Annotated in this window: 54 protein-coding genes and 4 tRNA genes (1 of these 58 running past the window's edge); 29 read left to right on the plus strand and 29 right to left on the minus strand. The window is 68.0% G+C overall.

What is annotated here, in order from left to right:
- Positions 1–2,537, plus strand: partial view of an nSTAND1 domain-containing NTPase gene (locus G7043_RS49805; RefSeq protein WP_166044804.1) — the 3' portion only. It extends 874 nt beyond the left edge of the window; 2,537 of the gene's 3,411 nt are visible here — the last part of the coding sequence; its start codon lies beyond the left edge, outside the window; the stop codon is at positions 2,535–2,537.
- On the opposite strand, the gene G7043_RS07925 is transcribed toward G7043_RS49805, so the two are convergent.
- A complete protein-coding gene (locus G7043_RS07925) occupies positions 2,534–3,082 on the minus strand; it encodes a YbaK/EbsC family protein (protein ID WP_166044805.1) in 549 nt (182 codons plus the stop codon). The genes G7043_RS49805 and G7043_RS07925 overlap by 4 nt on opposite strands.
- 156 nt (positions 3,083–3,238) lie before the next feature.
- Between G7043_RS07925 and G7043_RS07930 the strand changes: the two genes are divergently transcribed.
- On the plus strand, positions 3,239–3,997 hold the full coding sequence (locus tag G7043_RS07930) for a MerR family transcriptional regulator (protein WP_166044806.1): 759 nt from the start codon (positions 3,239–3,241) through the stop codon (positions 3,995–3,997).
- 58 nt (positions 3,998–4,055) lie between these two features.
- Here the strand turns inward: G7043_RS07930 and G7043_RS07935 are convergent, their stop codons facing one another.
- The 5 genes from G7043_RS07935 to G7043_RS07955 form a co-directional block, all read right to left on the minus strand.
- A complete protein-coding gene (locus tag G7043_RS07935; RefSeq protein WP_166044807.1) occupies positions 4,056–4,604 on the minus strand; it encodes a type 1 glutamine amidotransferase domain-containing protein in 549 nt (182 codons plus the stop codon).
- 9 nt (positions 4,605–4,613) lie between these two features.
- A complete protein-coding gene (locus G7043_RS07940) occupies positions 4,614–5,270 on the minus strand; it encodes an alpha/beta fold hydrolase (protein WP_166044808.1) in 657 nt (218 codons plus the stop codon).
- A complete protein-coding gene (locus tag G7043_RS07945) occupies positions 5,267–5,539 on the minus strand; it encodes a DUF2516 family protein (RefSeq protein WP_166044989.1) in 273 nt (90 codons plus the stop codon). Before G7043_RS07945 ends, G7043_RS07940 begins: the two co-directional genes overlap by 4 nt.
- A 166-nt stretch (positions 5,540–5,705) precedes the next feature.
- The gene (locus tag G7043_RS07950) at positions 5,706–6,374 is read right to left on the minus strand and encodes a hypothetical protein (RefSeq protein ID WP_207310595.1); all 669 of its coding nucleotides are present in this window, start codon (positions 6,372–6,374) and stop codon (positions 5,706–5,708) included.
- A gap of 5 nt (positions 6,375–6,379) precedes the next feature.
- Entirely contained in the window at positions 6,380–6,757 is a 378-nt protein-coding gene (locus G7043_RS07955) for a helix-turn-helix domain-containing protein (protein WP_166044809.1), read from the minus strand.
- Between the two features lie 118 nt (positions 6,758–6,875).
- Here G7043_RS07955 and G7043_RS07960 point away from each other — a divergent pair, with 118 nt between their 5' ends.
- A complete protein-coding gene (locus G7043_RS07960) occupies positions 6,876–7,943 on the plus strand; it encodes a methyltransferase domain-containing protein (protein WP_166044810.1) in 1,068 nt (355 codons plus the stop codon).
- 71 nt (positions 7,944–8,014) lie between these two features.
- Positions 8,015–10,033, plus strand: a complete 2,019-nt coding sequence (locus G7043_RS07965) for an NACHT domain-containing protein (RefSeq protein WP_242641847.1) — start codon at positions 8,015–8,017, stop codon at positions 10,031–10,033.
- Here G7043_RS07965 and G7043_RS07970 read toward each other — a convergent pair.
- Genes G7043_RS07970 through G7043_RS07980 form a run of 3 tightly spaced genes read right to left on the minus strand, consistent with a single transcriptional unit; the run spans position 9,969 to position 13,407 of the window.
- A complete protein-coding gene (locus G7043_RS07970; RefSeq protein WP_166044812.1) occupies positions 9,969–12,215 on the minus strand; it encodes an ABC transporter permease in 2,247 nt (748 codons plus the stop codon). The genes G7043_RS07965 and G7043_RS07970 overlap by 65 nt on opposite strands.
- Entirely contained in the window at positions 12,212–12,886 is a 675-nt protein-coding gene (locus G7043_RS07975; RefSeq protein ID WP_166044813.1) for an ABC transporter ATP-binding protein, read from the minus strand. The genes G7043_RS07970 and G7043_RS07975 overlap by 4 nt, the downstream gene beginning before the upstream one ends.
- The gene (locus G7043_RS07980) at positions 12,883–13,407 is read right to left on the minus strand and encodes a PadR family transcriptional regulator (protein ID WP_166044814.1); all 525 of its coding nucleotides are present in this window, start codon (positions 13,405–13,407) and stop codon (positions 12,883–12,885) included. The genes G7043_RS07975 and G7043_RS07980 overlap by 4 nt, the downstream gene beginning before the upstream one ends.
- Before the next feature lie 86 nt (positions 13,408–13,493).
- Here G7043_RS07980 and G7043_RS07985 point away from each other — a divergent pair, with 86 nt between their 5' ends.
- Positions 13,494–13,994 carry a CGNR zinc finger domain-containing protein gene (locus G7043_RS07985; RefSeq protein ID WP_313887746.1) on the plus strand — a complete coding sequence of 167 codons (501 nt, stop codon included), beginning with the start codon at positions 13,494–13,496 and terminating at the stop codon, positions 13,992–13,994.
- Here G7043_RS07985 and G7043_RS07990 read toward each other — a convergent pair.
- Positions 13,967–15,163 carry a DUF445 domain-containing protein gene (locus tag G7043_RS07990; RefSeq protein WP_166044992.1) on the minus strand — a complete coding sequence of 399 codons (1,197 nt, stop codon included), beginning with the start codon at positions 15,161–15,163 and terminating at the stop codon, positions 13,967–13,969. The genes G7043_RS07985 and G7043_RS07990 overlap by 28 nt on opposite strands.
- Before the next feature lie 80 nt (positions 15,164–15,243).
- On the opposite strand from G7043_RS07990, the gene G7043_RS07995 reads away from it, so the two are divergent.
- The 4 genes from G7043_RS07995 (at position 15,244) to G7043_RS08010 (ending at position 19,378) form a co-directional block, all read left to right on the plus strand.
- A complete protein-coding gene (locus tag G7043_RS07995; RefSeq protein WP_166044815.1) occupies positions 15,244–16,407 on the plus strand; it encodes a pyridoxal phosphate-dependent aminotransferase in 1,164 nt (387 codons plus the stop codon).
- 96 nt (positions 16,408–16,503) lie between these two features.
- Positions 16,504–17,034, plus strand: a complete 531-nt coding sequence (locus G7043_RS08000; RefSeq protein WP_166044816.1) for an RNA polymerase sigma factor — start codon at positions 16,504–16,506, stop codon at positions 17,032–17,034.
- Positions 17,031–17,390: a hypothetical protein gene (locus G7043_RS08005; protein WP_166044817.1), complete on the plus strand. Its 360-nt coding sequence runs from the start codon at positions 17,031–17,033 to the stop codon at positions 17,388–17,390. The genes G7043_RS08000 and G7043_RS08005 overlap by 4 nt, the downstream gene beginning before the upstream one ends.
- The gene (locus G7043_RS08010) at positions 17,387–19,378 is read left to right on the plus strand and encodes a CHAT domain-containing protein (protein WP_166044818.1); all 1,992 of its coding nucleotides are present in this window, start codon (positions 17,387–17,389) and stop codon (positions 19,376–19,378) included. The genes G7043_RS08005 and G7043_RS08010 overlap by 4 nt, the downstream gene beginning before the upstream one ends.
- Here G7043_RS08010 and G7043_RS08015 read toward each other — a convergent pair.
- Positions 19,348–20,049, minus strand: coding sequence for a hypothetical protein (locus G7043_RS08015; protein WP_166044819.1), 702 nt, complete (start codon positions 20,047–20,049; stop codon positions 19,348–19,350). The genes G7043_RS08010 and G7043_RS08015 overlap by 31 nt on opposite strands.
- A 390-nt stretch (positions 20,050–20,439) precedes the next feature.
- Between G7043_RS08015 and G7043_RS08020 the strand changes: the two genes are divergently transcribed.
- Complete coding sequence (locus tag G7043_RS08020) at positions 20,440–21,231, plus strand: hypothetical protein (RefSeq protein ID WP_166044820.1); 792 nt, start codon at positions 20,440–20,442, stop codon at positions 21,229–21,231.
- 295 nt (positions 21,232–21,526) lie between these two features.
- Here G7043_RS08020 and yczR read toward each other — a convergent pair whose 3' ends face one another.
- A complete protein-coding gene (gene yczR, locus G7043_RS08025) occupies positions 21,527–22,963 on the minus strand; it encodes a MocR-like transcription factor YczR (RefSeq protein ID WP_207310597.1) in 1,437 nt (478 codons plus the stop codon).
- Between the two features lie 61 nt (positions 22,964–23,024).
- Between yczR and yczE the strand changes: the two genes are divergently transcribed.
- Positions 23,025–23,663, plus strand: a complete 639-nt coding sequence (gene yczE, locus G7043_RS08030; protein ID WP_166044821.1) for a membrane protein YczE — start codon at positions 23,025–23,027, stop codon at positions 23,661–23,663.
- Here the strand turns inward: yczE and G7043_RS08035 are convergent.
- Both G7043_RS08035 and G7043_RS08040 read right to left on the minus strand, forming a co-directional pair.
- Positions 23,629–24,156, minus strand: a complete 528-nt coding sequence (locus tag G7043_RS08035) for a Clp protease N-terminal domain-containing protein (RefSeq protein ID WP_242641848.1) — start codon at positions 24,154–24,156, stop codon at positions 23,629–23,631. The genes yczE and G7043_RS08035 overlap by 35 nt on opposite strands.
- Entirely contained in the window at positions 24,153–24,362 is a 210-nt protein-coding gene (locus G7043_RS08040) for a helix-turn-helix domain-containing protein (RefSeq protein WP_166044822.1), read from the minus strand. Before G7043_RS08040 ends, G7043_RS08035 begins: the two co-directional genes overlap by 4 nt.
- Before the next feature lie 61 nt (positions 24,363–24,423).
- On the opposite strand from G7043_RS08040, the gene G7043_RS08045 reads away from it, so the two are divergent.
- Positions 24,424–25,128 carry a protein phosphatase 2C domain-containing protein gene (locus G7043_RS08045; RefSeq protein WP_313887747.1) on the plus strand — a complete coding sequence of 235 codons (705 nt, stop codon included), beginning with the start codon at positions 24,424–24,426 and terminating at the stop codon, positions 25,126–25,128.
- A gap of 47 nt (positions 25,129–25,175) precedes the next feature.
- On the opposite strand, the gene G7043_RS08050 is transcribed toward G7043_RS08045, so the two are convergent.
- The 5 genes from G7043_RS08050 to G7043_RS08070 all read right to left on the minus strand — a co-directional run bounded on the left by G7043_RS08050 (position 25,176) and on the right by G7043_RS08070 (position 26,583).
- Positions 25,176–25,249 (minus strand) — tRNA-Phe (locus G7043_RS08050).
- Positions 25,250–25,263: 14 nt separating this feature from the next.
- A tRNA-Asp gene (locus G7043_RS08055) sits at positions 25,264–25,337 on the minus strand.
- 33 nt (positions 25,338–25,370) lie between these two features.
- A tRNA-Glu gene (locus G7043_RS08060) sits at positions 25,371–25,443 on the minus strand.
- A gap of 130 nt (positions 25,444–25,573) precedes the next feature.
- Positions 25,574–26,212, minus strand: a complete 639-nt coding sequence (locus G7043_RS08065; RefSeq protein WP_166044824.1) for a ScbR family autoregulator-binding transcription factor — start codon at positions 26,210–26,212, stop codon at positions 25,574–25,576.
- Between the two features lie 125 nt (positions 26,213–26,337).
- Positions 26,338–26,583 carry a hypothetical protein gene (locus G7043_RS08070; protein WP_166044825.1) on the minus strand — a complete coding sequence of 82 codons (246 nt, stop codon included), beginning with the start codon at positions 26,581–26,583 and terminating at the stop codon, positions 26,338–26,340.
- A gap of 154 nt (positions 26,584–26,737) precedes the next feature.
- Here G7043_RS08070 and G7043_RS08075 point away from each other — a divergent pair, with 154 nt between their 5' ends.
- The 4 genes from G7043_RS08075 (at position 26,738) to G7043_RS08090 (ending at position 29,994) form a co-directional block, all read left to right on the plus strand.
- Positions 26,738–26,998, plus strand: a complete 261-nt coding sequence (locus tag G7043_RS08075) for a hypothetical protein (protein ID WP_166044826.1) — start codon at positions 26,738–26,740, stop codon at positions 26,996–26,998.
- Between the two features lie 56 nt (positions 26,999–27,054).
- Positions 27,055–27,261, plus strand: a complete 207-nt coding sequence (locus G7043_RS08080; RefSeq protein WP_166044827.1) for a heavy-metal-associated domain-containing protein — start codon at positions 27,055–27,057, stop codon at positions 27,259–27,261.
- Positions 27,261–29,444 (plus strand): heavy metal translocating P-type ATPase, encoded by a 2,184-nt coding sequence (locus tag G7043_RS08085; protein WP_166044828.1) that lies wholly within the window; start codon positions 27,261–27,263, stop codon positions 29,442–29,444. Before G7043_RS08080 ends, G7043_RS08085 begins: the two co-directional genes overlap by 1 nt.
- Before the next feature lie 244 nt (positions 29,445–29,688).
- A complete protein-coding gene (locus G7043_RS08090) occupies positions 29,689–29,994 on the plus strand; it encodes a hypothetical protein (RefSeq protein ID WP_086665480.1) in 306 nt (101 codons plus the stop codon).
- 90 nt (positions 29,995–30,084) lie between these two features.
- On the opposite strand, the gene G7043_RS08095 is transcribed toward G7043_RS08090, so the two are convergent.
- Positions 30,085–30,288 carry a cold-shock protein gene (locus G7043_RS08095; RefSeq protein ID WP_030477903.1) on the minus strand — a complete coding sequence of 68 codons (204 nt, stop codon included), beginning with the start codon at positions 30,286–30,288 and terminating at the stop codon, positions 30,085–30,087.
- Between the two features lie 323 nt (positions 30,289–30,611).
- Here G7043_RS08095 and G7043_RS08100 point away from each other — a divergent pair, with 323 nt between their 5' ends.
- Positions 30,612–31,757, plus strand: coding sequence for a L,D-transpeptidase (locus tag G7043_RS08100; protein WP_313887748.1), 1,146 nt, complete (start codon positions 30,612–30,614; stop codon positions 31,755–31,757).
- On the opposite strand, the gene G7043_RS08105 is transcribed toward G7043_RS08100, so the two are convergent.
- The gene (locus G7043_RS08105) at positions 31,754–32,569 is read right to left on the minus strand and encodes a glutamate ABC transporter substrate-binding protein (protein ID WP_166044995.1); all 816 of its coding nucleotides are present in this window, start codon (positions 32,567–32,569) and stop codon (positions 31,754–31,756) included. The genes G7043_RS08100 and G7043_RS08105 overlap by 4 nt on opposite strands.
- An 82-nt stretch (positions 32,570–32,651) precedes the next feature.
- Positions 32,652–33,464: an oxygenase MpaB family protein gene (locus G7043_RS08110; protein ID WP_166044829.1), complete on the minus strand. Its 813-nt coding sequence runs from the start codon at positions 33,462–33,464 to the stop codon at positions 32,652–32,654.
- 34 nt (positions 33,465–33,498) lie between these two features.
- Here G7043_RS08110 and G7043_RS08115 point away from each other — a divergent pair, with 34 nt between their 5' ends.
- Entirely contained in the window at positions 33,499–33,909 is a 411-nt protein-coding gene (locus tag G7043_RS08115) for a PPOX class F420-dependent oxidoreductase (protein ID WP_166044830.1), read from the plus strand.
- Between the two features lie 76 nt (positions 33,910–33,985).
- The gene (locus G7043_RS08120) at positions 33,986–34,477 is read left to right on the plus strand and encodes a hypothetical protein (RefSeq protein WP_166044831.1); all 492 of its coding nucleotides are present in this window, start codon (positions 33,986–33,988) and stop codon (positions 34,475–34,477) included.
- A gap of 159 nt (positions 34,478–34,636) precedes the next feature.
- Here the strand turns inward: G7043_RS08120 and G7043_RS08125 are convergent, their stop codons facing one another.
- Genes G7043_RS08125 through G7043_RS08135 form a run of 3 tightly spaced genes read right to left on the minus strand, consistent with a single transcriptional unit; the run spans position 34,637 to position 41,504 of the window.
- On the minus strand, positions 34,637–39,049 hold the full coding sequence (locus G7043_RS08125) for a DNA repair ATPase (protein ID WP_166044832.1): 4,413 nt from the start codon (positions 39,047–39,049) through the stop codon (positions 34,637–34,639).
- Entirely contained in the window at positions 39,046–40,971 is a 1,926-nt protein-coding gene (locus G7043_RS08130) for a flotillin family protein (protein ID WP_242641849.1), read from the minus strand. The genes G7043_RS08125 and G7043_RS08130 overlap by 4 nt, the downstream gene beginning before the upstream one ends.
- 2 nt (positions 40,972–40,973) lie before the next feature.
- On the minus strand, positions 40,974–41,504 hold the full coding sequence (locus G7043_RS08135; protein ID WP_166044833.1) for a hypothetical protein: 531 nt from the start codon (positions 41,502–41,504) through the stop codon (positions 40,974–40,976).
- A 106-nt stretch (positions 41,505–41,610) separates the two neighbouring features.
- Between G7043_RS08135 and G7043_RS08140 the strand changes: the two genes are divergently transcribed.
- Positions 41,611–42,408 (plus strand): LLM class F420-dependent oxidoreductase, encoded by a 798-nt coding sequence (locus G7043_RS08140; RefSeq protein ID WP_166044834.1) that lies wholly within the window; start codon positions 41,611–41,613, stop codon positions 42,406–42,408.
- An 11-nt stretch (positions 42,409–42,419) separates the two neighbouring features.
- The gene (locus G7043_RS08145; protein WP_166044835.1) at positions 42,420–43,325 is read left to right on the plus strand and encodes a CobW family GTP-binding protein; all 906 of its coding nucleotides are present in this window, start codon (positions 42,420–42,422) and stop codon (positions 43,323–43,325) included.
- Between the two features lie 8 nt (positions 43,326–43,333).
- On the opposite strand, the gene G7043_RS08150 is transcribed toward G7043_RS08145, so the two are convergent.
- Both G7043_RS08150 and G7043_RS08155 read right to left on the minus strand, forming a co-directional pair.
- On the minus strand, positions 43,334–44,452 hold the full coding sequence (locus tag G7043_RS08150; RefSeq protein ID WP_166044836.1) for a serine hydrolase domain-containing protein: 1,119 nt from the start codon (positions 44,450–44,452) through the stop codon (positions 43,334–43,336).
- A 100-nt stretch (positions 44,453–44,552) separates the two neighbouring features.
- Positions 44,553–45,623 carry an aldo/keto reductase gene (locus tag G7043_RS08155; protein ID WP_166044837.1) on the minus strand — a complete coding sequence of 357 codons (1,071 nt, stop codon included), beginning with the start codon at positions 45,621–45,623 and terminating at the stop codon, positions 44,553–44,555.
- 203 nt (positions 45,624–45,826) lie between these two features.
- On the opposite strand from G7043_RS08155, the gene G7043_RS08160 reads away from it, so the two are divergent.
- The 5 genes from G7043_RS08160 to G7043_RS08180 all read left to right on the plus strand — a co-directional run bounded on the left by G7043_RS08160 (position 45,827) and on the right by G7043_RS08180 (position 50,179).
- Positions 45,827–45,902 (plus strand) — tRNA-Lys (locus G7043_RS08160).
- 1,102 nt (positions 45,903–47,004) lie between these two features.
- Complete coding sequence (locus G7043_RS08165; protein WP_166044838.1) at positions 47,005–47,844, plus strand: NAD(P)H-binding protein; 840 nt, start codon at positions 47,005–47,007, stop codon at positions 47,842–47,844.
- A 272-nt stretch (positions 47,845–48,116) separates the two neighbouring features.
- Entirely contained in the window at positions 48,117–48,848 is a 732-nt protein-coding gene (locus G7043_RS08170) for a DUF7873 family protein (RefSeq protein ID WP_166044839.1), read from the plus strand.
- 742 nt (positions 48,849–49,590) lie between these two features.
- The gene (locus G7043_RS08175; RefSeq protein WP_166044840.1) at positions 49,591–49,794 is read left to right on the plus strand and encodes a hypothetical protein; all 204 of its coding nucleotides are present in this window, start codon (positions 49,591–49,593) and stop codon (positions 49,792–49,794) included.
- A gap of 40 nt (positions 49,795–49,834) precedes the next feature.
- Positions 49,835–50,179, plus strand: a complete 345-nt coding sequence (locus tag G7043_RS08180) for a hypothetical protein (RefSeq protein WP_166044841.1) — start codon at positions 49,835–49,837, stop codon at positions 50,177–50,179.
- 55 nt (positions 50,180–50,234) lie between these two features.
- On the opposite strand, the gene G7043_RS08185 is transcribed toward G7043_RS08180, so the two are convergent.
- Positions 50,235–51,671: an MDR family MFS transporter gene (locus G7043_RS08185; RefSeq protein WP_166044842.1), complete on the minus strand. Its 1,437-nt coding sequence runs from the start codon at positions 51,669–51,671 to the stop codon at positions 50,235–50,237.
- A gap of 319 nt (positions 51,672–51,990) precedes the next feature.
- On the opposite strand from G7043_RS08185, the gene G7043_RS08190 reads away from it, so the two are divergent.
- Together G7043_RS08190 and G7043_RS08195 are read left to right on the plus strand one after the other, a co-directional pair.
- Positions 51,991–53,109: a serine hydrolase domain-containing protein gene (locus G7043_RS08190; RefSeq protein WP_166044843.1), complete on the plus strand. Its 1,119-nt coding sequence runs from the start codon at positions 51,991–51,993 to the stop codon at positions 53,107–53,109.
- Between the two features lie 76 nt (positions 53,110–53,185).
- Entirely contained in the window at positions 53,186–53,881 is a 696-nt protein-coding gene (locus G7043_RS08195) for a hypothetical protein (protein ID WP_166044844.1), read from the plus strand.
- On the opposite strand, the gene G7043_RS08200 is transcribed toward G7043_RS08195, so the two are convergent.
- Entirely contained in the window at positions 53,846–54,340 is a 495-nt protein-coding gene (locus G7043_RS08200; protein WP_166044845.1) for a DUF6328 family protein, read from the minus strand. The two genes, G7043_RS08195 and G7043_RS08200, sit on opposite strands and share 36 nt — an antisense overlap.
- Before the next feature lie 73 nt (positions 54,341–54,413).
- On the opposite strand from G7043_RS08200, the gene G7043_RS08205 reads away from it, so the two are divergent.
- Positions 54,414–54,959: a superoxide dismutase gene (locus tag G7043_RS08205; protein ID WP_166044846.1), complete on the plus strand. Its 546-nt coding sequence runs from the start codon at positions 54,414–54,416 to the stop codon at positions 54,957–54,959.
- Positions 54,960–55,103: the final 144 nt, after the last annotated feature.

Genomic DNA, 55,103 nt, shown 5'->3' on the forward strand with positions numbered 1-55,103 from the left:
GGCTGACGCTCGACGGCTATCGGGAGAGCGGTGGGGTCGCCGGGGCCGTCGCCACGACCGCCGAGAGCACCTACGCCGAGCTGTCGAACCGCGGCCGAGCTGTCGCACGGGCGGTGCTGCTGAGGCTCGTGCAGACCCACGACGACGTGAACGACCTGCGCCGCCGGGCCCCGCTCGACGAGGTGCTGGCGGCGGGCAGGCCGACCGACACCGCGCACGTCGTGAACGTGCTGGCGAACGCACGCCTGATCGTCGTCGCGGACGGTGTTGTGGAGCTCGCGCACGAAGCGCTCGTACGCGCGTGGCCCCGGTTGCGGCAGTGGATCGACGACGACCGTGAGTCGTTGCGGCTGCACCGCGACTTCACCACGGCCGCGGCGGCCTGGCAGTCGACCGGCCGTGATCCCGGCCTGCTCTACCGGGGCGCCCGGCTCGCCGCGATGCGCGAACTGGCCGGGCGGCTCGAATGGGCGGTGGCGTCCAACGAGCTGGAGCGCGAGTTCCTGCAGGCGGCGGTGGACGAGGAGAGCGCCTCCAGACAAGCGGCGGACCGGCAGTCTCGCCGGTTGCGCACGCTGGTGAAGTCGCTGGCCGCGTTGACCGTGGCGTGCCTGGCGGTGACGGCGATGGCCGTCGTGCAGAGCAACACCGCCCGCCGGGAACAGCAGGTCGCCGAATCACGCCAGATCGCCGTGCAGGCACAGGATCTCAGCGCGTCGTGGCCGGATGCCGCCGCACAGCTCGCCGTAGCCGCCTACCGCACGTCGGCGACCGCCGAAGCTCGTGGGGCGTTGCTCAGCACGGCGGCGTACAAGCCCGCGCGATCCGTGCTGAAAGATCATCGCGGGCCGGTTCGCGCGGTCGCGTTCAGCGCTGACAGTTCGTTGCTCGCGACCGCGGGCGATGACCACCTGGTGGTGCTGAGGTCATCGTCTTCTGCCGCAGCGCCGACTGTTCTGGCGCAGCACAACGGTTCCGTGCGCGCGCTCGCGTTCATGCCCGGCGGCGCCGTGCTCGTATCTGCGGGCGACGACCGGCGAATCATCTTGTGGGACACAAGAACACACCTGCCGTTGCGAACCATCTCTCTCGACGCCGAGGTACGGGTGCTCGTGCTGGCGGCGAACGGTTCGACCGCTGCCGTCGCGACCTCCGATGGCCTGATCTCCTTGTGGCGCACCGATGACTGGACACGGACGGACATGGTCGTGCACGAACTGGGCGAGGTGCACGCGCTTGCGTTGAACGGATCCGTGCTCGCCGCAGGTGGGGCGAACGGCACGCTGGTGGTGGAGAACGGCACCGCACGCACGTTCACCGATCACGACGCGGCAGTCCGCACGGTGGCGTTGAGCCCTGACGGCCGTACCCTCGCGTCCGGCGGTGACGATCATCAGGTCGTGCTGCGGGTGCTGGCGACCGGCAAGACGTCCGGACTGCGCCGACACGTCGGTGGCGTGCGCTCGGTGCAGTTCGACGCGACCGGCACCAAAGTCGTGTCGACCAGCGATGACGGCAGCATCCGCTGGTGGACGGTGCCCGACGGCGGGTGGCTGACCGGGTTGATCACCCGCACGCACCCGTTCTACGTGGCGGCGCTCAGCCCGGACGGCAACTGGTTCGCGGCGGGCGGCGACGAGAGCGTGAGCCTCTGGAGCCTGCCGCTGCCGCCGCTGACGGGACACACCAGTCCACCGGACGGCATCGCGCTCTCCCCGGACGGTTCGGTGCTCGCGAGCGGCGGGCGCGACCGCCTGATCCTGCTGTGGAACCGGGAGGGCGAGCAGATCGGGCGCATCGACGTGCCGGCGCACGTGACCGCGCTGGCGTTCCGGACCGCGACCGAGATCGTGGCCGCCGACGTGCGCGGTGTGCTGACCTCGTGGCGGACCGACGGCCAGGTCGTGCGCACGTGGCAGGGTCATCGGGGCGCGATCAAGAGCCTGGTCGTGTCCGGCGACCGCGCGGTGACCGGTGGGGTGGACGCCGCGGTCCTCGTCTGGGACCTGAACTCCGCCGAACCGGGCAGGCCACTGCCGTCCGGCCACTCGGGTCCGGTGAACACCGTGGCGTTCCTCGGCGACCAGGTGGCTTCGGGAGGAGCCGACGGCCGGGTGCTCCGCTGGTCCGGTGACCAGGTCGAGGTCGTCCGGGAGACCGGTCCCGCGGTGAAGTCGATCGCGGCCGTGCCGGGCTCGGACCTGTTGGTGGTGGGAGACGCGGGCGGCGAGGTCGCTCTGTGGGGCCGCAACGGCAAGGCGCGCACACTCGTCACCGGCCGTGGCGCCGTCGGAGCGGTCACCGCAAGCCGGGACGGCACGACCGTGGCGGCGGCCGCGAACGACAGCCTGATCACGTTGTGGCAGGTAGCCGACGGCGCGCAGGTCGCGACGCTGACCGGGCACACCGGCCCGGTCAACGCGGTGCTGTTCGACGCCGACGGCGACCTCACGTCGTCCGGACCGGACCCGCGGGTGATCAGGTGGGACCTGGACCCGGACGAGGTGATCGGCCGCCTCTGCGCCTCCGGTTGCTAACGCGCCAGGTCGTCGAGGATCTCGGCGCCCGGCAGCTTCATCAGCACGTCACCCGGAATGAGGATCTTGCTGCCCCGGATGCCGCTGCCCACGACCAGTTCGGGGGCGGCGGCCACCTCGGGCGACACCAGGATCGGCCAGTCCGCGGGCACACCGATGGGCGTGATGCCGCCGTACTCCATGCCGGTCAGCGCGACGGCCTCGTCCATCGGCGCGAACGACGCCTTGCGCGCGTCGAGCCGTTTGCGGATGACGCCGTTCACGTCCGCACGCATGGTCGCCAGCACCATGCAGGCCGCGTACCGGATCTCGCCGCCACGCTTGCCCGCGACGACCACGCAGTTGGCCGAGGCGGTCAGCGGTGAGCCGTAGTGCGCGCAGAACTCGGCGGTGTCGGCGAGCGTCGGGTCGATCTCGGCGACGGCCACCCGATCAACGCCGTCCAGTTCCTTCAACGCCGCCTCAACCGGCCCAGGCACCAAATCAAGCCGCGACAACACAGAAATGGGTTCCAACGACCCAGCGATGGTCCACACCCAACCCATCCTGCCAGCCCGCCACCCCACCCCTGCTTTCCGCACGCGGGGCCCTTTCGTACTGACTGATAGTACGAAAGGGCCCCGCGTGCCGGAAAAAGTCGCGTTGACTTTGACGCTGCGTCAACCTTTACGGTTGGGAAAGAGCGCGAAGGGGGAACCGGAATGGCCTGGTCGATCGCCCAGGTGGCCCGGATGTCGAAGGTGACGTCCAGGACGCTGCGGCACTACGACTCGATCGGGCTGCTGCCGCCGGCCTGGATCGGCGACAACGGTTACCGCTACTACGAGAAGGAACAGGTGCACCGCCTGCAGCAGATCCTGCTGCTGCGCGACCTGGGCCTTGGCCTCGACGTGGTGGCGGACATGTTGAACGGCACGGACCAGCTGACCGTCCTGCGCGACCACCACCGGTGGCTGCGCAAGGAACGCGAACGGCTGGACCGGCTGGCCAACACCGTCGCGCGAACGATCGAAGAACTGGAAGGAGGGGACGAGATGAAACTGGAAGAGCTGTTCGACGGGTTCGACGCGTCGAAGCAGAAGCGCCACGAGGCCGAGCTGGTCGAGCGCTACGGCGAGGGCGTCAAGGAGCACATCGCCGAGAGCAGGCAGAAGCTCAAGGGCTGGACGCGCGCCGACGCGGACGAGTTCATGCAGCAGTGGCAGGACATCGCGCGGGAGCTCGGGGTCCTGTTCACCGCGGGCACGGCGATCGACGCTCCGCAGACGCAGGAGCTGATCGACCGCCACTACCGCTGGATCTGTCTGAGCTGGACGCCGAACCGCGAGTCCTACAAGGGGCTCGGCGACCTCTACGTCGACTCGGACGAGTTCCGGGTGAACTTCGAGGTCAACGGCGACAACATGGCCGAGTGGGTCCGTGACGCCATGGCGCACTACGCCGAGACTCGGCTGCGGTAATACGAATTTTGTTTTCCTAGGCGAATGGCACGGCGGGGCTGCAGACCCGCTTTCCCCATCAGTCCAGCCCGAACGCCTTCAACGCCTCCCGGTTGAACGCCGGCAGGTCGTCGGGGTTGCGGGACGTCACGAGCGTCCACCCGTTCATGTCGCACACCCGGACCTCTTCGTCGGCCCAGTCGCCACCCGCGTTGCGGATGTCGGTCTGCAGGCTCGGGAACGAGGTGAGCATCTTGCCGCGCACCACGTTCGCCTCGACCAGCAACCACGGCCCGTGGCAGATCGCCGCGATCGGCTTGCCCGCCGCCACGAGTTCCTTGACGAGCTGAACGGCGTCGGCGTCCATGCGCAGGAAGTCCGAGTTGGCCACGCCACCGGGGATGACCGCGCCGTCGTAGTCGTCGGCTTTCGCGTCGGCGTACGTCGTGTCGACCGGGAACGCGTCGGCAGGTGTGAGGTGATTGAAGCCGCGGACCTCACCGAGCTTCGGCGCGAGCAGCCGCGGCACTCCGCCGGACTTCTCGACGTGCGTCCACGGATCGGTGAGCTCGACCTGTTCGATGCCCTCCGACGCGACCAGGAATGCGATCTTCTTCTGTTCAGCCATGCCCGTCGGCTACCCGGCGAAGAACGAGACCAATCGGTGCCGCACCTCGGCGCGGTGGGTCAGCATCGGTGACGGCGAGTCGACCAGCCACAACTCACCGTTCGGGAACGCCGCCGCCGTCGCCTTCGCCACGTCCTCGGGGTGCAGCGGATCTCCGACGGCCCCGATGACCAGTACCGGGATCCGCACCGACGCGAGCGCCGAGGCGTCCTCGACGGCGACCTGACCAGGCAGTTCCTCGGCCGCGGTGGTCAGTCGCCGCAGCGCCTCGCGCCGTTCCGCCACGTAGATCGGCGGTCCGACGGTCAGGTCCGAGAGCTGCTGCAACGTGAACGACTGACGCGGCTGGTCCAGCACGGCGGGCAAGAGGAGCGCGACTCGTTGAAAACGATCGGGTTCCAGAGACAGCAGCCGGATCAACGCCCCGGCGCCCAGCGACACGCCCACGGCGTGATCAGCGGGAACGCTCGCGAGGTCGGCGGCGATGCGGCCGTAGTCCCAGTAGCCGGGCGGCGCGTCGGGCGCGTCACCGTGCGACGGCAGCGTGACCACCACGCGGGTGCCGGGCAGCCCGGACGCGGGGATGCGCGCCTCACCGGGCGTGGCACCGAGTCCGTGGGCGACCAGGGTCACCGGCGAGCCCGAACCGTAGGAGTTCGTGATCACCAGCGCGGGCCGCGCTGCACCTCGATCAGCTTCGGGCGCACGTCCACCATGTAGACGAGCACGGCGACGAGGCCGGCGAGCCAGAAGATCGAGCCGAAGCTGTACGGCTTGAACAGCAGCATCGCCGCGGCACCACCACCCGTGATGCCCAGCCAGGCGGGCTTGGTCATGCGCTCGGCCGCCGTGTACGCGTCCACACGCTGGGTGAGCGCGTGGAAGAACGCGAACAGCCCCAGGATGGTGAACCCGAGGTCGGCCACGGAGTACACGACGGTGTCGAGGTACCAGACACTGAAGATCGGCAGATCGAACACCCACCCAGACTACGTGTCGGTGCGGAAACAGGGGAGCGACCCCGACAGGCGGCTCCCCCTCGAACGCGAAAAGGGAGCGCACCGGGTGGGTGCGCTCCCCTTCTCAGCTGACTTCAGCGACTCACTTGGTGGTGTTCGTCGTGGTCGTCTTCTTGGCCGCGGCGGTGGTGCCGGTGCTGCGGGTCGTCGTCGCCGGCTTGCGCGGGGCGGTGCGGTTCGCGGCCTTGCGGGTGGTGCTGCGGACCTCGTGCGCAGCCTCGCCACCGGCCTCGACGATCTCCTCGGCCAGCTTCTCGGCGCCGTCCTCGACCTCGTGGGCGACCTTCTCGCCGATCGAGCGGGTGCGACGGGTCACCTTGCCGAGCACGTCGTCCGCGAGCTCGCGGGCGTCGGCGGCGGCGGACTCGGCGCGCTTCTGGGCGGCCTCGACGGCGTGCTCGACCTGCTCCACGGCCTGCTTGACCTGCGGCTGGGCCTTGATCTGCTCCAGCGTCTGCTCGCCCTGCTCGGCGAGGTAGGTGTACAGGTTCACCGCGGAGGCGGTGTAGGCGTCGACCAGCTTCTTGAGCTCGGCCGGCTGCAGCTTGTCGCGCAGGTCGCCCAGCTCGGTCGGGAGGTCCTTGGCCTGGGTGCGGGCCTCGTCGGCGCGCTCCTTGGCCTTGTTGAGGGCCTCGACGACCGCCTTGGCGGCGAGGTCACCGGCACCGAGCGCGGCGAGCAGCGCCTGGCGTGCGGCGTGGGCGCCCTGCTCGGCGGCCTTGCGGACGTCGTCCTGGGTGAGCTTCGGCATGGGGATCAGTCCTCCTGGTTCTTGGCGGAGTTCTCCCGCCTGAAAGATTCGTAAACGTCGAGCAGCACCTGCTTCTGCCGCTCGGTCAGATCGGTCGCGGCGACGATGGCGTCCGCCAACGCACCGCCTTCGCGCTGCTGGAGGATCCCGGCCTCGACGTAGAGCACCTCGGCCGAGATGCGCAGCCCCTTGGCGATCTGCTGAAGGATCTCCGCACTGGGCTTGCGCAGTCCTCGCTCGATCTGGCTGAGGTATGGGTTGGAGACACCCGCCTGCTTCGCCAGCTCCCGCAAGGAGATCTTGGCGGTGTTGCGTTGCTCGCGGATGTACTCACCGATGTTGCGGCCGAGGTCCGCGACTGCTTTGTCGATGGACTTGTCCACTGTTCCCGCTCCCGTTCCTCGTGCCACCAACTACGTTAGCGACGAGTGCTAGCTATTGCAAGCACCCTGCTAGCAACAGCTGCGTGTGCTCCGCCACAGGGATACCGTGGGAGGTGACATGGACGACGCCGGGGCCTTTCGGACCGAGTTGGCGGACCACCTGCTCGGCGATGGTGTGCTGCACGATTCCAAGTGGCTCAAGGCTTTCCGGGCCGTGCCGCGGCACGAGTTCCTGCCGCACTTCTACCGCCAGACGCACAGCGGCGACTGGGAACGGATCACCGCGAAGCACCCGGACTGGCTGGAACTGGTCTACGCCGACCGTGTCTGGGTTACCCAGTTCGACGGCGACGACACGGTGACCGGCGGCACACCCACCTGTTCGTCGAGCATGCCCACGATCATGGCGATCATGCTGGAGACCCTGGACGTCCACAACGGACAGACCGTCCTCGAGGTCGGCACCGGCACGGGCTACAACGCGGCTCTTCTGTGCCACGCCGTGGGTTCGGACAACGTGACCACGATCGACGTCGACCCGAACATCTCGCAACGAGCCCAAGATCGCTTGCACCGCAACGGGTTCTTCCCGACCTGTGTCGCGGGCGACGGAGCGCTCGGCCATCTGGGGCGCGCACCGTACGACCGCCTGCTCGCCACGTGCTCCGTCGCGACCATCCCGCCCGCCTGGCTGGAGCAGACCCGGCCCGGCGGTCTGGTGGTGACGACGCTGCACCGCCCGATCGGCGCCGGGCTGGTGCTGATCGTGTCGAACGGTGACGGCACCGGCGAGGGCCGGGTGCTCGCGGAGGACGGCCGGTTCATGCCGATGCGCGCGCACGCCCATCCGCCGACGCTCGCGGGCTCCGGCGGGTACGACCGCCGCGCCACCACGTTGCCGCTGAACACGGTGGTCGACCCGGCCAGCCCGTTCGAGTTCTTCGCGGGCATCGCGCTGCCGGGAGTGGCCGCGGGCCAGGACTGGCTGGCCCATCCGGACGGTTCCTGGGTGCACCACCACGGCTCGCACGTCGACCAAGGTGGCCCGCGCAAGCTCTGGGACCTCGCCGAGCAGGCCGTCGTCGAATGGCACGACCTGGGCAGACCCCGTCGGCACCAGTTCGGGATCACGGTCGGGCCGACCGGCCAGTTCCTGACCCTGAACGACCTCCGATGGCCGCTGTGATCAAGAACGAACGTCACGACACGGGTCACTGAATCGACCCCTGACGGATGCGGTGCGTCATGATGCGACGCATGTCCAGATTCCGCCAGCAGGCACTGCTGGCCGGTTGCGTGCTGACCGCGCTGCTCACCGCGGCCGGCCTGTTCGTGACCGACCACGGCATCAACCCGCATTTGTGGCTGATCGTTCTGGCACTGGCGTTTCTGGTGTTCCTGGCGATCCTGGACCCGTGGGTCAAGCGCAGGCACAACGCCGAACTGAGCACCGACGAGCACCTCGACGCCGCGTGCCGGGCGCTCGCGATCGGCCTGCAGGCGCAGTGGAACGACGAGGTGCGCTCGCGCGGCCTCACCGACCCGGACGTGCTCGACCTGCACTGGACCGCGGCCGAGCTGGACGTGAGCGACGAGCCGGACGCGCCGCCCGGACGCAGTGACGCGGTGGTCGGCGCGTTCGAACGGCAGATCAACCGCAGGATGGTGATCGTCGGCGAGGCGGGCACCGGCAAGACGACCGTCGCGATGCTGCTGACGTGCGGCCTGCTGGACCGCTACGACGGCGGCATGGTCCCGGTCCTGCTGCCGCTGTCGACGTGGAACCCGGCGGTCGAGGACATCCGCACGTGGCTCACGCGCAGGCTGTACGAGGACCACCCGGCGTTGCGCAACACCGAGCTGTACGGCAGTTACGCCGGCGACCTGCTGGTCGAGCAGCACAAGGTGTTGCCCGTGCTCGACGGCCTCGACGACATCCCGGCCCACCAGCGCGCGGACGCGCTCGCCCGAATCGCGAAAGCCTTCCCCGCGAAGCGCCCGCTGGTGCTGACCTGCCGCACGGCCGAGTACGCGCAGGCGGTCCACCTGGCCGGACCGATGCCCGGCGCGGACGTCGTCGAACTGGCGCCCCTGGATTTGGACGAGGTCGCCGCCTACCTGCGGGCCAGCGCGGACAGCGTGGGCGCGGCGCGGTGGGAGCCGGTGTTCATCCAGCTGCGCGAGGAACCGGACGGCAGGCTCGCGGACGCGCTGTCCACGCCTCTGACGATGTGGCTGGCCAGCATGGTCTACGCGGACAACGAGGCCGAGCCGACCGAACTGCTCGACCGCGGCCGTTTCCCGGACGCACGGGCGATCTCCGACCACCTCTGCGACGAGCTGGTGTCCCGGGCATTCGGCAACCGCGCCTTCGCGCACCACGCCGGGGCAACTCAGGTCTGGCCACGCGACCGGGCCCGCCGCTGGCTCGAGTTCCTCGCCCACGAGATGCGCGACCGGGGCATCCGCGAACTGGCCTGGTGGGAGCTGCGCCGGTCGGTCGGCAACACGTGGCTCGCGCTGCTCGGCGCACTGGTGCTGGGAGCGATCGGCGGGTTCGGCGTCGGCTGGCTGATGGCGTACTCGATCACGCCGTCGCTCGCCCCGATCACCGGCCTGGTCGCGGGCATCGGTGTCGGGGCGGCCGCGCTGACCGCGTCTCAGGAACGCAAAGCCAAGCCGCGCTTGGGCATCTGGCGCAGTCTGCTGCTCGTGCCCGGCGTGCTCGGGCTCGCCGCCGGACTCGTTTTCGGAGCCCTGTACGGACTTGCCGCCGGCCTGGTGGTCGGCCTCGGCCTCGCCGTGGCGGTCGCGCTGCGGTTCGCGTTGTCGAGCGCCGCCGAGCTGTCGCAGGCTTCCAGTCCTCAGTGGACGATGGCGCGCGACCGGATCGCGGTGTGGACCGGATCTCTGGTGCTGGCCGTGGTGTTCGGTTCGGCGGCGGCGCTGGTGTTCGGGCCCGGCCAGACCGGCATGGTCGGGCTGGGGCTCGCGTCCGGGCTGATGCTCGGTTTCGCGCTGGCCGTGCTGCACCTGCGCTGGTGGTGGTTCACCGTGGCGCGGATCTGGCTGGCGTTGCGCGGAAAACTGCCCTGGGAGCTGATGGTCTTCCTCGAGGACTCGCGCAAGCTGGGCGTGCTCTGCCGGGCGGGGGCCTGCTACCAGTTCCGGCACGGACTGGTGCAGGACCGCCTGGCAGAGCACGAGGTGACTACTCGGTCCGCAACCCAAGTGCTCCGGTCGCCCTTCTCAGCGAAGGCAACGTCAGAGCAGTGACCGCGAACGTCAGGCCGACCACGATCGCGGTGATCAGGCCGAGGCCCGCCCAGTCGTAGGCGACCTCGGCACCGAACACCCGCATGACCAGCACGCCGAGCCCGATGCCGGTGGCGAGCGACACGACCGTGGAGATCGCGAGCGGCAGGGCGTTCTGCCACAGCAACGACCGCGCCAGCGTGCCGCGCGGCACCCCGCTCGCGGCCAGCACGGCGAGCGGCCGACGCCGTTCCCGCACCTGTTCCAGCGCCACGACCAGCAGTGACGCGGCGGCGACCAGCAACGTGAGCAACGTGCCGGCCAGCAGCGCCCGGCGGATCACACCGAAAACCCGTTCCGCCTCAGCGGTGTCGTCCTGACCGACGAAGTAGGTGAAGACCTGCCAGGGACGGGCGACGGTCAACGCGTTGCGCGCGTGCTCGGCCGCGTCGGGCACCGAGGGGTCGAGCTTGGCGATGTACTGCGAGTTGAACGCCACCAGACCCTTGGCCGCGGCCGGAGTGAGCACGAGGCCGGGGAAGGTGGCCTGGGTCGTCTCCAGCGAGGACGGCACCGTCCACTTCTCGCCCGAGTGCCGCAGCGTCAGCACGTCGCCCGCCTGCGCGGTCGGTTGCCCGTCGCCGTACGGCACGACGTAGGCCTTGCCGTCCGTGCAGTTCGGCACCGGCCCCTGGGCGGCCAGCGCCTCGCACGACGCGATGTTGATGGCGATGTGGCCGCCCGAGTCCAGCGTCCCGAAGGCCTGGTCGATCCGATGGACGACGGTCACGCCCTTGCTGCTCTTCAGCGCCGCGGCGATGGCGTTCACATCGGAGTCCGTGCCCGGATTGATGGTCAGGTAGTTGAAGTTCGCCTGTTTCTTCTCGTCGGCCCTCACCTCCTGCTCGACCCCGGCGAGCAGCATCTGCAACGTCACGGTGCCCGCCAGCACGACCGCGACACCACCGACGACACGCGCGGCAGTGCCGCTGTCGAGCTGCAAGCGCCGCACCGCGAGCTGCAACGCCGGTGTGCGGCCCCGCATGAGGAACACGACGCGTTCCACCAACCACGGCAGCAGAACGGGGATGCCGAGCATCAGCAACACGATGCCGAGCACCACGGGCCACTGGTTGGGCCTGCCGTCCGTCTCACCGATCTTCCCGGCCTGGCTGACCAGCAGCGCGATCCCGGCCACGACCGGCACGAGCCGCCACCACACCCGCCGGCGCACCGGTTTCTGGTCCCGCACCACGCCCAGCGGTTCGATGATCGTGCGGCGCATCGCGACCAGCGACGTGACCACCGCGAGCACCGGTACCGCGACCACCACCGTGAGCGTCAGCGCGGTCGTCGGCATGACGTCACTCGGGAACGCCGACAACTCGGAGATGCTGATCCGGTCCAGGGACGGCCGCACGGCGTAGAAGAGGCCGAACCCGACCACCAGCCCGGCCAGCGCACCGGCCAGCGCCTCGCCGGACGCGATCAGCCGCACCCTGCTCGCGGAGGCACCGACCAGCCGCAACGCCGCGAGCCTGCGATCGCGCTGGGCCGCGGCGAGCCTCGTGGCCACCCCGACGAACACCAGCACGGGGAACAGCAGCACCACGATCCCGACGATGCTGAGCAGCCACAGCAGCGGATCCATCCCGCCGCCCTCGTGCGCGATGCCCCAGCCGTAGACGGTGTTGCCGTGCTCGTTCGGCTGGATCCTCGCGTCACCGGCGAAGAACAGCAGCTCACGCGGGTTCAGCAGACCGGCCTGGCTGATCGTGCCGACGACCTTCTGCGGGAACCGCGGCTTGAGCAGCTCCGTCCCCGCCGGTGTCGCGAGCAGGTCCGCGAGCGCCGGCGAGACGAAGACCTCCCCGTCGCCGGGCACCTTCGCGATCCCCTGCGGCACGGGCGCGTCCGGACTCATCGCCCGGAGGTACGTGCCGCGGACGTACTCGGAGCGGAACGGGTGGCTCTGCGACTCGGCCAGCAGCGGGGCGGGCCCGGTCCCCTCGGACACCGCGTTGCGGGCGTTGTGCCGGTCCTGCCGTGCGTCCAGCACGCTCGGCAACGACGCGGCGAACAGGAGCACCGCGACGCCGAGACCGATGCCCAAGCCTTGGAGCGCGAGCCTCGTCCACGACTTCCGGCTGCCCCCGACGGCCAGCCGGACACCCAGGACGAGGTCGCCGATGACCCGGTTCACCGGGCGAACTCCACGTCCCGCGAGCGGCCGTCGCGCACCACGACCTCGCGGTCGGAGTAAGCCGCGACACGGGCCTCGTGCGTGACGAGCACGACGGCGGCACCCGTTTCGCGGGCAGCGGTCGTCAGCAGGTGCATCACGCGCTCGCCGTTGAGCGAGTCGAGCGCACCGGTCGGTTCGTCGGCGAAGATCACCTTCGGGGCGGTGACCAGCGCACGGGCCACGGCAACGCGCTGACCCTGGCCACCCGAGGTCTCGCCGGGACGCTGACCTGCGACGTCCTCGACCTCGAGGCGCGCGAGCCAGTCGGTCGCGGCGCGTTCGGCGTCCTTGCGCTTCATGCCGCTCAACCGGAGCGGGAGCGCCACGTTCTCCAGACACGTCAGCTCCGGTACGAGCTGGCCGAACTGGAAGACGAACCCGAACTCGGTGCGGCGCAGTTCGCTGCGGGTGCTGTCGTTCATCGCCGTCAGGTCCTGGTCGCGGTAGTGCACGGTGCCGCTGTCGGGCGGCAGGATGCCCGCGATGCAGTGCAGCAGCGTGGACTTGCCGGAGCCCGACGGCCCCATCACCGCCACGACCTCGCCCGCGCGGATCGAAATACCCGCGCCGTCGAGTGCTTGCGTCTTGCCGAACGACTTGGACAGGCCCTCGGCCCTGAGCAGGGTCATCGGTTGACCTCCACGGCCAGCTGGTCGATCCGGGCGGCGGTCAGTTCGAGCCACCGCAGATCGGCTTCGAGGTGGAACAGGGCGAAGTCGCAGATGAGCTGGTCGGCGAGGTCACCGTCGCTCTTGCGCCGGGTCAGCTCGCGCATCGTGTCCAGGTGCGCCGACCGTTGCGTGTCGAGCACGTCCGCGGCGCTGCGGCCGGACAGGAGGGCCAGCACCACCTTCGCGTAGAGCGTGTTCTGCAGGTACGGCTCGGGCTTCTCCGGCGTGCTGAGCCAGCGTTCTACATCAGTGACCCCGGCGTCCGTGATCGCGTAGCGCTTGCGCTCCGGACCGTCGCCCGCCTCGACGCCCGCATCGGTCACGAAGCCGTTCTTCAGCAACCTCGACAGGGTCGAATACACCTGTCCGTAGTGCAACGGCCGGTCCTGACCGAAGCGCTCGTCATAGGCGCGCTTGAGGTCGTATCCGTGCCGTGGACCGCCCTCTAGCAGCCCCAACAGTGCGTGTCCGATCGACATGGGAGCGACTATACACATCATGTATACACCGGGTGTATTCATCAGATGCCCTGACGGCCCACCGCCGTGGCGCCTACAGTGGTGGGGTGACTGGTCTGACTGTCGGCTGGGATCACGACGTCGAGCTGGTGCTCGACTTCCTGAACACTCGACACGTACTGGACAGTGAAGCCTCCTGGCGCGCATGGGTGACCGAGCGCGGCCTCGGGCGGAGCGGGGAAATCGCACAGGCGCGCGCCGCGAGAGCGGCACTGCGGTCGTCGATCGAGGGCTCGTCAGGGCCTCAGACCGCGGCCGGTGTGGTTCACATCGAGCTGACCGACGGCGTCCCGATGCTGGCGAGCGCGGACGCTCTCGGCGCGGTGCTCGCCGCGTCGGCCCGCCTCGCCGTGCTGGGCTCCTGGGAGCGCCTCAAGATCTGTCCGGCCGACGACTGCCTGCGTGCGTTCTTCGACCGCTCCCGCAACCGCTCGCGCACCTGGTGCTCGATGCAGGTCTGCGGCAACCGCGAGAAGGCCCGCACGTTCCGAAAACGAACGCGCGCCCAGAACACGGGACATCAGAACAGCACGTTGGCCACCGTGTAGATCACCAGGCCGGCGAGCGCGCCGACCACCGTGCCGTTGATCCGGATGAACTGCAGGTCCCTGCCGACCTGCAGTTCGATCTTGCGCGAGGTCTCCTCGGCGTCCCACCGCTCGACGGTGTCGGTGATCAGCGTGGTGATCTCCGCGCGGTAGTTGCCGACGACGTACCCGGCGGCCTGCTCCAGCCAGCCGTCGACCTTGGCGCGCAGGTCCGGGTCGTCGGTGAGGTTCGTGCCGAGCGTGATCAGGCCCTGCGTGACGCGCTTGCGGAGCTCGCTGGAGGGGTCCTCGGCGGCGTCGATCAGCATCTTCTTGGCCGTGCCCCAAGCACTGTTGATCAGCTTCTGGACGTCCGGGTGCGTGATCACCTGCTGCTTGACCTGCTCGGCCCGCTGCATGGTGGCCTCGTCGGTCTGCATGTCCGTGGAGAACTCGAGCAGGAACTGGTCCACCGCGAGCCGCATCGGGTGGTTGACGTCGGTCTTCACCGCCCAGGCGAAGTTGACCAGCTCCGTGTAGACCTTGTCGCCGAGCATGGCGTCGACGAACTTGGGCGACCACGTGGGCGCGCGGTCCGTGACGATCAGGCTGACTTTGTCGTAGTTGTCCCGCACCCACTCGTACGCGCGGTCGCACATGAGGTCGACGAGCTTGTGGTGCGCGCCGTCGGTGAGCACCTGGTTGAGCAGCTTGCCGAGCGGCGGTCCCCAGGGCTGTGCGGTGATGCGCTTGACGATCGCGTGCTCCAGGACGGCCTGGACCTCTTCGTCCTTGAGCACGGTGATCGCGCCCTTGATGACGTTCGCGAGCTCGTTGGTGATGCGCTCGGCGTTCTCCGGCTGCTTGATCCACGCGCCGGCCCGTTCCGCGATGCCGGCCCGGCGGAGCTTGTCCTGCACGACCTCGGGACTGAGGAAGTTGACGCCCACGAAGTCGCCGAGCGTCTGGCCGAACATGTTCTTGCGTTCCGGGATGATCGCGGTGTGCGGGATGGGCAGGCCCAGCGGCCTGCGGAACAGCGCCGTGACGGCGAACCAGTCGGCGAGCGCGCCGACCATGCCGGCTTCCGCGGCGGCTCGCACGTACCCGACCCAGGCGCCCTCGAAGGCGTGCGTGCCGAAGAAGATGACCGTGGCGCCGACGAGGAAGCTCGTGGCGACGAGCTTCATCTTGCGCAGGTCGGTGCGCTTCTGCTGGTCAGCGACGGTCAGTTGCTCCACAGCACCATTCTCCGTGAAGATCCTGCGTTGTGCGGGTACCAGCGCTAGTTCCCCGGTTGCAGCCGTTCACGTCGACCATCTTCGCGGAGATGACGGCGCTGGCCGTGCAGCACGACGCCGTCAACCTCGGTCAGGGCTTCCCCGACACCGACGGTCCGGCGTCGATGCTCACGGCCGCCCAGTCCGCGATCGCGTCGGGCGTGAACCAGTACCCGCCCGGCCCCGGCATGCCGGTGCTGCGCAACGCGGTGGCCGCGCACCGGTCGCGGTACGGGCTCTCGTACGACCCGGACACCGAGATCCTGGTCACCGTCGGCGCCACCGAGGCGATCGCGGCTTCGCTGCTGGCGCTGGTCGAGGCCGGCGACGAAGTGATCCTGATCGAGCCGTACTACGACTCCTACGCCGCTTCCGTGGCCATGGCGGGCGCGACTCGGGTGACCGTCGGCCTGCGTGAGGACGCTTCGGGCCGGCTCGCTTTGGACGTGGACGCTCTGCGCGCCGCCGTGACGCCGCGGACCAGGGCGATCCTGGTCAACTCGCCGCACAACCCGACCGGGACCGTGTTCCGCTTGGAGGAGCTCCAAGCGATCGCCTCCCTGTGCGTCGAGCACGACCTCTTGGCGATCACCGACGAGGTGTACGAGCACCTGGTGTTCGACGGTCTCGTGCACATCCCGCTGGCCTCGCTGCCGGGGATGTCCTCGCGCACGTTGTCGATCTCCGGCGCCGGCAAGACGTTCAACTGCACGGGCTGGAAGATCGGCTGGGTCTGCGGGCCGGCGGCACTGGTCGGCGCGGTCCGGGCGGCCAAGCAGTTCATGACCTTCGTGGGCGGGGCGCCGTTCCAGCCCGCCGTCGCACACGCGCTGACCACCGAACTGGACTGGGTCGGCGAACTGCGCGACTCGCTGGCGTCGAAGCGTGCGCGGCTGGCCGAAGGGCTGCGCGCGGCCGGGTTCGAGGTGCGGTCGTCCGAGGGCACGTACTTCATCTGCGCCGATGTCCGGCCGCTCGGGTACACGGACGGCTTGGCGCTGTGCCGCGATCTGCCCGCCCGGATCGGCGTCGCGGCGGTGCCGGTCCAGGTGTTCACGGACCGGCCGGCCGACTGGCAGCACCTGATCCGGTTCGCGTTCTGCAAGCAGGACGCGGTGATCGACGAAGCTGTGGAGCGCCTCCACAAGCTGTAGTTGTCCACAGGTGTGGACGAGTTCCTCCACACCTGTGGACAACCCACTTTCGGGTGAGATGGGGAGCCTCGCCGCCGGGGTTCGACTCCAAATGGCATGGACTCGAACACTGAGGTTCTCCTCGGCTGGCGTGCCGGTCTGCACGGCTGGGACGCGCTCGTCGAACGCTACTCGCGCCTGGTCTGGTCGGTGCCCAGATCGTTCCGTCTGAGCCACACCGACGCGGCTGACGTCTACCAGTGCACCTGGCTCTGCCTGGCTGAACACCTGACACGCCTGCGCCGACCCGAGCACCTGGGCGCGTGGCTGGTTCGTACCGCCACCCGGCAGTCGATCGCCGTGGTGCGGGCTCGCGGACGTGAGGTGTCCTTCGACCTGTGGGAGCCGGAGTCCGCGTTGCCGGCGCCCGAAGAGGTCGTTTTGACCAACGATCGGCAGCGTCGGTTGTGGGCCGCGTTGATGACGTTGAACGAGCGGTGCCAGCGGCTGCTGCGGATCGCTGCCCACAGCCCTGAGCTGAGTTATGCACAGGTTGCCGACGCCCTGGGGATAAAGGTGGGGAGCGTTGGCTCGACGCGCACCCGCTGCCTGGCTGACCTGCGCCGGAAGCTGGGTGACCTGCGATGAGGGACTCGTTGCTCGACGAGATCGCCGACCTGTTCGCCTCCGACGCCCCGCCGCCCGTCCTGGCACCGCGCGCGACCGGCCTCGACCCGATGGACCCTGTGGACGAACCCGTCCGCGGCCCGTCCCGGCAGCTGGTGTTCCACGTCGGTGTCGGCCGGATGTACCTGCAGCTCGACGGCCTGCGGCTCACCGGCGTGCTGGACGACAAGGGCGTGTCCGTCGAGGTTCGCTCACCCAGCACCACCCAGGCGCTCCGCCCGGACGCCGAGGGGTGGTTCCGCGCCGACGTCCGGCAGGGACCGTTGTGCGTGACCGTCCCCGAGCTGGGGCTGACGACGGGGTGGTTCGTCGCATGAGCGCCAGCGCCGATCCACAGGCCACGATCGCGTCCACCGAGGTACGCGGCACGAAGGCCCAGCGTGCCGATGCCCTGCACGACCTGAGCATCGCCCACGTCGAGCTGGGCCACCTCGACGTGGCCGCCCGGTTCGCCCAACGCGGACTCCGGCTCACCGGCGAGGCGCGGTTTCACCTCACGCTCGCGTGGATCGACCTGGACCGCGGCCGACGTCAGCGCAGCCTCCGCCACCTGGACAGCGCGACACCGCACCTGAAAGGCCCCGAACTGGTGCGGGCGAGGTGTCTGCGCGGCCTCCACCTCTGCGGCTCGGCCGATCCCAGGCTGGCGATCGCGGAACTCACGTCCGTCATCAGGGACCTGCGGAGGTGCGGTGACCAGCGATGGCTCGCCAACGCGTTGATCGGCAGGGGCATTGCCCGGTGCAGCGCCACGAAACTGGCCGACGCCGATGCCGACTTCACCGCCGCGCAGCACCTGCTGCACGCCATCGGTGAACCGCGAAGGGCGGCGATGTGCCTGCACAACAGGGGGTTCGTGGCGATGCTCGCCGGCGACCTGCCGCTCGCGCTGCGGCGGTACGAGGACGCGGCGAAGGCCGGGCTCGACTCGACCAGCAGACCGGAGGCGCTGGTCGACCGTGCCGAGGCGTTGCTGGCGGCCGGACTCACCGGGGAGGCGCAACGGGTGTTGGCTCCTGCGCTGGAGCTGCTCCGCAGGTGCAAGCGGCACGTGCCGGAGCTGGCGATTTTGAGTGCGCGCTGCTCGTTGCGCGACGGAGATCCTGGGCCCGCGCGGAGACACCGCGGTTCCGACGTCGAGTTCATGCTCGCCGCCGGGAAGTTGGACGCCGTTGCGGCACATCGGTTTCGCGGGCCGGTGCAGACGCGGGCGCTCGGCTGGCTCGCGCAGGCGAGGCGGTCGGATCGACGCGGGGCGCTGGCTGCCTGCCGTGCGGGGCTCAGACTGCTCGACGAACACCACGGTGACTGGCCTCGCCACGAGCTGACCGGTCATGCGCTCGGGTTGGCGCGGACCGCTCGCGAGGTGCTGCACTGGTCCGAGGAGCACCGTCGCTCGGCGCCCTTGCCGCCCAACGATCCCGCGCTTGCGCAGGCACTCACGAGACTGCGGCGGGCGAGGGCGTTCGGCATGTCGTTGGAACCGTTCGAACGTGATGTCCGCCGGTTGACCCTGGCCACGTCACCACGTGCGCGGCACGCCTCAGGCGAGCCGTTCGGGCTGCCGTTGATGAGTTTCATCTTCCACAAAGGACAGATGCGGGTGGTCACCGTGCTGAATGGCCGCGCACGCCTCCGCGACATCCCCGACCCCGCCCGTCTGGTGGCCGAAACCAGGCTGGCCGTCACGGCCGGGCGAACAGTGCCCGACCTGCTGCCGGACGTCGACGAGCTCGTCGTGATTCCGGACGGCGTGTTGCACGACATGCCGTGGGCGGCGCTCGGCCGACGAGTCCACGTCGTGCCATCGCTGCGGCATTGGCGGCCGACAGGTCGAGGCGGACATCGGGTCTGGGTCACGGGTCCGCAGTTGCAGCGCGAGGAAGTTCCTGCGCTGCAGAAAGAACATGGCGGCACAGCAGCGTCCACTGTGGAGGAAACACTGCGAGCCCTCGAAGGCGCCCGGATCGCGCACATCGCGGCGCACGGGCACGTCCACCCGGAGAATCCGTTGTTCTCCTCTCTGGAACTGCAGGACGGACCGCTCTACGGGTACGACATCGCCAGGATCGAGAACCCGCCCGAGATCGTCGTGCTCTCCGCCTGCGCGTCGGGGCTGGCGCGCGCGTTCCTCGACGCGGGGACCAGAGCGGTGATCGCCAGCGTGTTGCCGGTACCGGACGCGCAGGTCAGCGAGGCCATGACGGAGGTGCACCGGCTCATCGACCACCCGGCCGAAGCCGCCAAGGCCGTCGCCCACCTCGGGTTCAGCTGTTACGGCACCGGGACCAGAGTGGCGGCGTGAAGCGCGGCCGCGAACGAGGTGCCGGTGCACAGGGACTGCGTCAAACCCACCGTGGACGGCACGTCCACGCCGTCGACGACGACGTTCACCCACGGACCGTGTCCCGAGAACGGGGCGGAAGCGCCCACGGCCGTCACCGACGGCGAGGCAGCCGGCCACCAGGGGCGGGACGAGCCGCCATTGCCCGCGGCGGCCACCACGTTGTGGCCGTAGGAGGCCAGCACCGGTGGGCATTCGTCGTTGAACGTGTAGGTGCCCGAGGCGACCAGGACGACCGGGAGCGAGCGGGTGGCGCGCAGGGTGGCGGCGAGGGTCAGGTCGTCGCCGAAACCGCTGGCCGAGAGCACCGGGAACGGGCGGACGGTGGCGCCGTGGTGGCGCAGCACGCCGGCCACCAACGAGCCGTGCGGGGCGTCGAGAGGGGTGTCGAGCAACGCGACGGTGCCCTCGCCCAGCAGCTCCGGCAGGCGTTCGCCGACGACCGGGCGGGAAGTGCCGATCATGATCGGGCAGGAGAGGTGGACGTGGTTCGGGGTGGCGCCGACCTCGGTGGCGATGTCCACCACACGCGACCGTTCGGATGCTTTCAAGAACATCCGGATGGCACCGGCCGAGATCTCCTCGTGCGAGTAGACACCTCGCAAGCGCTTGCGCACAGTGGGTGCGTCCACTGCGGGCACGACCAGTTCGCCCGAACGGACCAAGCACTCGTTTGGCCCCTCAGGATCATGCGCGTGCACGGGACCAAGCGCACGAGCGGCGTGATCGACCAGCTCAGAGAGGTTGCTGACCTGCTTCGGCGTGTCCACATCGGACACCATCCCTCGCCGCGACACGGTCCACAGGGGACCGGGGCGCAATGTCACTCGATCCGATGACGACACAGACGGTGTTCATGCCTGATCAGGGCAACCCGGACAGCCGCACGTGACCGCCCTTCCGAGTGTTTTGTGCCGAGTTGGTTCGCAAAGTCACTCACCAGTGCTAGACATAGCTCAACGTCGACCTCCGACGGCGCTGTGACGTTGGCGGTGACCTGAACGGTGGCGGGTGGTGATCCTGTGGCGAGTGGTGGAGCTGGTGCACTGCTGCTGCGGGCCGCCGCGCTCGGCGGACTGACCGCCGCCGCCTGGTTGCTGAGCGGGACGACCGCGTCCGCCAGCCCGGAGGAACCGCCGGCCGTCGAGATCACCATCGACACCGCCACCGCCACCGAGACTCCGCAGCTGCTCGAGGACCCCGCTGGCTGGGCCAAGGCGTTCACCGCCGCGGTGATCGAACAGCACCAGCCGGCCAGGCTCGTGCCGTCCGTTGCGACCAAACCGAGCCAGCCCCAGGAAGAGCCGCAGGAGGACGAGGGCCCGGTCCTCGACTTCACCGGTGGCTCCCAGGGCAACACGCGGTCCGGCACCGTGTCGAACCAGGCCCCGCCCGAGGTGCTCCAGGCCAAGGCCGAGGTCCGCGCCGCCAAGAAGGCCGCGAGGCTCGCCGCCGCGCTGCCGGCTCCTCCGCCGCCCGCGCCGCCCGTCGTGTCCGTCAAGAAGGTCGTACCGCTGCTGCCCGACCTGCCCGTGCCGGCCATCGCGAAGACCGTGCCGGCGCCCGTGAGCGACCTCACCTGGACCACCCCCGGACCGGACGCGCCGCTGCCCACGCCGCAGCAGGCACCGGTAACCGCGACGGCCTCCTCGGCGTCCGGTCACACCGACAACTCCGGCGGCGCGCGCGGCGTGCTCGCCGTTCTGACGTCGCACAACTCGCTGTTCCCGCCCGCCACGTGGTCGGTGGAGGAACGCCGCGACGGACGTTCACCCGGCAGCCTTCCCGGTCTGCCGAGCACGTCACCCGACTGAGTCAGACGGGACATCTCTGCCCTCTGCGCGATTTGTGACCGTCTCGTTCCGTCGCGCCAGTAACTCCTCCTGTCATTTCCCGTTGTACGCAAAGAACCCAGTCTTCCTGACCTGCCAACCGCGCCCTGGCAGGTCGGGTCTGGTCCGAGTGCCGCGCTGCCCCCGCAGTCTCGGACCACACGGGAAACCTGCGGACGGGGGACGTCAATCCCTGGGACGTTCCCCGCCGCAGGCCACCCGTTGGCAAGTTCGTCGGCCCGGTCTTCACCGCTGTGGGAGACCGGGCCGACGTGTCTCACGCGACCGGTACCGCCAGGTCGGCATCCGCCGGAAACCCTGTTCCGGCAACAGTTGCAGCCACCACACCCAAACGGGCTATCGCTTCGCGCAGCACTTCGGATGACTGCGTGTACGGCACTCGGAGCATCTGCTCGCATCCGCCGTGCACCGCGAACCTCGGACCAGGCACGAGACGCAGGCCGTGGTTCTGCGCCACCACGGCGATCCGCGTGCTCACCGGGCCGTCGAGCGTGCACCACACCCCGAGCCCACCGGCCGGCACTATGAAGCTCCACTGTGGACAGTGCTCGCGCAGTGCCGCGACCGCCACGTCCCGCTGCTCCAGAGCCTCCGCACGTCGTTGCCGCAGAACAGGTTCCGGGTTCTCCAGCAACGCGGCCAGCACCAGCTGCTCGAACACCGGCGTGCCCAGGTCGATCGCCGCCCGCGTCGACAGCAGCCGGTGCACGATGTCGGCGGACGCCCTGATCCACCCGATCCGCAGTCCGCCCCAGTGCGACTTGCTCGCGGATCCCAGCGTCACCACGGAATCCTCACCGAACGCGGCCATCGGCAACGGCGCTTCGGCACCGTCCAGCGCGAGTTCGACCAAGGTTTCATCGACGACCAAGGGAGTACGCGCCTTGCGCAGCACGGCGGCAAGAGCCTCCCGCGACTCGGAGGACATCCGCAGTCCGGTCGGGTTCTGGAAATCCGGGATCAGATAGGCCAACCGGGGGCCCGCCTGACGCAAAGCGGCCTCGAACCCGTCCACGTCCCAGCCGTCACTCAGCATCGGCACCGGTACCGGGATCCCGAACGACGCCCGCACCGCCTCCAACGCGTTGGGGTAGCTCGGCTGCTCCACCAGCACCCGGTCGCCGGGCCCGACGAAGAGCCGCAGCACCAACGCCCACGCGTGCTGCGCGCCCGAGGTCACCACGATCTGGTCGGCCGAGGTCGGCAGCCCGCGGGCCGCGTACCGGTCCGCGATCCGTTGCCGCAGCACCAGCAGCCCTCGTTCGTCGTACCCGTGCGACGCGAGATGTTCCGGCATTTGGCCCAGTGCCACGTCCATCGCGAGCCGCACCGACGGCAGCGCGGGAGGCGCGGCTCGGGACAGGTCGATCAACGTGTCGTCGCCACCGGTGATGCCACCACCGGCACCGACGGGTCCGTTGATCCACGACCCGGCCCCGCGCCGCGACTCCACCACCCCCTCGGTGCGCAACTGGTCCAGAGCAGAGGTGATCGTGGTGCGGCTCACCGGCAGCGCGTCGGTGAGCTCGCGTTCGGACGGCAACCGGGTTCCGACGGGCAGCCGGCCGTCCGCGACCAGCAGTTTCAACGCCGCGGCGAGGTCGGCCGACCCCTGCCGGGCACCGCCACGCCGCCACGATCCGAGCAACCGCGCGAGCCGAGCACCCGATATACGTCCACCCGGTGGGAGCATGAGGCCAATTATCCCGAATTGGCTATGGATTACCAGGCCAATCGCAGCTCAGGATGGCCACATGGCCACCATGACCGCACTCCACCAGGTCTCCGTCCGCGTCTCACCCACCCGCCGCCTTCCCCAGCTGTTCGCCGGTCTGTGGCTCTACGGCGCGAGCATGGCGATGCAGATCCGCGCGACGCTCGGCCTCGATCCGTGGGACGTGTTCCACGAGGGCCTGACCAGACGCACCGGTCTGAGTTTCGGCCTGATCACCGCGATCACCGGCGTGCTGGTGTTGCTGGCGTGGATCCCGCTGCGGCAGAAGCCCGGCGTCGGCACCATCGCCAACGTCGTGCTGATCGCCGTCAGCGTCGACGTGTCGCTCGCGATCATCCCTGAGCCACAAGGACTTCTGCCCAGAATCGTGCTGCTCACGCTGGGCATCGTGCTCAACGCCGTCGCGTTCGCCGCCTACGTCGGTTCGCGGCTCGGGCCGGGCCCGCGCGACGGCATGGTCACCGGGTTCTGCCGTCGTACAGGCCTTTCCCTGCGTGTCGTCCGCACCGTCGTCGAACTGCTGGTGCTGGGCACCGGCTGGCTGCTCGGCGGCACCGTCGGCATCGGCACGGTCCTCTACGCACTCGGCATCGGCCCGCTCTCTCAGCTGTTCCTGCCGATGCTCACCTGGCGCGAGCGCTCGCAGCCCGCTTCCTGATCTCCTCGTAGGTGACCCCGCGCTCGGTCAGCACCTCGGCCACGATTCCCTTGCCCTGCAACAACGCCAGCAGCACGTGCTCGGCACCCAGGTAGTTGTGGCCGAGGTCGCGCGACTCGCGCAGCGCGTTCTCCAGCGCCTTCTTGAACGCGGGCTCCAACGGCATCCCGAACCACCGCCGGCGCGGCCCCGGTCGCAGCACACCGGCCCCGAGTGACTGCTCGACCGAGTCGATCACCGCGTCGACGTCGATCCCCAAGCCCCGCAACGCTTCCGCGTCGGCCTTCGTCAGCCCGCCCTTGCGCCGGTAGTCGCGGAACGCCGCTTCCAACTCCTCGCGCGGCAGGTCGAACCCGGCCAGCACCGGCGCGTCGAGCAGCGCCAGCAACAGGAACTCCACCCCGACCTCGCCGGCGTGCACCTTCTCCGCGTCCCGCACTGCGGCCATGACCGCCACACGGGCTTCCTTGGTGAACCGCTCGCCAACCATCATCGACCCCCGTGCTTCTTGTGCACCGCCTGGCGGGACACCCCGAGTTCCGCCGCGATCTCCTGCCATGACCAGCCCTGTGCCCGCGCACTGCGGACCTGGGCCGCCTCCAGATGTTCCAAAAGTCGCCGCAGCGCGGTGACGGCCCGCAACCCGACCTTCGGGTCGCGGTCTCCAGCCGCCGTGGCGAGATCCGTCGCTTCAGTCATGCTGTCAACGTACGTTGACAACCGGGATCCGTCAACCGAAGTTGACACGTACGGTGAGATCGTGAAGATCGAGACCGCTGAGCAGGGGGCTCCCGGGCGAGTCACCGAGGACCGGATCCGCGTGCTGCCGAACGCGGTCGTGGTGCTCGACGGCGTCACCTCGCGAACCAGGCCGCCCGACCGCAACGGCGGTTGGTACGCGACGAAACTCGCCGACGAACTCGCCAGGCTGATCAACGACACCGACCCGCTGACCGACCTCCTCGCCGAAGCCATCACGAACCTCGTGCGAGAACACGACCTCGTGCCCGGCGACTCCCCGTCCGCCACCGCGTCGATCGTGCGCTGGACCGCGGACAGGATCGACGCCCTCGTCCTGTGCGACACCCCGGTCGTCGCGTTCGGACGGACGACCCATGTGCTCGAAGACACCCGGCTCGAAGACCTCCGGCCGCAGCCGGACATCCTGGCGTGGAAGAACAAGCCGGACGGCTGGTGGGTCGCCGAGGCGGAACCCGTTGCGGCGCATCAGGCCCGGACGGCAAGCTGGCCGCGGTCGGAGATCAGGAAAGTGATCGCTCTCACAGACGGTGTCTCCTGTGGAGTGTCCGACTACGGACTCTTCTCCTGGGAGGACCTCGAAGAAATGCCACTGGGCGAAGTGCTGGACCGAATCCGCGAAGCAGAGCGCGGTGATCCGGAGCACAAACGTTGGCCCCGCTTCAAAACGCACGACGATCAGGCCATCGCCCGAATCACCGGGTAAACGAAAGAAGCCCCGCAGCACCCTGCGGGGCTTCTTTCGAAGAAGGATGGCCAGGGGCGGGGTCGAACCGCCGACCTACCGCTTTTCAGGCGGTCGCTCGTACCAACTGAGCTACCTGGCCATGAAACAAGAAAGCGACCCAGACGGGACTCGAACCCGCGACCTTCGCCGTGACAGGGCGACGCGCTAACCAACTGCGCCACTGGGCCTTGCTCTTGCAGATCTTACTCTATCTTACTGCGTGCCCCCAACGGGATTCGAACCCGCGCGACCGCCTTGAAAGGGCGGGATCCTAGGCCGCTAGATGATGGGGACTAGCTGGTCTCTGGAAGCATCGTAAGCATATGACATAGGTCCGCGCACCTCCAAAACGGGGGTCCCACTTGTGGGCTGACCTGCCCAAACCACCTTCAGGGCCAGCGCGTCCCGATCAACAAATGCCTGTTCACGGCCCACCAGCCCCGTCAACCGCGTTTTGTGATCCAGACAACTTCCACTCGGCTGCCGCGACGCACGGCAACACGTGCCCCATCACCTCGCGGATGCGAGCCGGGAAGTCGGCGCACGCCGTCGTCGCCGAAGAGATCAGCCGGGCACCGAGGGCGGCCCCGCACAACGTCCGCGCCACGGCCTCCGGATCAACGCCGGCACGGAGGTCTCCGCGCTCCAGCGCCTCGGCGAGATAACCGCCGATCAACTTCTCCCACATGACGTGCGTGCTCGGCACACCGGGATAACCGATCTCGCGGTCGGCGTTCAGCCGCACACCCGCGCGCAGCACGACGTCCGCGGCCATCCGGTCGGCGGACTCCAGGAACATGCCGTGCAGGGCGCTCAGCGGATCGACGCCACGCGCCCGCCACGACTCCCTCACCTGCGCCCACAGGTCGCTCTGCCGCTCGATGAGGGCACCGGCGACGGCTTCCTTGGAGGCGAAGTGGAAGTAGAACGCGCCCTTGGTCAGCCCGGCGCGCGCCAACACGGCGGTCAGCGACGTGCGCTCGTAACCGAGCCGGTCGAACTCCTCCGCCGCGGCGTGGAGTATCGCCTCTCGCGTCGCGTGCGCCCGGTCCTGCTGGGGCATGAGTAGAGGTTAGCCGTTGCCGCTAAAGAGACCCGTGGGTATGTTTCGAGATGCGGCCCTGTCCTGCAGACGCGCTCCGGGGGGTGCGCGTCTGGAGTCAGGGCCGCATTCGCGTACGCATCACTTCACCGTTGCACCGGTGGTGTGCCGCCGTCCTCGCCCGGCGACAGACCCAGCATGTCGAGCAGCATCCGGCAGTCCTCGGCGCCCAGGGCGCTGCGCGCGACCGCGAGCCTCGCCCGGTGGACCTGATCGTCGGAGATCCGTGAAGGTTCCCCGCTGCGCTGGGCCGGCACGTTCGGCCCGCCCTGTCGCGACATGCTGTCGTCCTGTGTGAACAGGAACTTCCGCACTTCCAGTGACCCGCTCATAGCACCCTCCCCGACTTGAGGTGTGGCGCGAGGCTAAGCGACCTGGGACAACGGCCGCAGCCCCCCGCAGAGTGATTCCACCGCCACCCAGCGTTACTTTCCGTACAGGTGCGGTCCGTGTCTCGTGGGGATCTGGCCAGGGGATGATGGACCGATGACCGACCCCACGCCGGAGCCTTCCCCCGATGCAGAGGGCCAAAACGCATCTCAGATACCGCCCGCGGTCGACCAGGAGGCCATCTTCCAGGCGATCAGCGGCATCGACCTGAACACCATCGAGGCCGACATCGAGTCCGCGTTCGGCTCGCGGATGGCCGAGCTCGACAAGATGCTCGAGGGCCTGGACGACCTGGTCAACAAGATCGAGTCGGACATCCAGAACCTGGACCAGCCGAAACCTGACAGTCCTCAGTAGATCCCGCTACCCCAGGGGGGTATAGACTCGGAGACCCGTAGAGAGAAAGGGCTCCGATGTCCGTCACCTCCACCTACACCGTCACCGGCATGACCTGCGGTCACTGCGTCAGCTCCGTCACCGAGGAGCTGGGCGAGGTCGCCGGCGTCACGGGCGTCGACGTCGTCCTGGAAACCGGCGCGGTGACCGTGACCAGCGACCGCGAGCTGGACCGCGCCGAGGTCGTCGCCGCCGTCACCGAGGCCGGGTACCAGGTCGCCTGATGACGACGACCGAGCCTCGTCACGTCGAGCTCAGCATCAGCGGCATGACGTGCGCCTCCTGTGCGAATCGCATCGAACGCAAGCTGAACAAGCTCGACGGCGTGTCCGCCACCGTGAACTACGCGACCGAGAAGGCCAGCGTTCAGTTCCCGGACCACGTGCGCGTGGACGACCTGGTGTCGACCGTGCGCGCGGCGGGCTACGACGCGGAGGAGCCCCGGCCCGAGGCTCCCGAGGTGGACGAGGCCGGTGAGCTGCGACTGAGGGTCGTCCTCGCCGCGGCGCTGGGCGTGCCGGTGATCGCGTTCTCGATGGTTCCGGCGTGGCAGTTCCCCACCTGGCAGTGGGTGTCGCTGGCGCTGGCCAGCGTGGTCGTGTGGGTGTGCGGCTGGCCGTTCCACCGTGCGGCCGCCGTCAACGCACGGCACGGCGCCAGCACGATGGACACCCTCGTGTCGATGGGCGTCACGGTCTCGTACCTGTGGTCGCTCTACGCGCTGGTGTTCGGCGAGGCCGGGACGATCGGCATGCGGCACGAGTTCAGCCTGCTGCCTCGTCCCACCACCTCCGGCGACATCTATCTCGAGGTCGCGGTCGGCGTGACCGTTTTCCTGCTGCTCGGGCGTTGGCTCGAGGCCAGGTCCAAGCGCAGCGCGGGTGCCGCCCTGCGGTCGCTGCTCGCGTTGGGTGCCAAGGACGTGGCGGTGCTGCGCGACGGCGTGGAGACCCGCGTGCCCGTCGGACGGCTCCAGGTCGGCGAACACTTCGTGGTCCGTCCAGGTGAGCGGATCGCCACGGACGGCCTAGTGGTCGAGGGCAGCTCGGCGGTGGACCGTTCGATGGTCACCGGGGAATCGGTGCCGGTCGAGGTCGGCGCCGGCGATGCGGTCGTCGGCGGGACGGTCAACGCGGGCGGCCGGCTGGTCGTGTCCGCGACGTCGGTCGGCTCGGACACCCAGCTCGCCCGGATGGCTCGGCTGGTCGAGCAGGCCCAGGCGGGCAAGGCCGAGGTGCAACGGCTGGCGGACCGGGTGTCGGCCGTGTTCGTGCCCGTCGTCGTGTTGATCGCGCTGGCGTCGTTCGGTGCATGGCTGCTCGCCGGACGGCCGCTGGAGTTCGCGGTGACGACGGCCGTGGCGGTGCTCGTGATCGCGTGTCCCTGTGCGCTGGGGCTGGCGACGCCGACGGCGTTGCTCGTGGGCACCGGGCGCGGTGCCCAGCTCGGCATCCTGGTGAAGGGCCCCGAGGTGCTGGAGTCGACGCGGCGCGTGGACACCGTGGTGCTGGACAAGACCGGCACCGTCACCACCGGCCGACTGACGCTGGTCGACGTGATCGCGGCGGACGGCGTGTCCCGCGACGAGGTGCTGCGGTTCGCGGCGGCCGTCGAGAACGCGTCCGAACACCCGATCGCCGCGGCGATCGTGCGCGAGGTCGACGAAGTGCTTCCGGTGTCGCAGTTCGTTTCCACGGATGGCATCGGTGTCAGCGGAGTCGTGGAAGGTCGACGCGTTGTCGTCGGACGACTGCGCAACGTTTCTCTTCCTCGGGAATTGACCGAGGCCGCAGTTGCACAAGGCGCGCGAACCGTTGTCGCGGTTTCCTTTGATGACAAGGTTGTCGGACTCGTCGTCGTGTCGGACGTCGTCAAACCCACGTCCGCACAAGCGATTCGTTCGTTGCGCGAACTGGGCCTGCGCCCGGTGCTGCTGACCGGCGACAACGCCGAGGTGGCCGCTTCCGTGGCCGCCGAGGTGGGCATCGACGAGGTCATCGCCGACGTCCTGCCCGCCGGCAAAGTCGAAGCGGTCCGGAATCTCCAGGCACAGGGCCGAGTTGTGGCCATGGTCGGCGACGGCGTGAACGACGCGCCGGCGCTCGCGGCCGCGGATCTGGGGCTGGCCATGGGAACCGGCACCGACGTCGCGATCGAGGCGAGCGACCTGACGCTCGTGCGCGGCGACCTGCGCGTGGCGGCGGACGCGATTCGCCTGTCCCGCAAGACTTTGGGCGCCATCAAGGGGAATCTTTTCTGGGCGTTCGCCTACAACGTCGCTGGACTTCCACTCGCGGCGCTGGGACTGCTGAACCCCATGATCGCGGGGGCCGCGATGGCGTTCAGCAGCGTGTTCGTTGTTACCAATAGCTTGCGACTGCGGGGTTTCCGTCCATCGGCAAGTTAAGAATCTTGAGTGTGAAGTCTCCCCAACAGCCTTGTGCGCGTGCAACAATCCAAAAGCTGACACACCCCCGGTCAGCGCCTGTGGAGATCCCCTCCGGCCCCCGCGTTCCTCCCCCTGGCGCGGGGGCCTCTCCATGTCTTCGGCACCGTCCGGGGAGATCCACTCTGAGTAGACCCATTTACACCTTGGAGTGACTCAGGTCACAGGGGTTTGGCTTCCGTGACCGAGCCGTTATCGTGTCCCGGTGCCCATAGGATCCCTCGGACGTTCCAAGTCCGGCCGTCACCGCCCCGCGGACGAACCGCAGCAGCAGGAGACGTTGCCCGACGAGGAGCTGACCTCTTACCTGGCCGCCCTGGCCCCGGACGCGGACAACGAGACCACCGCATCGGGCTTCGGCAACGCGCAGGTGTACCAGCTGCGGCTGCAGCTGATGGCGAACGAGCAGCTCAAGGAGCTCGCCGCCGAGCGCCAGACCTCCCCGCAGGCGCTCGCCACGGAGTGGGTCATGCAGCGACTGGAGTGGGAAGCGCGCCAGCGCGGCCACTAGTCGTTCGAAAGCCCCCGAACAAACGAAGAAGGACCCTCGGCCGAGCCCGGCCGAGGGTCCTTCTCACTTACGACTCAACTGCGGCTTGAATCAGACGGCGCGGACGTTCTGCGCCTGCGGGCCCTTGGTGCCCTGCCCGACCTCGAACTCCACGCGCTGGTTCTCCTCCAGGGTGCGGAAACCCTGACCCTGGATCTCCGAGTAGTGGACGAAGACGTCTGCGCCGCCGTTGTCCTGGGCGATGAAGCCGAAGCCCTTCTCGGAGTTGAACCACTTGACAGTGCCCTGTGCCATGTACCTGCCTCCATCGCAGGAAAGCTTGGGGCTGCACCGTGCAACCCCGGCCGTCCCGGGGGCGTTCAGCTCGCTCGGTGAGAGCGCACAGCACGCCCGCGTGTCGTTCCGCGAGCGTGTGAAGCACGAACACAGAAACCACGGCCTGCGCGGGTCAGCCTAACGTGTGATGCGTCATAGCACTACAGGTCATTACTGGCCAGTTGGCTGCCTCAATAGGAGGAAACCCGCTGGTCCGGGTGGGTGATCGCAAACGCCCATGCAACTCGCCGGTACCCCTGCGCGTCTCTGAGGCATTGCACTGGGGATCTTGGGGAGAGAACGTGATCCGGCCACTGATCTTGGCTGTACTGCTGGGGTTGACCGCTTGCAGCGCCGCGCCCGACGGACCGTCGGCGCCTGCTGCTCCGGTCGTGGAGAACAAGGCGAAGGCGGCACTGACCGTGTCGCCCGCGCAGGGCGAGGGGATCAGCCCGGCGGGGCCGTTTCAGGTTGAGGTGACTGGAGGTTCGCTGACCGCCGTCGCTTTGACGGGCGCGAACGGCACCGTGGTCAAGGGGGAGCTCACGGCCGGCAGGTGGGTCGCCACCGAGGATCTGGGCTACGACAAGGTCTACACGTGGTCCGGTTCGGCGAAGGGCGAGGACGGCGCGGACGTGCCGGTCAGCGGTTCGTTCCGCACGGTCAAGCCGCAGCGGCTCGTCAACGTGGAATCGAACGTCGGTGACCACCAGACCTACGGCATCGCGATGCCGGTCAAGATGACGTTCAGCGCGCCGGTGCAGGACAAGGCCGCCGCCCAGAAAGCCATGACCGTCACGACTTCCGTGCCGACCGAGGGCGCGTGGGCGTGGTTGTCGGACACCGAGGCGCACTGGCGGCCGCGCGACTACTGGAAGCCGAACACCGAGGTTTCCGTTGACGTCAACGTGTACGGGGTGCCGTTCGGGGCCGGCGCTTACGGTGCGAACGACCTGCACGTGCAGTTCAAGATCGCGGATCGCGCGCTGGTGGCCAAGGCCAACACGCAGACGCACCGGTTCGAGGTCTGGCGCGATGGCGTGCTGCTGCACGACTTCCCGGCGTCGTACGGCAAGGCGGACGAAGCCATGTCGACGACGCGCTCCGGAACCCACGTGGTGATGGGGAAGGAAGCCAAGAAGCTGATGGCAAGCACCTACTTCAACTACCGGGACATCCCGGTCACGTGGGCGGTGCAGATCTCCGCGAACGGCGAGTTCGTGCACGAGAACAACGGCACGATCCCCAGCCAGGGCAAGAAGAACGTCTCGCACGGCTGCGCGAACCTGTCCGGCGACAACGCGAAGCGCTTCTACGACCTGACGATGACCGGCGACCCGGTGGAGGTCGTGGGAACCGCGATCCAGCTCGGGCCGGAAGACCGCGACTACTGGGACTGGGCGCTGGACTGGGCGGCCTGGACCGCCAAGTCCGCGGTCACCGGCTAGGACTTCTCGGTGATCTGGGGTGGCTGCGGGATCTCGTAACCCGACGGTCCGACGTTGCGTTCGAGGGCCCGCTTCCACTCACCGCTCGAAATCATCTTCTCGATGGCCTCGTTCACGGCGTCGCGGGACTTCCCGTCGCCCTTCGGCACGCCGATGCCGTAGCGCTCCTTGGAGAACGGCTTGCCGACCAGCTTGAGCAGCTCGGGGTTCTCCGCGGCGAACCCGGCCAGGATGACCTCGTCGGTCGAAACGGCGTCGACGTTGCCCGCCATGAGAGCGATCACGCAGTCCGAGTACTGGCCGTACTCGATGAGCTGGGTGCCCTGGGAGTAGTCGGTCTTCACCTTCTGCGCGGAGGTGGATCCCTTGACCGAGCACAGCTTGCGGCCGTTCAACGTCTCCGGCCCCTGGATCGACGCCTCGGTGAAGCGGACCAGCATGCCCTGACCGGTCTCGAAGTACGGACCGGCGAAGGCGACCTTCTCCTTGCGGGCATCGGTGATCGAGTACGAAGCGATGATCAGGTCAGCCTCGCCGTTCTGCAGCATCGACTCGCGGGCAGCGCCGCGGGCCTCCTTGAAGGTGATGCCGCTGTCCTGCACACCGAGCTCGTTCGCCACGTACTTGGCCACGTCGACGTCGAAGCCGACGAAGCGGCCGTCGAGCCGTCGCTCGCTCAGGCCCGGCTGGTCGTAGCGGATGCCGATCGTCAGCTTGCCGGAGTCGGCACGTCCGATGACTGTGCTCGTGTCACCGCTCCCACAGGCGGTGGCGAGCACCGCTACGGCAGTCAGGAGCGCAGCACGACGAATCACGACAAGCCTTCCGGGGGTTTTGTGGAGTCGTGAGCAATGCTACGGACCTGCGACGATGATCGACTGTGATGTATGACATCTACGGCAGCCTTGTTTTGCTGGGTGTCACATGGCGTCCGTGCCGCTCGATCGCGCGCTTGAGGTGACCGGGCGGAGCGAGCCTCCTGATCTTGCCGGGCACCAAAAGCGCAGCTCGGCGCATGATTCGCAGCCACGTGTCGGCGTGCACGTAGGGTTGGTGACCGTGTAGTTCGAGCGCCCAATCGGGCAGCACCGAGTACGCCAGGTGGCCCACCAGCACCCGGTAGACGGGTAGTCCGTGGCGGACCCAACCTTGCACGGGAGGACCGTGCAAGAAGGTGTAAATCACGTCGGAATCGGCCGTTCGGCGCAGCTCAGGACGCATCCGTTCGAAGTACTCGGTCATTTCTCGCCGCGAGCCAGGGACCTCGTCCTCGTGCAGACCGACGAGCGTCGCGGCAAAACGCTGCTCCGCGTAGTACCGGTCCTTCTGCCGATCGGTCAGTCCGTACCCCGCGCGGTCCAGAACGGTTTCGAAGCAGTAGACCTCCGAGCAATGCACCCACAGCAGCAGTTCGGGCTCGTCGACGCGGAACGTCCGGCCGTCGACGACGCCGCGCAGGCTGCGGTGGGTGGCGCGGACCCGTGCCGACGCGGTGGCGATCTCCTCGTCGGTGCCGTAGACGCCGAGCCCGACGAAGTCCGCTGTTCGTTTCAACCGGCCGAGCGGGTCCGCCTGGAAGTTCGAGTTCTGCACCACCCCGGCGACGGCCTTGGGGTGCAACGCCTGCAGGTAGAGGCTCGCGATCCCGGCGATCCACATCGTCGGGTCGGCGTGCATCTGCCAGCTCACGGAGTTCGGATCGGGCATGCGGACATCGTCTCGTCTCGCGAAGATGATGGCCATGGACCTGGATCAGGCACGGGAAGTGCTCCGCAGTCAGCACCGCGCGGTGTTCTGCGCGCTGAAGGCGGACGGGACGCCGGCCATGTCGCCGGTGCTCGTCGCGTTGGACGACAACGGCGACGTGCTCGTCTCCACACGAGCGACGGCCTACAAGACCAAGCAGGTGCAACGTGATCCGAACGTCGCGCTGTGCGTGCTGCCGGACAGCTTCTTCGGGCGGTGGATCCAGATCAACGGAACGGCGACGGTCGTGGCGTTGCCGGAAGCGATGGATCTGCTGGTCAAGTACTACCGGACGATCTCCGGCGAGCACTCCGACTGGAACGACTACCGGGCGGCGATGGAACGCGAGCAGCGGGTGATCCTGCGGATCTCGCTGACCGGTGCGGGACCAGACCGGACGGGGTGAGTAACACCGTTAGCGGGCGCAACGATTCCACGGGGACGGCGGCTACCGGGCAGGCGGAACCTGGGGAGCGGAAGCGATGACTGGTGTCAGACACCGCGGCTACTTCACGGCCGCGGTGGCGGTGATGGGCGCTGCCCTGGTGGCAGCGCTGTTCGCCGCACCTCTGAACAGACCGGTGGACATCCGTTTGGTCGCGCCACCTCCGCCACCTCCTCCGCCGATCGTCGCAACGGCCACCACGACCGTTTCGGCTGTCGGTCTGGCGCCGGCGCAACCGCCGCCCCCGCCTCCTCCGCCGCCGCCACCTCCACCGGCCAAGCCGCTTCCCCGGCCCAAGCCGGACCCCACGTCGGGCAAGCCACCGTCGAAGCCCCGTCCGCCGAGTCTGGACGACCTGCTTCGCTGTGACACGAAGTTCTTCGGGGACGACGACTTCGAGCGCTGCCTGGAGTGGCCGTTCGACGACGAGCAGTTCTGCGACTTCCTGGAGAAGCACCACCTGAGGTTGATCGACCTGCGCGGGCCGGACGGGCGTGACCCGGACAGGTTCGACCTGGACTGCGACTAGTGGCGTGGCTCGCAACGTTGCCGGGGGAATTCGCGCTCAGACGGGCGCATCACGGTGCCGCCCCCACTTCCTCATCCTGGTTGGCTGTGGGAGTGGGGGCGGTGCCGTGAGGCGTCCTGCTGAGCGTGAATTACCTCGCCAACGTTGCGTGACGCGCCACTAGCCTTTCAGCTCCCTCAACCTCGCGAGGTTCGCCTCGGCGCGGGTGCCGAGCAGCTGCGCCTCGCCCAGGTAGTGGTCGTCGATCAACGCTTCGACCTCGTCGTCGTTCATCGCCGGCACGATCCTCGCCGCCATCCGGTTCATGTTGCGGTAGCTGCCCTGCAGGAGGAACTCACCGCCACTCGCGGCCGACGCGATGTACTCCTGGTTGACCGCGAGCACGACTTCCTGGATCCGCTGCAGCTTCCGGACCACGGACAACATCCGGTCCAGCTCGACGGTCTCGTACTCGTGCCGGACGGTTTCACCGTTCGCCAGACGCACCAGCGGTTCCACGTCGACGCCGTTGAGGGTCGGGTTCGACGCGGACGCGTTCTCCAGGTAGCTCAACGCAAAGAGGGCGTCGCGGCCCGACAGCACGTCACCGAGGTTCCACACGTCCGCGCGGTTCGCGAGCATGTCCGGAACGCGGAAGGCTCGACCGGTCTCGGTGTACGGGTTGCCCGCCATCGACACCGCGAAGCGCTTGCCCCGCAGGTCGAACGTGCGTGCCTCGCCGTCCCAGACGCCGTCAACGCGTCGTTGTGCGTCGCACAGCGAGATGAACTTCTGCAGCAGCTCAGGCGATGTGTGCTGGATGTCGTCGAGGTGCAGCAGAACGTTGCTGCCCAGGGCGAACGCGAAGTTGATGCGCTCGACCTCCTGGCGTGCGGTGGCATTCGGGGCCTCCTCCGGGTCGAGCGAGGTGACGCCGCTGCCCAGCGCCGGTCCGTTGACCTTCACGAACACCATGCCGAGCCGGTTCGCGACGTACTCCATCAACGTCGTCTTGCCGTAGCCGGGCGGGGAGATCAGCATCAGCAGGCCGGTGCCGTCGTTGAGCTGCTTCGCGAGGTTGTCGCCGATCAACGGCAGGTACACCTCGTTCAGCAACCTGTTGCGCACGAACGTGTTCAGCACCGCGGGGCGGTAGTCGTCCAGCCGGAGCCGTTGACGTTCCTCGGTGATGAGCGCGTCTCGTTGCCGCTGGTAGGCGCGGAAAGCGGGGACCTGCGTGTGTTGGAACGCGCGCAGCCTGGTCAAAGTCTCGTCCAGGCGCAGGTCCAGGGACTGGTTCGTCACGCGGGGGTGCGTGCCGAGCAGGCCGGTCACGGTCTCGGTCAGCGCGGCACTGGAGTCGTACCGCGGCAGGTCGGTGAGCAGGACCGCCACGACCTCGGGGAACTCGGGGCAGTCCTCGTCGCCGAGGAACGCCTTCAGCCACGCCTCGATGAGGTCGCGGTCGCCCAGGTCCTCGGTCACCACGGCCTTGAACCTGTCGATCACGGTCCGAGCGGCCTTGCTGGTGACGAATCCCCTCGGCTCGCAGGCCAGTTCCTCGAACAGGTACTCGGCGGCCAGGTCGTCGATGCCGAACTGCCTGGTCAGCTCCGGAATGCCGTGCGTGCCACCGAAGATCGTGCGGGCCCGGGCCAGCGACTCGGCTTTGCGCGCCCACACCGACCGTTGGTCCTCCGGCTGTTCGGACCAGAAGATCTGGGCCTGGGCACGGGTGGCCGGCGGATACCTCAGCAGCCCGGCGCCGGCGTGCAGTCGTTGCAGGACAGCGAGGATCTTCTCGGCGTCGTGGTCGTGGACGCCCTTCTCGTAGCCCTCGTCGTAGCGTTCCGCGGCGGCGGACACCACGTCCGTGCGGCCTTCGGCGAGCAGGCACCCGGCGAGGTGCTCGGACCGGTAGACGTCCTGGGTTTCCGAGACCAGCAGCTGGTCCCAGAACGGCCGGGTCGCGGCGAACGCCGGGTCGGTGACCTCGCTGCGGTAGTCGGTGCCGGTGACCGCGTAGAACAGCCGGCCGTCGCGCGGGACCAGGGTGAGGTTCATCGGCTCGGTCGTCACCGGGAAGCGGTGACGACCGAGCACGATCGACGCGCCGTCGAACAGATCGGCCCGGTCGCGCAGTGCCCGGCCTCCCTCTTGCCGGGCATCGCGCAGACTCGCGTCGAGCTCGTCCGCCCGCACGTCACCGAGTTTCCGGAGCTCCTCGGCGACGTTGCGAACCTTGGCGACCATCGGGTCGCCCGCGAAGTACGTGTTGATCTCGTCGGTCGAGGTGAGCTTCCCGAGGCGACGGCGGATCGTACCGAGCACGCGTTCGGCGGACTGCACGAGCCTGTCGGCCTTGCGCGCACGTTCGTCGAGCAACGTCTGCTTGCGAGCGGAGAAGGCCTCGTAGACGTCCGTCCGCTTGGCGCCGATCTGGGCCAGGAAGTCGTCGAACTCGCCGAATCGCGACTCCAGGTTCTCCAGCTGCAGCAACAGCCGGCCGAGCTGGTCGTCGCAGCGCTGTGGAGAGTCCGCGACCGACAGCGCGCCCGTGATGGCCTGGCCGAGCAGCGCGAACTCCGCGGCGAACTCGGCCCTGCCCTCGGCATTCGCCAGAGCCTGTCGACGACCGTCCACAGTGGCCCGTGCCCGGTTGACCGCGGCCAGCACCTCGCCGATGCTCGCCAGGATCGCCGTGCGGGTGGTCGTGTCGGCGGCGTCGAGCGTGCTGACGACCTCGGTCAACACTTCCAGCCCGGCCTGCTGCTGCTCCAGCCGTTCCTTGAGCGGCTTGGCCTCGGCGGCTGTCTTCAGCTCCGCGGCCGCGATCTGTTCGATTTCCTCGTGGTACTGGGCGAACGCGCCCTCACCGCTGAGGAACGCGACGGCCCGTCGTGCGGACGCGCCGAGTTCCTCGACGAGTTCGGCCTCGCGCCGGTCGATCTCGGCGAGGTCGACGTACTTGAGGTCCTTGAGCGTGATCAGCCGGCCCTGCGCGGACCGCAGATCGGCCAGCAGCCGCACCCACTCGTCTGCGCTTCTCGGTGCCGCCGACCTGGCGAGCCTGATCAGCGAGGCGAGCTTCTCCGAGGCCGCGTGGAGCTGCTGGGCCGCGTGCTCGGTGAGCGTGCGGACCGCCTCGAACTCGTCCAGCACCTGCTCGGCGGTGGCGCGGACGGCCACGACGTCCTGTTTCAACCCCAGTTCGTCGAGCCAGTGCACGCCGTCGATCACTCTGGTGCACAACGCGATCAGGCCCTCGAACACCGGCGCGCTCGGCGTCATCTCGGCGCTCATCCGGGTGATCGACAGGCAGTCCGAGATGCCGCGGACGAGTTCGGCGTTGCCGATGCGGGCGAGCGGGCCTGCCTGGTCCGGCAGCTCCTCGTCCTGCACGAACGGTGTGCGCCAGACCTGCATCGGGTGCACGCGCACGGGTTCGGAGCTGGTCTCGCGGAAGATCACCAGGGTGCCGTCGGCGAACAGCGAGTAGCCGTGGCAGGTGATCGGCGTCGCGACTTCCTTGCGAATCACGTTGTAGGGCAACAGCAAGCTGCGACCCTCGCGACGCGCGTGGTAGACGAACAGCACGTCCTCGCCGTTCGCGGACCGGACGACCCGTTCGAACTCCAGGTCGTCGGTCTCGACGTCGAACGTCTTGTCCGCACCGGTGACCAGGTAGTAGCCGCCGGGGAAGATGATCCCCTGGTCCTCCGGCAGCCGCTGGCAGGCCTGGCCGATGCCGTCGAGCCTGGCCACGGTCTTGGTGCGGGTGTTGAAGACCAGGTGCCGCCACGCGGTCTCGTTGTACGGGCGGATCCTGAGCAGGATCAGCGGGCCGACGCGGGCGTAGTGCACGTCGGCGTCCGCGAGGCTCTGCAACGGCTCGTCGACGGGCTCGGAGTAGATGCCCTCGCCGACCTCGGTGTTGTTCTCGATCTTGACGGTCAGCGTGCCGCCGACCGTCTCGACGAACACCTCGTTCTCGATCGCGATGTGCGGGTGCCGGCCGAGCACGTGCTGCTCGCGGGTCGTCTCGACCCACGTGACGTCGTGCGAGGGCGGGAACACGTGGTCGCGGTCGCCGCGGTTGTCGACGTAGGTGACCGAGCCGTCGACCGCGACGTCCCAGCGCAGCACGCGGATGTCCTCGATCCGCGCGCCGGTCTGGAACACCGCGAGCAGCCGTGACTCGACGATCCGCAGCTGGAGCAGCCGCGTTTCGCGGTAGTACCGGTAGAGCTCGGCGAAGTCGTTGCGGAACCTCGGGTCCTGCAGGAACTCCGCCTCGACCGCGCTGAAGTCCCTGCCGTGCACCGCGAAGACGTCGCTGACCGTCGTCTCGGGCTTGAGGCCCATGAACACGTTGTAGCCGAACAACATCTGGTCGCCGAGCGCGACGATGTCCCGCGGCACGCAGTTGTTCTCGGTGCGGATGCGTTCGGTGGCGAGGAGTTCGAGCGCGGTGCTGCCGAACGTCTCGACGCGCTGGGCGTTCAGCGCTTCCGTGCTCCGGGCGAGCCCGGCGGCCTGTTCGGCCAGCCGGGCCCGCAGCACCTCGTAGGTGCCCGCGTCGAGTTGCGTCATGCGTTCTGGCCGTTGTTCTTGGCCATCTGGGTCAGCGCGATCGCCGCGGCGATGTTCTGCGCGTCACCGGTCGTGAACGAGCTGAGGATCTTGGTCAGGTCCTCCGGGAAGTTCGAGCTTCCGTCCATCCACTTGGAACCCAGCGCCTGCACCACGTCCGAGTTGCCGACGAAGCTGTCGACCTGCTTGCCTGCGGTGATGGCGTTCGCGATCTTGTCGAAGAACATCGTGTCGCCACCGACGATGTCGATGTCGGCCTTCTCCAGGCCGGCCGCGAGGACCACGGCCTGGGCCTCAGCGATCTGGCGCTGCACGTCGATGCCCTTGAGCCGGATCTCCTTCTCGGCCTCGAGACGCAGGCGGTACTCCTCGTGCTCGCGGGTGGCGGTGTCGAGCGCGGCCATGGCCTCGGCCTTGTGCGACAAGCCTTCCGCTTCGCCCTTGAGGCGTTCCTTGATGCCCTCGGCGTCCGCGAGCGCCTTCTCGCGGTCCACGACGGCCTCGGCGCGACCGACCTTCTCGATGGCGTCGGCGTCGCGTTCCTTGACCATGACGTTCGCCAGACCGGCCGCGGCGGACTCGGCCTGGATGCCCTCGGCGAGGCGGATCTTGGCGCGGGCGTCGAGGTCGGCGGCCTGTTGACGGGACTCGGCGAGCACGACGACCTCGCGGGCCTTGTGCTGCGCGGCCTGTTCCGCGGCCTCGGCGGCCTTGATGTCCTTGACCAGGGACTGCTGCGCCTCGGCCTCGGCCATGATCACGATCTGCTGGCGGTCGCGTTCGGCCGACTCGACCGCACGCAGGCGCTTGATGTTCTCCTCCTGCTCGGCCACGGTCTTCTCGACCGCGACCCGCTCGCGCACCAGGTCGGCGATGGCACGCCGCTCGTGCTCGAGCTCCTTGTCCTTCTCGATCATGCGCAGCGACGTCTCGCGTTCGCGGGCGATGACCTCCAGCATGCGGTCCTTCTCGATGCGCTCGGTCTCGACGGCGATCACGCGCTCGCGGTTCTTCTCGGCCACGGCGATCTCGCGGGCCTTGTTCTCGGTCTGGATGCCGAGCTGTTCCTCCGTGCGGATGAACGCGGTGTTGGCCTTGAGCCGTTCCTCGGCCTGGACCTTCTGGGTCTCGGCCTCCTGCTGCGCGCGCGCGGTCTCGATCTCGCGCTTCTGCCGGATCTCCGCGTCCGCCTGCCTGCGCTGCAGTTCGAGGATGGCCTCACGCGCGCTGACGTTCTGACGCGTGATCTCCTTCTCCTCGTTGCGGGTGAACTCGTTCGTCTTGACGTGTTCGATCGCGGTCAGTTCGGTGATCTTGCGGATGCCCTGCGCGTCCAGGATGTTCGCGGGGTCGAGCTGCTTGAGCGGCGTCTGCTCCAGGTAGTCGATGGCCGCGTCCTCGAGGCTGTAGCCGTTGAGGTCGGTGCCGATGACCTGGACGATCCGGTCGCGGAACTCGTCGCGGTGGGTGTAGAGGTCGACGAAGTCCAGCTGCTTGCCGACGGTCTTGAGCGCCTCGGAGAACTTGGCGTTGAACAGCTCCTGCAGCGTGGCCTCGTGGCTCGCGCGCTCGGTGCCGATCGCTTGCGCGACCTTGATGACGTCCTCGACGGTCTTGTTGACCCGCACGAAGAACGTGATGCGGATGTCCGCGCGGATGTTGTCCTTGCAGATCAGGCCCTCGTTGCCGGCCCGGCGGATCTCGATGGTCTTCACCGAGATGTCCATCGTCTCGCATCTGTGCAGGACCGGTAGGACGACGGTGCCCGTGAAGGTCACGTCGACCTTTCTCATCTTCGAGACGATGAGCGCCTTGCCCTGCTCGCACTTCTTGAACAACCTGCTCAGCGTGATCGTTGCCAAGATCAGCACGACGACGATCACGGCGATCAGCACGAGCAGTCCCGTTGAGATCGCACCCATTGTCAGCCCCCTGTGGTGATGTCCACGACCCAGAAGAACTCGCCTTCGGTGTCGTAGTCGAAGATCAGCGCGGTTTGTCCCGCTTTCAGTTCGGTGCTCTGTGCCGCTCGCACCTGCACGACCGCAGTGCCGCCGTCGTCGGCGGTGACCTCGGCCTGCCCGTAGTTCTCGGTGACCCGCGCTGTCTTCACGATCGCCGTGCGGCCCACGAAGTCGTTGCGGGACGCGGGTTTTTCCGGCTTGGTCCAGTTCCTGACCGGGATCAGGAAGATCTTGGTGAGCAACGCGCCCACGAGCAGCGCGCCGAGGAGGACGACGTACCGGAGCTTGCCCTCCGGCGTCATGACCGTGCCGACCAGCGCCGCGAACCACGTGATCAACACGAAGAGCGAGATCGAGATCGGCAGCACCGGGGCGTGGAGGTGGTCCATGCCGATCAACGCCGCCGTGAGCCAGTACGCCAGCACCACGAGCACCAGAAAGCTGAACAGCACAGTCGGGAACGCCAGCGCGGCAGCAACGAACTCGGTCATCCTCGCCCCCCTTCTTGCCCCTCAGATGTTCTGGAGGCGTGATCCGTTGCACTGATACAGAACTTTTCGCGGGAATGACAGAGGTCACTCGGCAGTTGTCCGGATCATGGACATCGGGGTGCAGGGGTTGAACATCGGCGACACCGCCGGACCTGACGAGACGCGACGACTCGCCCAGTTGGCGGAGTCGCTCGGCTATCACTCGTGGTGGGCGTCCGATCACGTGGTGCTGCCATCGCCTCGGGTCGATCCGTCACCGTCCGAACCGGACACGGTGATCGTCGATCCGCTCGCGCACTTGAACTTCGTGGCCGCGGTGACGTCCCGGCTGGAGCTCGCCACCGGCATCCTGATCCTGCCCCAGCGCAACCCGCTGGTGCTCGCGAAGCAGGTGGCGTCGCTCGATCTGCTCAGCGGCGGGCGGTTCACGTTGGGCGTCGGCGCCGGCTACCTGGAGTCGGAGATGACCGCGATCGGCGTGTCCTTCGAGGACCGCGGCGCGCGGACCGACGAGTACCTGGACGCGATGGACCAGCTGTGGCATTCGCCGTCGCCGTCGTTCGAGGGCAAGTTCGTGTCTTTCTCGGACATCGAGGCCCACCCGCAGCCGTCCAACGTCCGGGTCGTGGTCGGCGGGCACAGCGCCGCGGCGTTCCGGCGAGCGGTGGGCCGCGCGCAAGGGTGGTTCGGCATCGGCACGCCCGACGACATCCGCGGCCACCTCGCGCGTTTCCCTGAGCGCCCTTCCGGGTTCCGGATCAGCGTGTCGGCGCAGGTTCCGCTGTCCGCCTCGGTGATCAGGGAGTACGAGGACCTCGGCGTGGACGAGCTGGTGATCTACCCGCCGATGTTCGACGGCACCGTGGACGAGGTGCTGCACAGGTACGCGGAGTTCACCGGCTAACCTCGGTCGGCGTGATCCCCGTAGTCGTGCTCGCCGGCTTCCTCGGTGCCGGCAAGACCACCTTGCTCAACCACCTGCTGCGCACGTCCGGCGGCACGCGGATCGGCGTCGTGGTGAACGACTTCGGGCAGATCAACATCGACGCGTTCGCGGTGTCGGCCCAGGTCGACTCGATGGTGTCGCTGTCGAACGGCTGCCTGTGCTGCGCGGTCGACGGGACCGAGCTGGACGGGATGCTGGCGAAGCTCGCCACGGCGGACCTGGACGTGATCGTGATCGAGGCTTCCGGTCTGGCCGAGCCATCGGCGCTGGTCAGGATGGTGCTGCAGGCACCTGGCGTGTCGTACGGCGGGCTGATCTACGTGGTCGACGCCGTGGAGTTCGCCGCCGTGCCGCACCTGTCCAGGGATCTCGAACTGGCCGATCTGGTGGTGCTGAACAAGGTCGACCGGGTCACCTCGCTGCCTTCGTTCGACGTGCCGGTGCTTCCGGTCTCGTTCGGTCGCATCGATCCGGCCTTGCTGTTCGAGGTGCGGCCGCCGGACATGGGACCGCGCCAGCTTTCGTTCGACGATCTGGACGACCACTCCACGCACGCGCACGCTTCCTACGACAGCGTGACTTTCTCTTCGGTTGAGCCGTTTCACCCCAAGCTGTTCATGGACTTCCTCAAGGCACGGCCCGAGGGTTTGTTCCGCGCCAAGGGTTTTGTGCAGTTTCCGGGTGAGACGTTCATGCTGCACACCGTTGGTGGGTACGTCTCGTTCACGCGAGTCGACGACGCCCCGACGCAGCTGGTGCTGATCGGGGCGGGCATCGATCCGGACTCGTTGACCGACTGGCTGACGGCCTGTGTCGCGGACGGACCGGTCACCGAGCAGGACATGCTCTGGGTGCTCCGGTTCGTCCGCGACTGATCACTTCCTCACTTGGCGCCGCACAAGGCAGCGTCCACAGTGGCCAGAACCGCGTTGTGCGCCTTCTCTCCTGCTTCCGGCGTGCCCTGAATCGTGCCAGGCAATGCCGTGACAGCAATGGAAAACGCCCTGCCGTCCGTGGTCACGCCACCACGCGTCTCGTACCCGTGGATGTCGCCGCCGTGACCCCAGTACCGGCCACCGCACGTGAGCGGCACACTGGCGATGCCCAGCCCGTACTCGGCGCCGGGCAACATCTCGCCGTTGGTGTCCACGGTCTTCTGCATTTCCTTGAGCTGGGTTGCGGGCAGAAGGTCACCCTTGAGCAGCGCGCGGTAGAAGGTGTTGAGGTCCTTCGTGGTGGAGATGATCTGCCCGGCGGCCCAGCCCCACGAGGGGTCGAGCTCGGTGACGTCCTCCACGCCGTTGCTGGTCCTGGCGTACCCGTGCGGGTGACTGCCTTCGATCGTCTGGTCGCCGACGCCGGGCCAGTAGGTGTCCTTGAGGTTCAGCTTCCTGATGATCCGCTGCTCGACGTTCTCCGCGATCGGACGACCGGTGACCTTCTGCGTCAACAACCCGAGCAGCACGTAGTTCGTGTTGCTGTACTTGAACTTCTCGCCCGGCTGGTTGGTCGTTTCGTGCGCGTTCGCGATGTCCAGCAGCTCGCGTGGCTCGAAGTACCGGTGCCGCACCTCCTCGAACTTCTCCAGCCCCATGTAGTTCGTGTAGTTCGCGAGCCCGCTGGTGTGGTTGAGCAACTGCCGGACGGTGATCCGCTCGTCCTTGATCGCACCCGGCAGGTACTTGGTGATCGGCTGGTCCAGCTCGACCTTCTTCTCCGCGACGAGCTGCATGACCACGGTGGCGACGAACGCCTTGGTGTTGGACCCCACCCGCACCTGCCCGTTCTTGGGCACCGGCACACGTTTGTTCAACTCGGCGGTGCCCGACGTGTGCGCGGTGCTCCTGCCGTTGGCCTCGGTGACCGTCGACAGCGCCGCCGGGAACTCGTGCTGCTTGACGAGCCCGTCGAGCTGCTTCTGGATCGTCGTGGCCGGCGCGGCCATCGCCGTTCCGCTGCACAACATGGCCGCCGCCAACACGCCCACCAGCGTCTTCTTCATCCTGTGCCTCCCTGTTTCGTGGTTGAGGCAAGGCTTTCAATTCCGGGTGCGCGGCACAGTCAGGCACACTGCCGTTGATCAGGTGGAGCAGGCTCTACCGTCAGTACCGGACGCTGCTCTGCAGCAGCGGCGGGTAAACGCCGGACGCTTCGCCATCCACCGTCGTGCCCGCGAACTGCAACATCGCCCGCAACTCACCGTGCAGCGGAGCGGGATAGTTGAGCTCGGGCTTGGAAACCTGGTCGAGCCGGTCGAGCTGATCTTCGGAGAGCGTGACCTCTTCGAGGTTGCTCTCCAGGTGCTCCAGTTTTCGCGCCCCGATGATCGGCACCACCGTGCCCTCACGCTTCTTCAGCCAAGCCAACGACACCGCCGCAGTCGTCGTGCCGAGCTCCTCGGCGATCTCGTTGGCCACGTCAATCACCTTGAACTCGTCCTCGCTCGGCGGATTGACGTACTTCGCCCGCTCCGAGTCGCTGACCTGCACGTTCCTCCGATACTTGCCACTGAGGAACCCGTTCTTGAGGGGACTCCACGGCACCAGCGCCATGCCCAGTTCCCGCGCCATCGGCGCGATCTCACCCTCGACCGTCCGCGCCAGCAGCGAGTACTCGACCTGCAAGGCGATCAACGGCGTCCAGTTCCTGAGGATCGCCGTGGTCTGCGCCTGGGCCGTCACCCAGGCCGGCACGTTGGAGAACCCGATGTACCTGACCTTGCCCGATCCCACCAGGTCGTCAAGCGTCCGCAACGTCTCCTCGATCGGCGTGTGCCGATCCCAGTTGTGCATCCAGTAGAGGTCCAGGTAGTCGGTGTTCATCCGACGGAGAGTCTCGTCGAGCTGGTCCCTGATCGCCTTCCTGCCCGCGCCGCCCCCGTTCGGATCGCCGGGGTGCATGTTGAAGAAGAACTTGGACGCGAGGACCACCCGGTCCCTTGTGCTGTTCGTGAAGAAGTCGCCGAGGATCTTCTCCGAGTGCCCGTTGCTGTAGAAGTTGGCGGTGTCGATGAAGTTCCCGCCGCGGTCGAGGTAGGCGCCGAGGATCCTCTCGGACTCCTCAACACTGCACCCGGCGGACCCGGGGTCGTCGCCGAAGGTCATGGCGCCTAGGGCGAAGGGGCTGACTCGGAGGCCGGACCGGCCGAGCGTGACGTAGTGGTCGAGAGGCATCTTCTTGGCTCCTTGGAGTCGTTCTGGGGGTACTCCAATGGAAGCTCTTGCGTGTGCGTGGCGGTACGAGGATCCGCTCGCGCTCTTGCCCAATCCTCCCGATGGCGGCCTTGTTGGTCGTTTGGGGGCGTTAGGTGGGTGAGGTTCGACATAGACAACCCGAGCGACATCCGGTGACGGCGATCGGTAGGCTGTGCCGTCGAGGGCTGCTAGCTCAATTGGCAGAGCAGGAGACTTTTAATCTTCGGGTTCAGGGTTCGAGTCCCTGGCGGCCCACCATCGCAGCTGGTAGCGGGTGCGGAGGGAGAGATCCTCTCAAGATCAAACCCCCCGCTTACCCCTCATTTACTGCCTTCTCCATCGACGGCCGGGCGTGCCCGAGGATGTCGGCGATCTGCCGGGCAGTCAGCCCTCCTCATCGAGCAGGGTTGTGACCATCCGGCGGAACGTCCAGAACTCCGTCGCCAAAGCGGTCAAGTGGTGATGCGAGGCGGTGCTGCGCCGGACGAACCCGTTGGTGTCCTCGGCCCGGCACCAGGTCAGGTGGCTTGTAGAACGTGCCTCGGGCCTATCCCGTGCTCGCGGTGACCACCACAGGCGGTCAGTGGCTGTGCGGTCCTGAGACATCAACTGTCGGCGAAGTCCTGACCTCGGACACTGACGACACCGAACACAACCGCTCACGAAGCAGTTGTGGCGGGCGTCCGCTGGTCAGTGCCGTTTGCGGGCAGTCGCACGAGGGTAGTCGATTCCATGGTCATCCTCGCTGACATATCTGGGCGATATGATTGGATCCCGGACACCCGCTGGTTCCTTCTCCTCCCTGTAGGCCTCTTCGCCGTGGCGTTCGCCGTGAAGTGGTGGAAGCGGCGCCAGGGACAGCGTTGACGTTGTTGGTCCTTCAGGCGATCGCGGCGCCGACAGCGCGACTTGTCATTGAGTCAGGGGTTCTGAAAGCCGGCCGCACGTCGGGCGGTTAGCCGCTGGAGGTCCGCCGCCACCCCTGTTCCCGGCGATCATTTAGCACCAGGCGGCGATTCGTCCTGCTCAGGCAGGTCGAGCGGCCCTTGCAGCGTGAGAGCGCCAGGTCTGCCAGGCTGCCGTTTCACAGTGTCGGCACATCCTACGAGCTCGCCGAGTGGGAGGGCGCTCGTCCCTCAGACGACGCGGATGCCCGAACGACGCTCGACAACTTGTACGACCGAGGTGCGGCAGGAAGTTGCCGCACGCCAGACATCCCTTGTGTTCACCGGTCATCCGCGGACAAGGGCAAGACTTCTTCCACGGCTGCGGAAGCCGAGCTGATCGGGAATTGACCTCTACCAAGGCAGAGGTTGCATCGTGGCGTCCAGCAGGGCGACGACGATGCGAGGAGCGAATCATGATCTTGGTGACCGGAGCCACAGGGCGAGTCGGTGGCAGTGTGATGTCCCAGCTGCTGGACAAAGGTGAGTCGGTACGTGCGCTGGTCCGAGATCCACAGCGGGCGGCACTGCCCGACGGCGTGCAGGTCGTGCGTGGTGACTTGGCCGACCCTGCCAGCCTCGGCCCTGCCCTGGACGGGGTCGACTCGGTGTTCCTGGTCTGGCCCACCATCGCGGCGGACCATGCCGCGCCGCAGGCCATCGCCGAGATCGCCAAACGCGCGCAACGCATTGTCTACCTGTCCAGCAACGGCGTGTCCGAGGACGTGACTGAGGGGATTCTCGGCTCCCACGCCAAGCTGGAGCGGCTGATCGAGGACTCTGGCGTGGAGTGGACGTTCCTGCGGCCGAGCGGGTTCGCGGCCAACACCCTGGCGTGGGCGGAACAGATCCGTGCCGAGGGCGTGGTGCGGTGGGTGCACGGCGCCGCCCGGCGGGCGTTGATCCACGAGGGGGACATCGCGGCAGTGGGGGTTGTGGCACTCACCGAGGAGGGGCACGTCGGGGCCAGGCACACGATCACCGGGCCTGAGGCGATCACGCAGTTCGAGCTGGCTCAGGCGATCGGCCTTGCGATCGGCCGCACCGTGAGGTTCGAGGAGACCACCCCGGACGATGCCCGGCAGGGATTGTTCGCCGATCTTCCGCCGCAGTTCGTCGACGAGATCATGGCCGCGCACGCCGCCATGGTGACCCAGCCCGAGAAGGTCACCGACACAGTGGAACAGCTCACCGGGACTCCGGCGCGCACCTTCGGCGAATGGGCGGCCGACCACGCCGCCGACTTCAAGCCGTGATGAGCGCACAACGTCCGGTGAGCGGACGGTCATGCTGAGCAGTTGGCATGGAGCGGCAAGCCAAACTGTCCACTGTGGACCTTTGAGCAAAATCTAGAACTTTGCGCTTTCTCCTGACTCGTCAAGCAACGACATCCGGAGACCCGCAACGGTGGAGCAGGCGCAACCTCGCGGTGCGTGGCTGCGGTTCCCGTCGCTGCGGCGACCTGAAATTTGCGTGCAGGTACGGCTTCTCGGTGAGTAGGGTGCGCGAGACCAAAGGGGGGTGCGGCATGACGAAGCTGAACCAGATCATCGCGGTGGAGAAGAGTGTCAAAGGGGGCACGCTTCGGGACCTCACCGACGCGCATCACGGGTTGCAGAAGCCCGCGCTGCTGGCCGGTATCTCCCGGACGTACCAGCCGAAGGACGAGGACGGCGAGGTGCTGCCGCCGGAGTCCACTCGCGTGCAGGTCAAGGCTGAGGACGTGCTGCGGAAGACCGCGGACGTGATGACTCGGCTCTTCGACGTCACGGCTACCAAGGACTGGGCCAACTGCGTTGCGAAGGCTGATGTCGTGGTCGACGGGCGGACGTTGCTTTCCGACGTGCCCGTGTCGTACCTGCTCTTTCTCGAGAAGCAGTTGACCGACTTGCACACCTTCGTGAAGAAGCTGCCTTTGCTGGACGCGGCCGAGGACTGGAACTTCGACGAGTCCGCCGACTACTGGCGCACTGAACAGGTTCGGACCATCCGCACCAAGAAGGTGCCGCGCAACCACGTCAAGGCCGAGGCCACGGAGAAGCACCCGGCGCAGGTCGAGGTGTACTACGAGGACATTCCGGTGGGTTACTGGACCACGGTGAAGTTCTCCGGTGCGCTGCCTGCCCGGCGGGTGAACGAGCTCGTCGACCGGGTGGAGAAGCTGCAGCACGCGGTGAAGTTCGCCCGGGAGGAAGCCAACGGCCTGGAGATCACCGACCAGCGGGTTGGTGACGTGGTTTTCGACTACCTGTTCCGGTAGCGTCGACAGACTCCCCCGCTGGAGCGCGGGGGTGCGCTCCCGATGGGAGCGTGAAAGCTGAAACTGAAACGTCAGCCTGAACCACTCGGTCACAGGTGGGGGGTTCGAATCCCTCTCCCGGCACCATCGCGCCGGGGTAGCCCAATTGGTAGAGGCAGCCGGGATCAAGCTCAGACTCTCGCTCCAGGTTCAGCATTTCCGCCGAACGCCAGATCGCCCGAGTACGGACAAGACTCGCCGAGGTGGGGGTTCGAATCCCTCTGGCCGCTTCATCATGCGGCCGTAGCTCAACGGAAGAGCGCGGCGACCTAAGGACTGATCCGACTCTTAAACGTCGCTGGTGTGCGCAAATGGGCGGCCAAACGGGGCCCCGGACTGGACATGTCCGGGGCCCCATCCGCGTTCAGGCGAACGGGTGCCCCGTCGGACGAGCGGTTGTTCGGGTACGCGCTGGAAGACCTGGCGCAGGGCACAGCCAGCCAGCGGCAGACCATCGTCAACGTGTTGTGTGCGTATCTCCGCATGCCTTACGACCTGCCTGCGCCGTCTGAGAACGCCATCGGCGAAGGGACGGCGGAGGCTGAAGCTGGTGGAGCTCAGTCCCTCGCGTTGGAAGGGTTCAACCAGGAACTCCAGGTTCGGCTGACGGCTCAGCGCATCCTTGCGGATCATCTGCGCCCCGGCTCCAGGCCACGCCGGTCTGTGAGCACCTACTGGGGCGACTCGGAAACGGACGACCTTTATGGGCGACGCCGAGTTCGCCTGGGCGACGTTCAGCAGGTTGGCCTGGTTTTCGGGGGCGAGCAAGCGGAACTGGCCGAACGTTCTGGTCGTGGTCGAACCCGTCGACGACGAAGAGGCACAGCTGCCCGACCGCAACGGCAAGTGGGGCCAACTGGCAGCGGTGCCAGATGAAGTTCCGCCGGTTGCGGGAGCGCTCGAGTAGTCGACGAGGTGACGGCCGGTGGGCGCCTACCATCGGCGCGATGGGGATCAAGGTTCTGGGTTGGATCACTCCTGTCCGGATCGCGCTGACGGGAGCCGTGCTCGTCGCGTTGCTCCTGGCGGCTCCGATCTCGTTCCGGGCGCCGGGCGATCATGAGATGACGAACTGCGGCAGCACGCTGATGTTCGATCCGCAGGGCTACGCAAAAGCGGGCGAGCGCCACTACTGGGACGACTTCGTCCACAGGTGCACGATGGGGCGGACCACCCGTCTCGCGCAGGCACTGGGTCTGCTGGCCGTGACGGGTGTGCTCGTGACCTTCGCCCTGACAAGGCCGCCGAACCGGCGAACGGTGGTTGCTGCCGACGACGCACAGGCCGCCTGACAGAACGACGGCGCGAGGCCTCCCGTTCAGCGAACGGGAGGCCTCGCGCGGCGGGTCAGTGGGCGGTGGTCGTGCTGGCTCGGTTTGGCAGCAGGGCCGCGGCGACGATCGTTGCCACGGCGAGGACGGTGGCGATCACGAAGGCCAGTTTCATGCCGCTCAGCTGCGCCGCTGCCTCGGTGGCGCCGTCGGCGACCAGGGAGCTGGCGCGGGCGGACATCACGGTGACCACCAGCGCGGTGCCGAGGGCTGCTGCCACCTGTTGCAGGGTGCCGAGGATCGAGCTGCCGTGCGGGTACAGGTTTGGCGGCAGGGCGCCCATGCCCAGGGTGAAGATGGGGGTGAAGGTCGCGGCCAGGCTCACCATCAACAGGGCGTGCAGGCCGAGGATCTGCCAGTACGGCATGGTCGTGGAGACCTGGGTGAAGCCGGCCAGGGCGAGCACGATGGCGATGGAGCCGGGCAGGACCAGGGGGCGGCTGCCGAAGCGGTCGTAGAGCTTGCCGACGGTCGGGCCGAGCAGGCCCATGGCCAGGCCGCCCGGCATGAGCAGCAGGCCGGTTTCCAGCGGGGTCAGGCCGCGCAGGTTCTGCAGGTAGAGCGGCAGCAGGATCATCGAGCCCATCATCGCCAGGAACGCGACGCACATGAGGACCAGTGCCAGGGCGAACGTGCGGTGGCCGAGGGTGCGCAGGTCCATCAGGGGCGCGCCGGTGCGTTGGAGCTTGAGCTGGCGGAACACGAAGATCGCGATGATCGTGGCGCCGGCGGTCACGAAGGCGATGCTCTGGCCCAGGTGGGCGCCCTTCTCGCCGAACAGGCTCAGGCCGTAGACCAGGCCGCCGAAGCCCAGGGTGGCGGCGAGAGCGCTGAACCAGTCGATGGAACTGACCTGGGGCTCGCCGATGTTGGCCAGCTGGCGCAGGCCGAAGTAGGTCACGGCGCCGGCGATCGGGAGGACCGCGACGAACAGCAGGCGCCAGGAGCCGAGCTGCAGGATCAGGCCGGACACGGCGGGCCCCAGGGCGGGTGCCACGGAGATCGCCAGGGTCACGTTGCCCATCACGCGGCCGCGGTCTTGTTCGGGCACGACGGTCATCAACGTCGTCATCAGCAGCGGCATCATCACGGCGGTGCCCGCGGCCTGCACGATTCGGCCGAGCAGCAGGACTGTGAAGGTCGGCGCCACGGCGGAGATGGTCGTTCCCGCCATGAACACGCCCATGGCGATCGCGTAGCCCTGGCGGGTGGTGACGCGCTGCAGGAACCAGCCGGTCACCGGGATCACGGCGGCCATGGTGAGCATGAACGCGGTGGAGACCCACTGCGCCGCCTGCTCGGTGACCTGCAACGACTCCATCAGGCGCGGGATCGCGTTGATCATGAGGGTTTCGTTGAGGATCACCACGAACGTGGCCAGCACCAGCAGGCGGACCACCAGTGGTGTTCGGGCCCCTTGCTTCGTCGGCCGGTCTTCGATCACTGCAGGCATGTCAGGCCCTCACTAGGTTGCTGGCACGGTCGTGTCGCGGCCGAGGCCGCCGGTGTCGAGGTGACACAGGTGGAGACCTGCAGTTCTGACAGAACTCATCGGTCTACCCGAGTGTTCCTCATAGCCGCGTCCCTCTCACCCGAATTTCGCCTTCGGCGGACCGGGTCCTCGTCGTCCCTCTGACAATGCGTCGAACGGCGAGAGCGCGAATCGACACACTCGGTTCGCGAGATCTGGGTTCATGATCCGGCAGGCCCCACCATCGAAGCTCCGGTAAGCTCCATGGTTCACGACGTCCCGTGCCGACAGGCTCAACGGCATGAGAACCGCAGTTGTCACGATCATCGCCGCCGTCGCGGCCGCCATCAGCGCGGTGCCGGCAGGAGCGGCGACCCCGGTGCCGCCGCCCAACGACGCCGCGCTGCGCGCTGCGATCGGCGGGTTGCCCAACCCGGAGACGACCGGGGCGCTGGTCCGGATCACCGGGTCGGCGGGTACCTGGTCCGGGGTTTCCGGGGTGTCCGACATCAAAACGAGCGCGCCGGTGAAGGCGGATGGGCGCTTCCGGATCGGGAGCATCACCAAGACCTTCACCGCTGTGATGGTGTTGCAGCTGGCCCAGGAGCGACGCATCGACCTCAACGAGCCCCTGCAGCGGTACCTGCCGGGTGTGTTGCCGGTCAGCTATCCGGCAGTTCCGGTGTACACGCTGCTCGATCACACGTCCGGGTTGCCGACGGTGGACATCCCCGGGTTGACCGACCCGCGCTGGGTCCTCGAGCACCGCTTCGACCACTGGAGCCCGCAGCAGGTGCTGGACACCGCCCTGCGGCATCCGATCGACTTCCAGCCGGGCATTGCCCAGAAGTACACGAACACCTCCTACGTCGCGGCCGGCCTGCTCGTCGAGAAGGTGACCGGGCGTTCTTACCCGCGGAACCTGCGTGAACGGATCACCGGACCGCTCGGGTTGCGCCACACCTACTACCCCGGGGACGACCCCAGCCTGCCCAACGCGGCGGCTCGTGGGTATCTGGACGTGGACGGTGAGCTCGTCGACGCGACCGTGATGAACCAGTCGATCCCCGGTGCGGCGGGCGGGATGATCTCCACGGCGGAGGACCTGGACGGGTTCATCACCGGTCTGTTCCGCGGACGGCTGCTCGGCCACGAGATGATGACCAGGCTCTTCACCGTTCCGGACGTGCCCACGTTCGACGGCGGCGGGCCCGCCCTCTACAGCCAGGGCCTGTCGAGGATCGTGCTGAACGGCGTGGAGCTGTGGGGAAAGACCGGCAGCCGGCACGGGTACTCGAGCGGTGTGTTCGCCACCCGTGGCCTGGAGCGGAAGATCGTGCACTCGGTCAATCCGACCGTGAAGTCGCCGGACGGCCAGCCGAAGATCGTCATGAAGATCGCCGCCGCGGCCACGAGCTGACTCGGACCGTGGTCTGAGTCACCGGGCCGGACCGTGGGCCGATCCGGCGGAGCGCCGGCGGTGACAACGTTCAGGTATGAGACTTCCTGGGGCGTGGATTGGTGGGGCGGCGCTGGTGCTGGGGCCGGCGCTGCTCCTGGTCGGGACGTTGTTGCGGTCGCCGTTCAACTTCTTCTTTCCGGACCAGCTGCGGGCTGTGGCGGAACATCCGGGTCTGATGACGGCGGCTTACACGTCGTTCTTGGCGGGAAACGTCGTCATGTCGGCCGCGGTGGCTTCTCTCGCGCAGCGGATCGGGGCGACGCGGCCGGGGTGGGCAGCCTGGGCCGGGGTGCTGGTGGTCGTCGGGCTGTTCGGGCGGACGTTTCACGCCGGGGTGGACCACGCGGCGTTCAGCGCCACGAAGCAGCTGGGCGTCGAAGGCGCAACGGAGCTGGTGGCCAAGGGGTACGGCGACCTGCACCTGTTCAGCTTCCTGTCGTTCACGATCATGTTCGGGTGGTTCGTGCTGGCGTTCGCGGCCTATCGGAGCGGCGTGCTCGGGGCCGTCCGATCGACCGCGCTCGCGACCATGGGGCTGTTGCCGCTCGGGGTGTTGAAGGGCACCGAGCTGGTGTCCATTGTGGGCACCGCTGGACTGTGCGTCGCGTTGGTGCCGTTGGGGATCCGAGTGCTCGCCGAGCAATCCCGGCCCACTCGGCGGCAGGTGCTGATCGCGCTGCCGGCGGCGGTGGGGCTAGGGGCGCTCGCGGTCCTCAGCACCATGGGATGAGATGGACGGCAGGGCGAACCAGAGGCCCGTGAAGACGACGAACGCCACCACGCCGACGATCACCGCGAGCCAGCCGCCCAGGATCACCTCGGCGAGCAGGAGGACGGTGCCGGTCATGGCCAGGGCCAGGAAGGCCAGGCCGATCAGGGCGAAGGTGTTGCCCTTGCGGACCACGTCCTCGCGGCGGCCCTGGCGGAACAACATCCGGTGCCAGGCGGCGGGGGCGGTCAGGAAGGCCACGGCGACGGCGGCGCACATGACCGTGATCAGGTGCGTCGCCCGGACATAACCGCTGGTGGAGGCGTACTTCTCGGTGAAGGCGATGGAGAGCAGGAAGCCGAACAGGATCTGCACGCCGGCCTGGGCCACGCGGAGCTCCTGCAGCAGCTCGTTCACGTTGCGGGCGAGTCTGCGTTGGTCGGACTCCTCGGCTTCGCTCACGTCGCACACGTACCCCATGTGAGCCAGTTTGAAACGCCGTTCGTGTCTCAAAAATGGCGGCGTGGTCCGGATACCACTATGCAAGTGATCCATGAAGACGATCGCGATCGCGGTTGCCGCCGCGTTCCTGTTCACCGGGACCGCGCACGCCGAACCGGCGAGGGTGGCCCACACGTCCGGCAAGTTCGAGAGCTTCAGCGACAAGGCAAAAGCCGTCACCTACGACGCCAAGGTGCCGAGCGGCGCGAAGGTGACCGTCGTCGGCGTACCGACCCTCAGCGGTGGCACGACTGTTTTGCTGGTGCTGAAGGGATTGCTGCCGCATCGGGCGTACGGGGCGCACGTGCACGTGAAGAAGTGCGGTGCGGCGCCGGCGGACTCGGGGCCGCACTTCCAGCACGTGGTGGACCCGTTCCAGCCGTCGGTCGACCCGGCGTATGCCAACCCCGACAACGAGATCTGGCTCGACGTGCACACCGACGGCAACGGGTTCGCCCACACCAGGTCCACTGTGGACTGGCAGTTCACCGAGCGGCACGCGCAGTCCGTGATGCTCCACAACGAACACACGCACACCAAGCCCGGCGAGGCGGGCACCGCCGGACCCCGCCTCGCGTGCGTGAACGTGCAGTTCTAGAAGCGGTTGATCACAAACTAGTGTCGTGCGCCGGAAATCCGCCAGGTAAGTCTAGTGTGGGTTGATGGCGCGGATTGGACGTCCTCCTGCTGTGGTGACGTTGACCGAGCAGGAGCGGGAGACGCTGCAGCGGTGGGCGCGGCG

Source organism: Lentzea alba (genome assembly GCF_011067745.1).
Classification (GTDB): Bacteria; Actinomycetota; Actinomycetes; order Mycobacteriales; family Pseudonocardiaceae; genus Lentzea; species Lentzea alba.

What these genes read in the sequence shown, in the direction of transcription:
- G7043_RS07925 (WP_166044805.1), bottom strand. Translation starts at nt 3,082, where the DNA reads ATGGGTTGGGTGTGGACCATCGCTGGGTCGTTGGAACCCATTTCTGTG.
- G7043_RS07930 (WP_166044806.1), top strand. Translation starts at nt 3,239, where the DNA reads ATGGCCTGGTCGATCGCCCAGGTGGCCCGGATGTCGAAGGTGACGTCC.
- G7043_RS07935 (WP_166044807.1), bottom strand. Translation starts at nt 4,604, where the DNA reads ATGGCTGAACAGAAGAAGATCGCATTCCTGGTCGCGTCGGAGGGCATC.
- G7043_RS07950 (WP_207310595.1), bottom strand. Translation starts at nt 6,374, where the DNA reads ATGCCGAAGCTCACCCAGGACGACGTCCGCAAGGCCGCCGAGCAGGGC.
- G7043_RS07960 (WP_166044810.1), top strand. Translation starts at nt 6,876, where the DNA reads ATGGACGACGCCGGGGCCTTTCGGACCGAGTTGGCGGACCACCTGCTC.
- G7043_RS07965 (WP_242641847.1), top strand. Translation starts at nt 8,015, where the DNA reads ATGTCCAGATTCCGCCAGCAGGCACTGCTGGCCGGTTGCGTGCTGACC.
- G7043_RS07975 (WP_166044813.1), bottom strand. Translation starts at nt 12,886, where the DNA reads ATGACCCTGCTCAGGGCCGAGGGCCTGTCCAAGTCGTTCGGCAAGACG.
- G7043_RS07980 (WP_166044814.1), bottom strand. Translation starts at nt 13,407, where the DNA reads ATGTCGATCGGACACGCACTGTTGGGGCTGCTAGAGGGCGGTCCACGG.
- G7043_RS07990 (WP_166044992.1), bottom strand. Translation starts at nt 15,163, where the DNA reads ATGAAGCTCGTCGCCACGAGCTTCCTCGTCGGCGCCACGGTCATCTTC.
- G7043_RS08000 (WP_166044816.1), top strand. Translation starts at nt 16,504, where the DNA reads ATGGACTCGAACACTGAGGTTCTCCTCGGCTGGCGTGCCGGTCTGCAC.
- G7043_RS08005 (WP_166044817.1), top strand. Translation starts at nt 17,031, where the DNA reads ATGAGGGACTCGTTGCTCGACGAGATCGCCGACCTGTTCGCCTCCGAC.
- G7043_RS08010 (WP_166044818.1), top strand. Translation starts at nt 17,387, where the DNA reads ATGAGCGCCAGCGCCGATCCACAGGCCACGATCGCGTCCACCGAGGTA.
- yczR (WP_207310597.1), bottom strand. Translation starts at nt 22,963, where the DNA reads ATGCTCCCACCGGGTGGACGTATATCGGGTGCTCGGCTCGCGCGGTTG.
- yczE (WP_166044821.1), top strand. Translation starts at nt 23,025, where the DNA reads ATGGCCACCATGACCGCACTCCACCAGGTCTCCGTCCGCGTCTCACCC.
- G7043_RS08035 (WP_242641848.1), bottom strand. Translation starts at nt 24,156, where the DNA reads ATGATGGTTGGCGAGCGGTTCACCAAGGAAGCCCGTGTGGCGGTCATG.
- G7043_RS08040 (WP_166044822.1), bottom strand. Translation starts at nt 24,362, where the DNA reads ATGACTGAAGCGACGGATCTCGCCACGGCGGCTGGAGACCGCGACCCG.
- G7043_RS08065 (WP_166044824.1), bottom strand. Translation starts at nt 26,212, where the DNA reads ATGCCCCAGCAGGACCGGGCGCACGCGACGCGAGAGGCGATACTCCAC.
- G7043_RS08070 (WP_166044825.1), bottom strand. Translation starts at nt 26,583, where the DNA reads ATGAGCGGGTCACTGGAAGTGCGGAAGTTCCTGTTCACACAGGACGAC.
- G7043_RS08075 (WP_166044826.1), top strand. Translation starts at nt 26,738, where the DNA reads ATGACCGACCCCACGCCGGAGCCTTCCCCCGATGCAGAGGGCCAAAAC.
- G7043_RS08080 (WP_166044827.1), top strand. Translation starts at nt 27,055, where the DNA reads ATGTCCGTCACCTCCACCTACACCGTCACCGGCATGACCTGCGGTCAC.
- G7043_RS08085 (WP_166044828.1), top strand. Translation starts at nt 27,261, where the DNA reads ATGACGACGACCGAGCCTCGTCACGTCGAGCTCAGCATCAGCGGCATG.
- G7043_RS08095 (WP_030477903.1), bottom strand. Translation starts at nt 30,288, where the DNA reads ATGGCACAGGGCACTGTCAAGTGGTTCAACTCCGAGAAGGGCTTCGGC.
- G7043_RS08110 (WP_166044829.1), bottom strand. Translation starts at nt 33,464, where the DNA reads ATGCCCGATCCGAACTCCGTGAGCTGGCAGATGCACGCCGACCCGACG.
- G7043_RS08115 (WP_166044830.1), top strand. Translation starts at nt 33,499, where the DNA reads ATGGACCTGGATCAGGCACGGGAAGTGCTCCGCAGTCAGCACCGCGCG.
- G7043_RS08120 (WP_166044831.1), top strand. Translation starts at nt 33,986, where the DNA reads ATGACTGGTGTCAGACACCGCGGCTACTTCACGGCCGCGGTGGCGGTG.
- G7043_RS08125 (WP_166044832.1), bottom strand. Translation starts at nt 39,049, where the DNA reads ATGACGCAACTCGACGCGGGCACCTACGAGGTGCTGCGGGCCCGGCTG.
- G7043_RS08130 (WP_242641849.1), bottom strand. Translation starts at nt 40,971, where the DNA reads ATGGGTGCGATCTCAACGGGACTGCTCGTGCTGATCGCCGTGATCGTC.
- G7043_RS08135 (WP_166044833.1), bottom strand. Translation starts at nt 41,504, where the DNA reads ATGACCGAGTTCGTTGCTGCCGCGCTGGCGTTCCCGACTGTGCTGTTC.
- G7043_RS08140 (WP_166044834.1), top strand. Translation starts at nt 41,611, where the DNA reads ATGGACATCGGGGTGCAGGGGTTGAACATCGGCGACACCGCCGGACCT.
- G7043_RS08150 (WP_166044836.1), bottom strand. Translation starts at nt 44,452, where the DNA reads ATGAAGAAGACGCTGGTGGGCGTGTTGGCGGCGGCCATGTTGTGCAGC.
- G7043_RS08155 (WP_166044837.1), bottom strand. Translation starts at nt 45,623, where the DNA reads ATGCCTCTCGACCACTACGTCACGCTCGGCCGGTCCGGCCTCCGAGTC.
- G7043_RS08165 (WP_166044838.1), top strand. Translation starts at nt 47,005, where the DNA reads ATGATCTTGGTGACCGGAGCCACAGGGCGAGTCGGTGGCAGTGTGATG.
- G7043_RS08170 (WP_166044839.1), top strand. Translation starts at nt 48,117, where the DNA reads ATGACGAAGCTGAACCAGATCATCGCGGTGGAGAAGAGTGTCAAAGGG.
- G7043_RS08175 (WP_166044840.1), top strand. Translation starts at nt 49,591, where the DNA reads ATGGGCGACGCCGAGTTCGCCTGGGCGACGTTCAGCAGGTTGGCCTGG.
- G7043_RS08180 (WP_166044841.1), top strand. Translation starts at nt 49,835, where the DNA reads ATGGGGATCAAGGTTCTGGGTTGGATCACTCCTGTCCGGATCGCGCTG.
- G7043_RS08185 (WP_166044842.1), bottom strand. Translation starts at nt 51,671, where the DNA reads ATGCCTGCAGTGATCGAAGACCGGCCGACGAAGCAAGGGGCCCGAACA.
- G7043_RS08190 (WP_166044843.1), top strand. Translation starts at nt 51,991, where the DNA reads ATGAGAACCGCAGTTGTCACGATCATCGCCGCCGTCGCGGCCGCCATC.
- G7043_RS08195 (WP_166044844.1), top strand. Translation starts at nt 53,186, where the DNA reads ATGAGACTTCCTGGGGCGTGGATTGGTGGGGCGGCGCTGGTGCTGGGG.
- G7043_RS08200 (WP_166044845.1), bottom strand. Translation starts at nt 54,340, where the DNA reads ATGGGGTACGTGTGCGACGTGAGCGAAGCCGAGGAGTCCGACCAACGC.
- G7043_RS08205 (WP_166044846.1), top strand. Translation starts at nt 54,414, where the DNA reads ATGAAGACGATCGCGATCGCGGTTGCCGCCGCGTTCCTGTTCACCGGG.